The sequence below is a fragment of the Flammeovirga yaeyamensis genome, assembly GCF_018736045.1.
In the GTDB taxonomy this organism is placed as follows: domain Bacteria; phylum Bacteroidota; class Bacteroidia; order Cytophagales; family Flammeovirgaceae; genus Flammeovirga; species Flammeovirga yaeyamensis.
The window spans coordinates 631,374-689,044 of record NZ_CP076132.1; the positions used below are offsets into that span (position 1 = coordinate 631,374).

The 57,671-nt window shown below is 34.2% G+C and carries 38 protein-coding genes and 2 tRNA genes (2 of these 40 cut by a window edge); 18 read left to right on the forward strand and 22 right to left on the reverse strand.

Annotation, left to right across the window (positions count from 1 at the left end; genetic code table 11):
• The 5 genes from KMW28_RS02545 to KMW28_RS02565 form a co-directional block, all read right to left on the reverse strand.
• Positions 1–879 carry the 5' portion of a tyrosine-type recombinase/integrase gene (locus tag KMW28_RS02545; RefSeq protein ID WP_169665022.1) on the reverse strand. Its footprint begins 15 nt before the window's first position, so the window shows 879 of its 894 coding nt (coding positions 1–879); its start codon is at positions 877–879; its stop codon lies beyond the left edge, outside the window.
• Between the two features lie 240 nt (positions 880–1,119).
• Complete coding sequence (rpsU, locus tag KMW28_RS02550; RefSeq protein WP_066210377.1) at positions 1,120–1,314, reverse strand: 30S ribosomal protein S21; 195 nt, start codon at positions 1,312–1,314, stop codon at positions 1,120–1,122.
• Between the two features lie 123 nt (positions 1,315–1,437).
• Positions 1,438–2,526: a potassium channel family protein gene (locus KMW28_RS02555; protein ID WP_169665021.1), complete on the reverse strand. Its 1,089-nt coding sequence runs from the start codon at positions 2,524–2,526 to the stop codon at positions 1,438–1,440.
• A 4-nt stretch (positions 2,527–2,530) separates the two neighbouring features.
• Positions 2,531–3,199, reverse strand: a complete 669-nt coding sequence (locus KMW28_RS02560; protein ID WP_169665020.1) for a rhomboid family intramembrane serine protease — start codon at positions 3,197–3,199, stop codon at positions 2,531–2,533.
• Positions 3,186–4,172 carry a PhoH family protein gene (locus KMW28_RS02565; RefSeq protein ID WP_066210371.1) on the reverse strand — a complete coding sequence of 329 codons (987 nt, stop codon included), beginning with the start codon at positions 4,170–4,172 and terminating at the stop codon, positions 3,186–3,188. The genes KMW28_RS02560 and KMW28_RS02565 overlap by 14 nt, the downstream gene beginning before the upstream one ends.
• Positions 4,173–4,342: 170 nt before the next feature.
• Here KMW28_RS02565 and dacB point away from each other — a divergent pair, with 170 nt between their 5' ends.
• Together dacB and KMW28_RS02575 are read left to right on the forward strand one after the other, a co-directional pair.
• Positions 4,343–5,788 (forward strand): D-alanyl-D-alanine carboxypeptidase/D-alanyl-D-alanine endopeptidase, encoded by a 1,446-nt coding sequence (gene dacB / locus KMW28_RS02570; RefSeq protein ID WP_169665019.1) that lies wholly within the window; start codon positions 4,343–4,345, stop codon positions 5,786–5,788.
• A 191-nt stretch (positions 5,789–5,979) separates the two neighbouring features.
• Entirely contained in the window at positions 5,980–9,144 is a 3,165-nt protein-coding gene (locus tag KMW28_RS02575; protein WP_183363982.1) for a tetratricopeptide repeat protein, read from the forward strand.
• A gap of 47 nt (positions 9,145–9,191) precedes the next feature.
• Here the strand turns inward: KMW28_RS02575 and KMW28_RS02580 are convergent, their stop codons facing one another.
• The gene (locus KMW28_RS02580; RefSeq protein WP_169665018.1) at positions 9,192–11,264 is read right to left on the reverse strand and encodes a hypothetical protein; all 2,073 of its coding nucleotides are present in this window, start codon (positions 11,262–11,264) and stop codon (positions 9,192–9,194) included.
• Positions 11,265–11,415: 151 nt separating this feature from the next.
• Between KMW28_RS02580 and KMW28_RS02585 the strand changes: the two genes are divergently transcribed.
• Positions 11,416–12,582, forward strand: coding sequence for a hypothetical protein (locus KMW28_RS02585; protein WP_169665017.1), 1,167 nt, complete (start codon positions 11,416–11,418; stop codon positions 12,580–12,582).
• Here the strand turns inward: KMW28_RS02585 and porU2 are convergent.
• On the reverse strand, positions 12,571–17,871 hold the full coding sequence (porU2, locus tag KMW28_RS02590) for a putative type IX secretion system sortase PorU2 (RefSeq protein ID WP_169665016.1): 5,301 nt from the start codon (positions 17,869–17,871) through the stop codon (positions 12,571–12,573). The two genes, KMW28_RS02585 and porU2, sit on opposite strands and share 12 nt — an antisense overlap.
• Before the next feature lie 222 nt (positions 17,872–18,093).
• On the opposite strand from porU2, the gene recG reads away from it, so the two are divergent.
• Entirely contained in the window at positions 18,094–20,199 is a 2,106-nt protein-coding gene (gene recG / locus KMW28_RS02595; protein WP_169665015.1) for an ATP-dependent DNA helicase RecG, read from the forward strand.
• Between the two features lie 55 nt (positions 20,200–20,254).
• Here recG and KMW28_RS02600 read toward each other — a convergent pair.
• From KMW28_RS02600 to KMW28_RS02620, 5 genes are all read right to left on the reverse strand, one after another.
• Positions 20,255–20,339, reverse strand: a tRNA-Ser gene (locus KMW28_RS02600).
• Between the two features lie 184 nt (positions 20,340–20,523).
• Positions 20,524–20,608, reverse strand: a tRNA-Ser gene (locus KMW28_RS02605).
• Positions 20,609–20,684: 76 nt separating this feature from the next.
• Positions 20,685–21,524 carry a phosphatidate cytidylyltransferase gene (locus tag KMW28_RS02610; RefSeq protein WP_066210355.1) on the reverse strand — a complete coding sequence of 280 codons (840 nt, stop codon included), beginning with the start codon at positions 21,522–21,524 and terminating at the stop codon, positions 20,685–20,687.
• Positions 21,508–21,717, reverse strand: a complete 210-nt coding sequence (locus KMW28_RS02615) for a putative signal transducing protein (protein ID WP_066210352.1) — start codon at positions 21,715–21,717, stop codon at positions 21,508–21,510. The genes KMW28_RS02610 and KMW28_RS02615 overlap by 17 nt, the downstream gene beginning before the upstream one ends.
• Positions 21,718–21,730: 13 nt before the next feature.
• The gene (locus KMW28_RS02620) at positions 21,731–22,654 is read right to left on the reverse strand and encodes a CPBP family intramembrane glutamic endopeptidase (protein ID WP_169665014.1); all 924 of its coding nucleotides are present in this window, start codon (positions 22,652–22,654) and stop codon (positions 21,731–21,733) included.
• Between the two features lie 188 nt (positions 22,655–22,842).
• Between KMW28_RS02620 and dusB the strand changes: the two genes are divergently transcribed.
• The 8 genes from dusB to KMW28_RS02660 all read left to right on the forward strand — a co-directional run bounded on the left by dusB (position 22,843) and on the right by KMW28_RS02660 (position 35,801).
• Positions 22,843–23,835, forward strand: coding sequence for a tRNA dihydrouridine synthase DusB (gene dusB, locus KMW28_RS02625; RefSeq protein WP_169665013.1), 993 nt, complete (start codon positions 22,843–22,845; stop codon positions 23,833–23,835).
• A gap of 190 nt (positions 23,836–24,025) precedes the next feature.
• Positions 24,026–25,684 (forward strand): DUF6377 domain-containing protein, encoded by a 1,659-nt coding sequence (locus tag KMW28_RS02630; protein WP_169665012.1) that lies wholly within the window; start codon positions 24,026–24,028, stop codon positions 25,682–25,684.
• Positions 25,685–25,927: 243 nt separating this feature from the next.
• Positions 25,928–28,906, forward strand: coding sequence for a SusC/RagA family TonB-linked outer membrane protein (locus KMW28_RS02635; RefSeq protein ID WP_205958206.1), 2,979 nt, complete (start codon positions 25,928–25,930; stop codon positions 28,904–28,906).
• A gap of 11 nt (positions 28,907–28,917) precedes the next feature.
• Entirely contained in the window at positions 28,918–30,387 is a 1,470-nt protein-coding gene (locus tag KMW28_RS02640; protein WP_169665011.1) for a RagB/SusD family nutrient uptake outer membrane protein, read from the forward strand.
• A 17-nt stretch (positions 30,388–30,404) separates the two neighbouring features.
• A complete protein-coding gene (locus tag KMW28_RS02645) occupies positions 30,405–32,165 on the forward strand; it encodes a hypothetical protein (RefSeq protein ID WP_169665010.1) in 1,761 nt (586 codons plus the stop codon).
• A gap of 47 nt (positions 32,166–32,212) precedes the next feature.
• The gene (locus KMW28_RS02650) at positions 32,213–33,700 is read left to right on the forward strand and encodes a glycoside hydrolase family 30 protein (RefSeq protein WP_215585787.1); all 1,488 of its coding nucleotides are present in this window, start codon (positions 32,213–32,215) and stop codon (positions 33,698–33,700) included.
• Positions 33,701–35,176, forward strand: coding sequence for a glycoside hydrolase family 30 protein (locus tag KMW28_RS02655; protein ID WP_169665008.1), 1,476 nt, complete (start codon positions 33,701–33,703; stop codon positions 35,174–35,176).
• Between the two features lie 160 nt (positions 35,177–35,336).
• The gene (locus KMW28_RS02660) at positions 35,337–35,801 is read left to right on the forward strand and encodes a YHS domain-containing (seleno)protein (protein WP_169665007.1); all 465 of its coding nucleotides are present in this window, start codon (positions 35,337–35,339) and stop codon (positions 35,799–35,801) included.
• A gap of 84 nt (positions 35,802–35,885) precedes the next feature.
• Here the strand turns inward: KMW28_RS02660 and KMW28_RS02665 are convergent, their stop codons facing one another.
• Positions 35,886–36,959 carry a Glu/Leu/Phe/Val family dehydrogenase gene (locus KMW28_RS02665; protein WP_066210332.1) on the reverse strand — a complete coding sequence of 358 codons (1,074 nt, stop codon included), beginning with the start codon at positions 36,957–36,959 and terminating at the stop codon, positions 35,886–35,888.
• Between the two features lie 548 nt (positions 36,960–37,507).
• Here KMW28_RS02665 and KMW28_RS02670 point away from each other — a divergent pair.
• The 5 genes from KMW28_RS02670 (at position 37,508) to tyrS (ending at position 44,970) form a co-directional block, all read left to right on the forward strand.
• Entirely contained in the window at positions 37,508–39,223 is a 1,716-nt protein-coding gene (locus KMW28_RS02670; protein ID WP_169665068.1) for an ABC transporter ATP-binding protein, read from the forward strand.
• Between the two features lie 63 nt (positions 39,224–39,286).
• Entirely contained in the window at positions 39,287–39,499 is a 213-nt protein-coding gene (locus KMW28_RS02675; RefSeq protein ID WP_394369903.1) for a twin-arginine translocase TatA/TatE family subunit, read from the forward strand.
• 219 nt (positions 39,500–39,718) lie between these two features.
• Positions 39,719–41,146 (forward strand): Asp-tRNA(Asn)/Glu-tRNA(Gln) amidotransferase subunit GatA, encoded by a 1,428-nt coding sequence (gene gatA, locus KMW28_RS02680; RefSeq protein ID WP_169665006.1) that lies wholly within the window; start codon positions 39,719–39,721, stop codon positions 41,144–41,146.
• A gap of 259 nt (positions 41,147–41,405) precedes the next feature.
• Positions 41,406–43,580 (forward strand): LysM peptidoglycan-binding domain-containing protein, encoded by a 2,175-nt coding sequence (locus KMW28_RS02685; RefSeq protein WP_169665005.1) that lies wholly within the window; start codon positions 41,406–41,408, stop codon positions 43,578–43,580.
• A gap of 88 nt (positions 43,581–43,668) precedes the next feature.
• Positions 43,669–44,970 (forward strand): tyrosine--tRNA ligase, encoded by a 1,302-nt coding sequence (gene tyrS, locus KMW28_RS02690; protein WP_066210327.1) that lies wholly within the window; start codon positions 43,669–43,671, stop codon positions 44,968–44,970.
• An 80-nt stretch (positions 44,971–45,050) separates the two neighbouring features.
• Here the strand turns inward: tyrS and KMW28_RS02695 are convergent, their stop codons facing one another.
• The 6 genes from KMW28_RS02695 to dnaG all read right to left on the reverse strand — a co-directional run bounded on the left by KMW28_RS02695 (position 45,051) and on the right by dnaG (position 53,642).
• Positions 45,051–45,875 carry a hypothetical protein gene (locus KMW28_RS02695; RefSeq protein WP_169665004.1) on the reverse strand — a complete coding sequence of 275 codons (825 nt, stop codon included), beginning with the start codon at positions 45,873–45,875 and terminating at the stop codon, positions 45,051–45,053.
• Between the two features lie 233 nt (positions 45,876–46,108).
• Complete coding sequence (locus tag KMW28_RS02700; protein WP_169665003.1) at positions 46,109–47,863, reverse strand: hypothetical protein; 1,755 nt, start codon at positions 47,861–47,863, stop codon at positions 46,109–46,111.
• 96 nt (positions 47,864–47,959) lie between these two features.
• Positions 47,960–48,706: a hypothetical protein gene (locus tag KMW28_RS02705; RefSeq protein ID WP_169665002.1), complete on the reverse strand. Its 747-nt coding sequence runs from the start codon at positions 48,704–48,706 to the stop codon at positions 47,960–47,962.
• 238 nt (positions 48,707–48,944) lie between these two features.
• Complete coding sequence (gene cysN / locus KMW28_RS02710; protein WP_394369904.1) at positions 48,945–50,201, reverse strand: sulfate adenylyltransferase subunit CysN; 1,257 nt, start codon at positions 50,199–50,201, stop codon at positions 48,945–48,947.
• A 15-nt stretch (positions 50,202–50,216) separates the two neighbouring features.
• A complete protein-coding gene (gene cysD / locus KMW28_RS02715; RefSeq protein WP_066210320.1) occupies positions 50,217–51,122 on the reverse strand; it encodes a sulfate adenylyltransferase subunit CysD in 906 nt (301 codons plus the stop codon).
• A 303-nt stretch (positions 51,123–51,425) separates the two neighbouring features.
• Positions 51,426–53,642, reverse strand: a complete 2,217-nt coding sequence (gene dnaG, locus KMW28_RS02720; protein WP_169665001.1) for a DNA primase — start codon at positions 53,640–53,642, stop codon at positions 51,426–51,428.
• A 74-nt stretch (positions 53,643–53,716) separates the two neighbouring features.
• Between dnaG and recO the strand changes: the two genes are divergently transcribed.
• Positions 53,717–54,421 (forward strand): DNA repair protein RecO, encoded by a 705-nt coding sequence (gene recO / locus KMW28_RS02725; RefSeq protein WP_169665000.1) that lies wholly within the window; start codon positions 53,717–53,719, stop codon positions 54,419–54,421.
• 13 nt (positions 54,422–54,434) lie between these two features.
• Here recO and KMW28_RS02730 read toward each other — a convergent pair whose 3' ends face one another.
• The 3 genes from KMW28_RS02730 to KMW28_RS02740 all read right to left on the reverse strand — a co-directional run.
• Positions 54,435–54,926, reverse strand: a complete 492-nt coding sequence (locus KMW28_RS02730) for a hypothetical protein (RefSeq protein ID WP_169664999.1) — start codon at positions 54,924–54,926, stop codon at positions 54,435–54,437.
• Positions 54,927–54,980: 54 nt separating this feature from the next.
• A complete protein-coding gene (locus tag KMW28_RS02735; RefSeq protein ID WP_169664998.1) occupies positions 54,981–56,444 on the reverse strand; it encodes a sodium:solute symporter in 1,464 nt (487 codons plus the stop codon).
• Positions 56,445–56,633: 189 nt separating this feature from the next.
• A protein-coding gene (locus KMW28_RS02740; RefSeq protein ID WP_169664997.1) for a COG3014 family protein crosses the window boundary here: on the reverse strand, positions 56,634–57,671 show its 3' portion. The gene runs 354 nt beyond the window's last position; the window shows 1,038 of its 1,392 coding nt (coding positions 355–1,392); its start codon lies beyond the right edge, outside the window; the stop codon is at positions 56,634–56,636.

The window sequence follows — 57,671 nt, forward strand, 5'->3', positions numbered from 1 at the left end:
TCCTCCTCTTGGATGTGCCTGAGCGTGAATGTTTTTCATTCTTTTTAGAGTAGAATGAGTGTAAATCTGAGTAGCAGATAAATTCGAATGCCCAAGGAGTTCTTTTATATCATTTAGTTGAGCACCATTCTCCAGCATACTTGTCGCGAAAGAATGTCGAAGTACATGAGGACTTTTTTTACTTGTTGTCGTGTGTAGACTCAAATACTTTTTTACTAATTGATATAGTTGAGGGTAGTTCAAGGCGGTACCCTTGTTATTGACGAATAATGCAGTTGTATCAAATGAATTTCTTTCTTTTAAATAGTTTTTGAGCTGTTCGATTAAAACTTGATGTAGTGGTACTATCCTTTCTTTATTTCGTTTCCCCATCACTTTGAGCGAGTGGCTGCTGAAATGGATATCATTCACTTCTATACTTAATAACTCAGAAGCTCTTAAACCAGTTCCATAAAGGAATTCTAAAATTAATTTATCTCTAATTCCCTCGAAAGATGTATCAAAAGTATCCTTATCGAAGAGGGACTCCATCTCGCTTGCTTTTACAAATTGTGGCAAACGTTTGGGAGTTTTGATAGAATGTACACTTTTGGCAGGGTCTACATCAATGACGTCGATTTTACGCAAGTATTTGAAAAAGCTTTTTAACGATGCGATTTTTCGGTTAACGCTTTTAGCGCTAAGTTTCTGATCCATTAAAGAAGCAATCCATAGCCTAATTTCTGATTTATTAGCACGATCTATTTGAAAGTCCTCTTGTTCCTTGGTTAAGTAATCTTCAAATTGGGTTAAATCGATAGTGTAAGCTGTTAAAGTATGCTCACTCACTTTCTTTTCATACTGTAAATACGCTAAGAAAGATTGTAGTGATTTGTTCATTTGACGATAAACTAAACGTTGTTATTGTTAAGAGAGAAATCCTACCTAGAAAGGCATCATTCCCAAAATCAAAAAGTAGGAGATAGTAAAATGGTCTAAATCAAAATTTTAAATTAACCCAGCGGTGGTTCATTCTATCTCTTCTTCAAAATAATATATTTCTACTTGATTTGAAAATCAAACAAACAAAAAAAGCCTATCATATAAAGATATGATAGGCTTTTAATAGAACAGTACTAATTAAGCACCTGCTTCAGTTCTCATTTTGATCTTGTAAGCAGTCTTAATGTTTTTCTTTCTGTTTGCAACAGATTCTTTCTCGTAGTACGCACGTCCACGTAATTCGCGAAGTACTTTTGTTCTTTCAAATTTCTTTTTGAAACGCTTAAGAGCACGGTCGATAGACTCGTTGTCTTTTACTTTAATTTCGATCATTATATTCTCCTTTTAATAAGGTATTTTCAAATTCTATTCCTATTTCGGATCGCAAATATAATCAAGAATTATATAAAACGAAAATGATTTCCAAAAATAATTAAATTGATTTCTAAATGATTCTTATTGACTATCAATAGTTAAGGCTTGAATTTTCGCTTCGATCTCTTCCCATGGGAAGTCTAAATAGGTCGCTAAAGATAATAAATCACCTTTTTTGAGTACTTCAGAAGCTTCTGGACACGAATTACTTTGTCCATCTCTGATGATAGCTAAAAGGTTACAACTGTGTTTTGTACCTTCTAAAACTTGAAATAAAGATAGTTGTAACTCTTTCCAAGAAATGCCAGCAATCTTGTCGACAGTTACCGTCATAGGATTGGCACCTTGTGTATTATAGAGTAAATCTTCGATGACTAAAGCACTATATGGATCTTGACATTCTTGTACTATGGCCAATACCGATAAATCAGAGCTGATATAAGTGGCTTTGCTCTTTTCGAACATCCAAAGATTCGCCATGTCAACAAGAATATATAATAGTCTCGTTTTAGAAGTATCTACAAAACGTTCAAGTAAATCTAAAGTGACTTTCGTGCTTCCATCAGAATTAGATTTTGAAGCATCCACAGGGAATACAATTACTGTTTTGTTATTTTGAACTTCGGCTTTTTGATACGTTTCTTTTTGAAGAGGACACCCTTTAATAAAATGTATATTAGGTAAGTGTGCTATTTCTTCAGGTAACTCATTGATATTGTCATCTACAAAACAAATCCCCACCGACTTTTCAACTACTCTTAGTTCATCGATAAAATGTTTTGCTACATTATTCCCCGGAAAGTTAAAAATGATATATCCGTCTTTATGTGGATTTTTCATAAAGCCTAATTTTTTTTGAGTCTTGTAAAATTCTTTGTAATCGAAAGCGGCGCTAAATAACGCACCAACAAAAGCAATACTTACTGTACTTAATAGCATTGTAATTATTCTACCTGCGAGTGTTTCAGCAGGTGCGTTGCCATAGCCTACAGTAGTGGCAGTTTGCCATGTTTGCCATATTGCCTCGTTCCAAGTTACGGATTCGATGTATTTAAAAAGTATGGCAAACAATAGATTAATCCCTATGGTATAGAAGAACACTTTTTTAAGCCAAACGAGTGGTTCAGCTTCTTTGTGTACCCTAAACCTTTTGATTAGATTAAGGATCATATTTTTATTGTTTAGTTTTCTTTTTATCTATTTCAGTATAATGATACTTTATGTTCTCGTTTTCCAAAGGCTGATAGCCTTCTTTGTATAAATCGTGTTGTAAGTCTGTATGCACTTTTTGAGAGAAAGTGGTTTCTACGTGTCTGTAAAAGAAGGCTAGAAAAAAACCAACAATACTGCCCGATAGATGTGACTCCCATGAAATACCTTTTTCATTGGGCACCAATCCAGTTAACATACCGTGATATAATACAGCGACACATAATGAGACAATTAATGATCTTGGATTTTTTTGGAATAACCCTATAAAGAACAAAAACGAAGCTATGCCATAAATAATACCACTTGCCCCAACATGAAAAGAAGGCCGTGCGAATATCCATACCATAAAACCACTATAAATAGTAAGTTGTATTAATATTTTGTCGGCCACTTTTGGGATAAAATAATAAAGTGCAAAACTTAATATCCCAAAAGAAATGGTATTACTAAATATGTGGTTAAAACCACCATGTATAAAAGGATGAAGAAATATACCAATAAACCCTAACCTTTCTCTTGGGTATATACCAAGGTGGAAAAGTTGTATGTTTAAAGATAACTCCAAGGCATAGAGAAACCATGCTATGGAGATGAGAAGTAACGGTATGCGTACTTCTTTATTTCTGAGCATCTTTTTTGATCTCTTCTTTTTGTTCTTTCTTCTTATCATCAAAACGTTTGTACGCAGAGATGATATTCTTAACTAATCGGTGTCTTACCACATCTTTCTGACTTAAGTGAAGTACTTTAATACCTTGTACATTCTCCAAAATTCTTGATGCTGTAACCAAACCCGATTTTTGTCTTGGAGGCAAATCAATTTGAGAAATATCACCAGTGATAATCATCTTAGAATCTAAGCCAAGACGAGTCAGTAACATTTTCATTTGCATTTCTGTGGTGTTTTGAGCCTCATCCAACAATACAAAAGCATTACTTAAGGTTCTACCCCTCATATAAGCAAGAGGTGCAATTTCGATGACCCTGTTTTCCATATAAAATTTAAGTTTTTCTGATGGAATCATATCATCAAGAGCATCATAAATAGGTCGTAAATAAGGATCAACTTTATCTTTTAGATCACCTGGAAGGAAACCTAAGCTTTCCCCTGCTTCCACTGCTGGACGGGAAATAATAATCCTTTTTACTTGTTTATTTTTTAACGCTTTTACAGCTAATGCAGTAGCTACATAAGTTTTTCCAGTACCTGCAGGTCCCAAAGCAAAAACTAAGTCATTTTTCTTTACTGCGTCAACTAATTTTTGTTGATTACTTGTTTTAGGACGAATGGCAATTCCTTTTGCACCGTACAACAGAATTTCATCTTTAACATCTGCATCCTGTAAGTCGGCATTCATCTCTACATAATCAAGGATATTATCAACGGTTACCTTTCCAAATTTTCTATAATGAATAAGAAGTTCGTTGATGGCCTTATGTACCTTAATAATCTCGGCACTTGTTCCTTGAATTCTAATTTCACTACCTCTCGCAATTATTTTACTGTTTGGAAATGCAGTTGATAACTCTTTGATGTTGCTATTATCTACCCCTAAAAAATCTACTAAGGCAACATCTTCTAATGGAATTACTTTTTCTATCAAGCGTTTTGTGTTTTAAATTTAATCTTGTTTCTAATTTATTATTATTTCGGGTATGTTTGGAACATTAATGGTTACTTTTTATGTAGGCAAACATACGGCTAACAATATATGAAATTGTAGGCTCAAATTTACCGAGATTTTGTATTATAAACGAATTTATCTTTAGATCTATGATGAATAATTATATTAATAGGAATATAGATTCTACTAAACTGATATTCTTTGGCCTCTTTTTCTGTTTTGTTCAAAGTTTTGCTCAAAATAAACATCAATTAGTTGATAAAGAATTGAAGTTATTACTTTCCAAAGAATGGATGCAAGGTGCCTCGGTATCGTTCAAGGTAACTTCAATAAAAAATAAGAATTTCGATTATGACTATCAATCCAATATTTCTTTAACACCAGCATCCATTACTAAGTTATTTTCCACAGCGAATGCACTTGATAAATTGGGGAGTAATTATAGGTACGAAACTAAAATTTCTTATTCAGGGAGTTATCAAAATGGTGTATTAGATGGTAATTTAATTATTCATGGTAGTGGAGATCCGACCTTAAGATTGGCTCAGTTGGATAGTGCTATTGCTGCAAGTTTACCCGATCTGAAAAAGATTACAGGAAAAATTGTGGCCGATGCAACCCTATATGGTAAACAAACCACTCCTTATAAATGGGTTTGGGAAGATTTAGGAAACTATTATGGAGCAGGTGTCAATAGCTTAAATATTGATGATAATATCTATAATATTTATTTGAATACGGGTAATACTGGAGAAAAAGCTGAAATCGTTTCGATAACACCTAAAACGCCTTATTTAACCGTAGAAGCTGATGTTTTATCGGGAGAACAAGGAACGGGTGACAATTCGTTTATTTTCTCTTCTCCTTATTCAAATAGTCATATTATTAGAGGAACTTTACCTCCTAATCGTAAAAACTTTAAGGTAAAAGGCGGTGTGACGGATCCTGATTATCATGCAATTTATATGTTGAGAACCACTTTAGTAGAAAGGGGCGTATCTATTGGTGAAGGGTGTATTGAAGTGATTTATCATAAAAGTAAACTTACTGATTTACATGAGTTGACATCGGTGAAATCCATACCAATTTCTAAAATTATTGATAAAACAAATAAAAAAAGTATCAATCTATATGCGGAAGCGCTAGCAAAGACCGTTACTATAAAAGAAAAGAATTCTATTCTACCTGATAGTGTATCAAAAAGCGTTATAGATTTTGTGAGCTCTCTGGGTGGTAGTTCTAAAGGAATATTTCTTGAAGATGGTAGTGGTTTGTCTCCTTTTGGTGCATTTTCTGCTAGCCATATGGTCGATTTTTTAATTGGAATTAAAGAAAAAGACTACTTTGAAGACTTTGAAAAATCTCTTGCTAAAACAGGTCAATCAGGTACCTTAAAGTATTTTTGTCGCTATAATGGGGCAAAAGGAAAGATTTTAGGAAAGAGTGGATCTATGAGAAGAGTGAGAAGTTATGCAGGTTATATTAAAACAAATAATGACGTTTTAGTATTTACGATAATCATAAATAATTTTTCATGTAATCATAAAACCCTACGTAAGGCTTTAGAACCTCTTATGGAAGAATTAAGTAAATAGAATTTTTTTGATGATCAAATCATGTTTCGTCATGATTTTTGCACATAAAATCATACTAATAATTGGAATGATTATATAATCATGTTTAAATTGTAAGTGTGAGGTGGAATGAATCTGATTTTCAGATTGATATACCATTTTTTAATCAATGGCCTCAACTTTTGTCCCGAATTCACGGTAAGCCTATGTTTTTGAAGAAATTAATTACTACAACATTTGTCCTCATCAGTCTTCTTGCGTTTACTAATCAAACCCATGCACAAAACACAAATGAACTGAAGACAAAGATAAAATCACTACCTGATGGAAAATTGAAGGTAGATAAACTTATTGAGCTTTCTAGAATAGAGCTGGAGCAGAGTAATTTCGATGCGATGAAAATCACAACGGATCGAGCTTACAACATCTCTCAAAAAATTGGATACCGTTTGGGAGAAGCAAATGCTTTACTTTTAAAGTCTACCATGTATAAACTTAAAAGAGACTTTAATACCGCCATTGAGTACGGTATTAACTCGATTAAGATTTTTGAGGTGGTGAATGATGACGTTTCTTTATATGATGCCTATTCTGATATCTGTTTCTTATACCAAGACTGGGGTATTTACGAAAATGCAATTGAATACATGGTCAAAGCATTGGGAGTGGCCGAAAGAATGAATGATAAAAAACGTCAGCAAGAGATATGGAGTTTATTGGGTAATGCCTATCAGCGATTAGCAAATTATGACCGTGCATTATTTTATTTCAGAAAAGGGGCAGATTATCTGAAAGAAAGAGAGGCATATTACCACGATCCAAACGATTTGCAGGCTTATAATACAGCTTTAGCACAGATTGCCAGTATCGAAATGGCAAGAAAAAACTACGAGACTGTAAAAAATATCAACGAAGAAATTCTTGCTAACAAAGAAAAACTAGGTGATGAAGAGGGTAAATTTGTACCTCTGAATGATATCGGTGTATGTTACGTACGTTTACATAAGCCAGAAAAAGCCTTACAATATTTTAAGAAGGCCTTAGAAATTAACAGAAAACTAGGTAAGCCAGAAGAAAAAAGTGCTACTCTATTGATGAACATTGGTACACAGGCCAATCAGTCAAGAAGATATGGTGAAGCACTTAAGGCCTACAACGATGTATTAAAAATTAGATTAGCAGGAGGAAAGCCTAAAGAAATTGCAGTAGTTTATTCTTATATCGCTTCTGTACACACAGGTAGAGGTAACCTTCAAGAAGCCATTAAATACTACGAAAAAAGTGGCAAAATGGCACAACAAGCAGGAGATATTTCTGGTGTGGAAAAAAGTTTGAAACACATTTCAGATATCTACCGTTCGATGAATGACTACAAGAGAGCCTATAATACTTTATCAAGAAGACTTTCTTTAAAAGATAGTTTGATCCGAATAGAGAGTATTAAGCTTAAGAAAATTACTGAAAACCGTTTAGCAGCTCAGAAAAAAGAAAAAGAAATTGACCTTCTTATCATGAACCAAAAGGTGAATGAAGCGACCATGAAAAGTTTGGAAGAACAGAATGCTCGTAAGGCCAAAGATCTTGAGATCATGCAGCGTGAGCAGTATATTAAGGAACAAGAACTAATTCAGAAAGAACTTGAGCAAAAGAGACAGCAACAGGAACTTCAGTTAACCATGACAGCCTTGGAAGCTGAGCAGATTGCCAAAGAAAACTCTCAACTTCAAAGAATTAAGAAGGTAAACGAATTAAAGATTAAGGAAAACGAAACGGATGCGAAACGTAAGCAAAGAGAATTAGAACTCCTTGAACGAGATAAGCAAATCCGTGATAACAAAATTAAGCAGCAGGAAGAAAACAAGAGAATCTACCTTGGCATGTTTGGTTTGTTATTCATCGTGATGGTCTTGATTATCATTGGTTACTTCCAAAACCGTAGAAAGAACTTGAAATTAGCCTCTAAAAACGAGGAGATTTTAGGTCAGAATGTAGAGATTGAAAAACAAAGAGACGAATTATCTGCGGCCAACTCACAAATTGAAAAAGCTTACGATAACATTCAGGTACTATCGGACTTTGGTCAGAAAATTACCGCGATTCTTGATTTGGAATCAATTAACTGGACAGCTTATGCATACATCAATACCTTAATGGATGCAGCGGTGTTTGGTATTGGTATTTACCGTGAGAATTATGATAAAATCGAGTATATCAATTTCTTGGAAAATGGTTTAACTCTTCCTCTATTTAGTACTGATTTATCAGCAAAAAATAGTTTAACTACTCTTTGTTATAAAACGAGTGAGGAAATTGTGATCAATGATTATGAATATGAAATTGATAATTACTTGAGACAAGAACCGGAATTTAGAACCTCTCAGCGTCCAAATTCATTGGTGTACTTACCTCTAATCACAGAGAAAAACTTAGGTGTTTTAACGGTACAGAGTTATAACAAGCATGCATATACAAGAAACGAGTTGAACATCTTGAGAACACTTGCTTCTTACTGTGCAATTGCCTTAACCAACGCCAACGCTTATCAAGAGATTGATAACAAGAACAAGAGTATTACCGACTCCATTCGATATGCACAAACGATCCAGAGAGCCATTCTTCCTTCCAATGCGAAGATTCAGACAGGTCTATTGGAAAACTTTGTATTCTTTAAGCCTAAAGATATTGTATCGGGAGATTTCTTCTGGTTTACTAAGATCGATGAGAAACTGAATAAGTTATCGTTCAGTAAAACGGATATAGAAGAAAGAATATTTATCGCAGCTTTAGACTGTACTGGACACGGTGTACCGGGTGGTTTCATGTCGATGATTGGTAACACATTATTGAACGAGATTATTAACCAGAAAGGTATTTACGATCCTGCCAAAATTCTTGATATGCTAAACGAAGGTGTAATCGACGCCCTTCACCAAGAAAACAAGAGTAATGACGATGGTATGGACGTTTGTTTAGTGATGATTGAGAAGAGTATCTCAGGCGAAACTAAATTGATCTTCTCTGGAGCGAAACGATCGTTGTTCATCAAAGAGCCAGGAGGAACTGAATTAATCGAAGTAAAAGGTGATAACAAATCAATTGGTGGTGTACATAGAAGAAAATCATCAAAAGTAAGTTTCACGAATAAAGAAGTAGAAGCAAAAGCAGGTTCATCTATTTATCTAACTACCGACGGTCTTCAAGATCAAAACAATAAAGATGGTAAGAAATTCGGTAAAGTAAAATTGACAGATTTACTTTTAGAAAATGCGGATAAACCGATGCTAGAGCAAAAATCAGCTTTAGAAAATGCATTGAATGAGCATATGGGAGATATTCCTCAAAGGGACGATATTACAGTTCTAGGAGTGAGGTTATAATACCATTAATAGATAAATGAATGAGGTAAGTTGTTAGTCGGCTTACCTCATTTTTTGTATATATTGATTTCAGAGAATATTAGCGGTTGTTCTCTATCTTTTTGTTCATAAGTGATGTGAAATAGTTTATCATAGTAGTAAGGAGATTTACTAATAGGCCTTGTCACTTTTAATACAATCTTGGAGTTATCAATTGGTGTAAAAGGAATGTTTAGCACACCCCATTTATTCGCTAAAACCGAATATCTCTCAGGACTACCATTATAGCCTATCATTTTATCGTTTTGATATATTTTTAATCGATTATAATTCAAACTGTCTTGATGGTAGTTATAGTTCCAGATACTCATTTCGTAATTTTGTCCAAGAACTAGAGAATCGATTTCTATAGTCATTAAATCTTGATTTGCTTTTGTCGCGATTATCAATTGTTCGTTATTTTCGATGAAAAGAGAATCTACTTTTTTAAGAGTGAGAATACTATTCTCTCTAAGTTGATTTAAAGAAGATTTTGGAGGTAAAAAGTCACTTATTGGAACAGTGTACATTAAATCGGTCTTAACTGATGAAATATTTTTCCAATGAGGTGCAAATAAAGAATCCACAGTGATGACGAGTACATTCTTTTCCCAATTGATTTTTGAAAACAATTGCTCACTATATTCTATGGAAGGTAAAAGTAATTGGTCGGTATAATGAGCCTCTTCAAACGATAAACGGGAGTAATAGGTATTTAAGCTTGGAATACCAAAATGATAAGAAAGAGAGTATAATAATTCTCTTGCAAATCGGTTTTTTGGATCTTTATCACTTATACTGTTACTATTGAAAACAGCGTATAAGACTTCAATATTTTCTGTATCAAGTTCATATTTATTTTCTGAAAATATATTTTCCTTCATCAAGCTTTCTTTCATAATATCTTTATGATAAAAATAACATTCAGAAATGCCTAAGATTAAAATTGAATATATAATCCATTTATTGAGATTTTGATGGAGGAAAATAAGCATCCCTATTAGAATAAGAATATAGAAAATCCAGCCAAAACGTAACAAATCTCTAATTTGTTCTAGTGGTGGTAATATTTTAAATAAGAAATCAAATCTTATAAATAAAGTAAGTCCATATCCGAAAAAGAGAAGACTGCTAATTGTTAAAATATAAACAGAAACATCAATCTCTTTTTTGATATAAAGATTTCTAATAAATAGGATTAGACTTATTGCTAAAAAAATCCAGAAATAAAACCTTAACTGAAGACTATCAAATAGATAAAGGTTTTTGAAAAGTAGTTTATCAAAAATATTTTTTGATGATATGGCAAAATCATATAGAATCGTAAAGTGTTTCGTTCTCCATAAATGATCATCTGATAAACGAACAGAGAAATAATAAATAATTGTAGGAATTAAAAATGAAGTAAAACCAATAGCAATTGTCTTTTTTGAATAGTTGGAGAGAATAAATAAACCTAGAAAAATACATAATGTTGTTGCTGCCCAAAGTGTTCCTGTATATCCATGAGCAAAATATCCTATTAAATTGAATAGGGAAATGTATATCAAATATTTCCAGTGGGCCGTAGAAGTATATTTAAAAATAAAATAAATAAGTAGGGGAGAAATGATAATGTAGAATAAGCCAAAATGTAGAAGTATTCTACTGTTTACGGGGTTGCCTAAAGTAATAAGTAATGCCCCTAATACACTAATTATGGGATCACAATTGAAGTGCTTAAACAATTTGATACAACCAAAATAACAGATTGGGAAACATATCAGCATACTATAGTGTAAGATGCCAACAGAATAGGTGTTTAGGTCTATTCCTATAGATTTTAATAGATAAATACTGTAAGATAATATGGGTACAGAATCACTAAATAAGATTACTTCTCCAAAAGGATAGTTCATGGCATTAGCATTGCCAAATTTTGCGACCCAAGCATATAAATAATAATTTTTTATACCATCAACTCCAATGTCACATAGTAAGAAGCTATTCGGGTGAAAAATAATCTGATGAAAATTTAGGAAAAGAAATAGTATCAGGAAGATAAACCCTCCTAATTGTATTTTTAGGTCAGTACCGAAACTGTTTTTGTTTAGTAAATTCATTAAAAAATGTTGGATTCCCTAGTTACTATTTGGAGTTGAAAAAGTGTTGCTATTTACAAAATTAGTAGATTGCCTTAATAATAAGAATTGAATGATTATATTTTTGTATCCATAGAGCAATCTAGGTGATAAAGGACAAACATTTATTTTAATGATAGAAAACTTTTTGAAAAAAAATATAGGAGCTATAACGGCAATTCTATTTTTTACACCTCTATTTATTATAGCATTACAAACAGGTGTGTCATTAACAAATGATTCCTGTACATATTTAGCTTCTGCAATAAGTTGGGAGTCAAAAGGTGTTTTTTTAGATGTCTTTGGTAATGAAAATACAATTTGGCCACCTCTATATTCTGTTATTTTATCATGGGTAGGTTTAAATGAACTAAATATTATTCTTTTACACTATTTCTCTATTTTAGGAAGTATCATATTGTGGATAAGAATATTTAGATCTACTTACTCTGAAATTAAATTTACTATTGTATTAAGTATTTTACTTTCGACATCAACAGGTTTTTTATTGTGCGAGAAATTTGTGTGGTCAGAATGTGTGTTTGTATTTCTTACGAGCCTTTTACTTATTAATTACTTAAAGTTTTTGAGTACATCAAAAAATAATTATTTGATAATAGCAACTATATCAGCTGCTCTTTTGCCATTGCAAAGAATAGCAGGTTTATACATTATTATTTTAATATTATCAGGTAGCGTTCTTTTTTATACTGATGTGGTGATTAAAAATTATAAAAAACTTTTAGTGCATTATTTGATTGGGTTGCTACCATTTGTTTTGTGGTTCTCTCAATCTCTAGGAGGAATGTCAGAAAGAGAGGAAGCTACATTTGATATATCCTTTTTAGGAACTGTTCTTTACGATTACTTTTTGGTGACAAGCAGGTACCTTCTTCCTGTTTTTCATGATTCTTTTTTATTGGCTGGAGTAATTCTATTATTTGTTATTTTCTATTTTGGATTGATTAAAGGAGAACAAAAGATCAAGCTTTTTTCTTTTGTTTTCATAGGATATGTGATATTATATATAGTGACAATATTCTTAAAAAAAGCAGGTGATGGACACCAAGAAATGGAACGTTTTCTAACACCTTTGTATCCTGTTTTTTGTTTTATTATGTGCTATTTATTCCGAAGAATAGATCTACAAATAAAGAATAAAAGGAAAATATTTTTTATATCTATTTTAAGTTTATGGATGCTTTATCCTTGTTCAAGAGCTATAAAAAACAGCAAATTATATCATCAACTCCCTCAAAAAACAGGAGTGAATATTCCTTGTGATTTTTTACTTCAGTAAATATAATTTACCAATTTGATGTTTGAACAAGTTATCACCATTTCTCTCTAAATGTTTAAAGTCTCCATTGTCCTTTTGTGGAATGATCACTCTATACAGATACACTCCATTGGCTAATTGATCTCCAAATTCATCTCTCCCATCCCAGGCATAATCCGAAATATTTGTACCTATTCTTATAGGCCCTAATTCGTCTTTGAAGATTTCTTTAACAACTCTACCTGTCACAGTCATGATTTGAATTTTTAAATCTTCAGGAACTGAAGTACCTGTAATTTGGAAAACAAAACGAACAGCATCAGAAAATGGATTAGGGTAAGGATAGAAGTTGGTAATTGCTGCTTCTTTTACAATTTCGAAATCAACTCTTAATTTATACCCTTGTTCATCTGTTCTATCATATCCAGATCCATTGCCTGTTGGATCAGATCCAAATACTTCAATAGTATATCTACCAGAAGATAAAGTCCCATCTGTATCTAAAAGAGTGGGGTCTACAACATCATTAATATTAAAGTCTGTCATAATATGGTTACTACTTCCTACATTATCGAAACCAATAGTGTTTAAATTGATGGTATAGGTTTGATCTTCTCCTTGCTTTTGTATAAATGCTTGGAGTAAAGTAGTTGTATCGGTGCCATTATACCTAAAGAAGTTATCATTTAGATTAATGTGGTTATTCTCGTCTTGAAGACTAATATTTACTTTAGAACTAGGACTCACAATATCTCCACTTATGATTCTTGCACCATCAAATAATATTTCGATGAGCGGGTTTAAGGAGTCCTTTAATACATTGACTCTTTCATTTGCATTGTTATTACTGTAGATAATTTCGTGAGTAGACCTATCTGGGTTAACGTGAGTTGATATTTCTGTTTCTCCACTAAATCGTTTACTTGGATTGTCTCTATTCCAAGTATCAATTTCTAAACTTATTGGTTGAGAAGAGTTTCCTGGTAATTGTTGGATTCCGATAGTATCTCTGAAAGTAGAAAATTGATTATTTAGAGGGGAAAATTCAATTTCTACCATAATACTATCCTTGAATGGGCTAGTACTTACATTATGAAACTCATAATTATAGGTGAGTATTTCTCCTTGTTGAATCTCTTTCTTTGTGAGATTATCAGTCAATAATAAAACTCCTTCAGGGCTTGGTTCATAAGCTACCCTCCAATTTCGTAGTTGTGCTGAAGTAGGGGTAGCACTTGCATCTGTCATTTCTAATTTCAATGAAATCTCCTCATAATTTTTAATGGCAGCAATTCTTGATAAATCAAAGCCATTTGATGGTGAGACACCAGCATAATTGTAAATAGAATCTGTTGAAATAATTTGGTTATTAGCATCTCTTGTTAAACCAAATACGGTAGTTGATATAATATCATTGGCATCTGTTTCTACATTTAACCAATATCTAGAAAACAAAGATGAAGGTCCTATTGGTGGAGTCAATACTGTTGCAGTACTAATATTTCTTCTTATAGTAAAAGATTCATTTAACAATTGATTTGTTGCAGTTGCATAAAACGTCTGAGAAGTAGTACTAGCCATTTGGAATCTACTCCAACCAATAAAAGCTAAGCCGGGCTGAGTTAAACTACTTTGCATTTCTGTAAGGTCTAATCCTATTTCAGTAAATGCGGTAAGGTGTAGATCGTATGCATCTTTTTGAGGAGTACCATCAGCAGGTATATTATTCGTTTGGAAATCAAATGATCCGGCCATTATTGTTAGAACATAATCTCCAGGTTCAATTGACTCAAATTTATAAGTTGGGTCAATGAATAATGCATGAGGACCGTTTCGAGTATATGGATCTCCACAGCAAATATTACCACCTCTAAAATCTGTAGAATTAAACATTACGGCAACGGCAGGCATACCAGAACCACATTGTAAAGTTCCCCAATTTCGTTCTTGAGCCCCTTTAAATTCACCGCTATTTTGATCAAAAACTAAGAATAATAGCTTGTCTCCTCCCTCTCCACTTCTTACACATTCTCCTTCAACTAAGAAAGTTTGTCCATTGACAGATACTTGATAAAATTCACCACTGTTATAAGTTCCTCCACCGGCTTGTACATTTACAATAACATCATCGGTAGGGTATGTCCATGTTAAATCCTTTTCGTTTCCAGTTAAAGTAACTCCAGAGATATTATTTTGTTCCATTTGGTAAATAGAGCTTTGCATCCATCCATGTCCACTACTATTACTTATTTTTGTAAAAGACATGATATCCCATATTTCATTGGAGTTGGTAGAAGGTCTAATTCTAACATAAACCACGGCTGAATCGGCTAATGAAGCAACAGGCAAATTCCATTTAAATAATTGTCTATCCTCTACAATTTCTTCAGCAAATACCATTGTAAAACCACTATCTAAAGATGCTTGGAATCTTACTCCTCTTTGTTGTTTATCCAAGCTATAGTCGTAAGCATAAAGATTTACATTATTTTCATGCGATACAGATAACTTTTGAGGATAGATAAAGTTGACTTTATTAGCATAAAACTGAGCACTAAGCGTCGCTGTGTTATTTATTTCAGAGATTTCGTTTTGAGTAATTAAAACTGATCCATCAGCTCCTATAGAATCACCAACTGTAACAATGATTTCATTATTACCAAAGCCAAGTATTTTATCTTCTGCTGAGTTGGTTACGGTAATGAGTGCTTCTGTATTGTTTTTAGGTGCTTGAATTGCTTCGCTTACAAAAACATTATTTGATAATTGACCGTTGGCATATCTCCTGTTGACTTGAATATAAATGTTTTCTTTGTCAGAAGTCCTACCAAAATTATTTACCTTAATTCTGAGTTTATAAAAATCATCACTTTCATTAAGTGTATTACTTTCTGGAATGATAGAGATTTCTTCTGATGAAACTGCAAAATCTACTTGAGCAGGAGCAATCTTAACATAAGGATCGCCTTGCATATCGAATTGCTCTATATGTGAAAGCCTTAATCTATTTGAATATTCCTCTAATAAAGCTTTTTGCACTTTATTTATATGAACTCCAATATGATCTCCGATCGATTTTTGAAAGCTATTAATATAGAACTGATCACCATAATCTTCTAATTCATTGGCACTACCAATGCCAGATTTGGCCATAAAGCCTATTCCGCCTTTATTAGGTGTTTCTATCCAATCTTCCCCCCAAGATTTACTATGAGTAAGGTAGTTTCCTCCTCCACAGCCACTCATTACAATAAATGGATATTTACCTTGATTTTCATATCCTTTTGTTGGATCACTTGCTTCTCCAATATCAATATCTGCAGATTCTGAAGAAGAGTGTCCAAAGAAAGTCATTAAACCAATTCCTTCATTAACAATGTCTGAAACATCAATAAACTCGATAGAACCATCTGTTTCTCTACTTATTGTTTCTACTGTACCTCCTTCTAGAGTATCGACAAAAATAGAAGCGTATCGATTGACAATTTCTTTAAAATCTATTTGCTGACTTTGAGTAGCACCACCACTTAAATGCAATGCTTTTTTTCGCCAAAGAACATCAAAATTTAAACTTTCGTGTTCAATAACCTTGTTGAGGTAATCAAGAAGTTGTTGATTATTGATAGCCGACATCCTGCCGATTGGTATTTGTGGATAGGTTTGAACAACATCATTTTCATCTTCTAAATTCATGGTATAGGCCACATCAGAACCTGGGAAACCATAAGCAGGAATATAATGTACTGCTCTTTCTCCACTAATGTTTGATGTTTCATAAGGATCATAATTTAAATCTAACCCCTTTCCTAAAAGAAGGATGAACTCTAAGTTGTTTTGATGCAGCAGTTTGATACAATTTCTTATAGCCAAAGGACTTTGTTCTCCCCAAGAAAACGTATTGTATAATTTATCAATATCTACTAATGAAACGGAGTTACTACCACCTTCAGGAGATCTTCTATAGTTAGCGTAAGTAGAGGCAGCAGAGATTAAATCACTATGAGTGATCATGAGGTAATTAGAACTCAAATTGTTGTTTGTAAACTCAAATTCAGCCTCACTTATATTAGAAGGTACACTTGTTCCTGCAGAAAAAATAATTTCTTTTTTTGCTCCACTATTGGCTTGAAGTGTCGCTTCTGTTTTACCGCTTGAAGTAGTTGTTCGAAGAAGGATTGGAGTATAATTATCAGTGATGTCATAAAAACGTCCGTTGGTGTTTTCATCAACTGATAATTTATAATCTTGAGTAGTGAATAAATGGAATACCCTATTTTCTGTGCTATTTATTTGATCATGTTTTTGAGGATAGGTTAAATTAATATACGCCATCCCCAACTGATTTCTATCCGTATTATTTGATCCTTCTCTAGAATCTTGTAGTTCTATTCTAGTGAAGTTACTCGATCCAAACTCACTGTCTGTTAAAGTGTAAGAAAGTACTCCTGTTGCCTCATAACGATTTACACCAATATTATTTTGTTTAGTAGTGATATTGCCATCTCCATTATCTGTGGTAATATTGATATTGGCACTTCGAGTAGCATAATTAATAATACGCATCTCAATAGTAGCATCATTAAACGAGTCAGCTAAATCAACTGTCGGTAACTGAAAAGACATGATACCAGTGACATTATTGTTATTATAAGTGGTCCAAGAACGTGGAGAGTCAAAATTGGAATTGAATTTATTTCGATTATCACTAAAAGAAAAATTATCAGCCGAATGACCCCTACAATAGGAAGTTCTTAGTGATCCGAAAGGTACTTGTACTGGGCTTCCGTTTACAGGTACTCCCCTGTAAGTTTCAGTATAATAATGATTGGTAGGTATCGTAGCTCCTGCGTTAGTATATGTAGAAGTTGCAATTCTTTTGGGAGGAGTCGTTTCTGATGGAACATCACCAGCAGATATAAAATAAACAGCTGTTCTAGAATAAATAGGTTCGTAGGGGTTGATATGGTCATTGGGATCTAAAAAGAAATCAGCGTCTGATCCACCATCATTTCTATCACCATAAAATTCAACGTAATTTAATTGATTACCTGATTTAACTACATGAATAGCTATCTCTACACCTCTTCTATATATTCTAATATCATCTGGGTTTACAGAACTAACAGGATAGCCAGCAGCTTGTAAAATATCACTACTTACCCTGTAAATTCCACGCTCTCTAACTTCCATTTTATAAAAAACAGTAGAACGAGTTTTTTCTCTCCAACTATCTAATTCAGGAGTTTGTGAATAGATATTTTGACTGAAAAAAAATAATGTAATTAGTATGAAGACAATAGCTTGTCGCATATTTAGAACAGTATATTGGATGAATATGAGTTATAAGAAAATTAAAGGGTGCTTTAATTTTTGCCAAAAACTGAAGTTTTGAAGCAATAATTTATCTAAAATTAATATTTCTTGGGAACTCTTTTAAAAAGCCTTTTTTTAAAATTAATAGAATTCATCAGAATACACTAATTTCGGGATATTGACTATCGAATAAAATGTATAAAAATTTAATCATTTTCAGTGAAAAATATTTTTGATACTAAAATTGAGTACTTAAAAGGGGTGGGAGCCATGAGGGCTGAGCTTCTAAATAAAGAGTTAGGAGTGTACACTTTTGGTGATTTATTGGAACAATACCCCTTTCGACATGAGGATAGAACTCGTTTTTATAAAATCAATGAAGTGATTGACGATTCTGCTTACGTTCAAATAATAGGAAGACTAACAAATTTGCAAAGTGTTGGAGATGGTCGGTCAAAACGTTTGGCTGGGTTTATTTCTGATGAAACCGGAGAACTAGAATTGGTTTGGTTCAAAGGTGCAAAATGGATAGAGAAGAAACTGAAAGTTGGGGCGTGGTATGTGGTCTATGGAAAACCTCAACGATATGGTTACAAGTTGTCGATTGCACATCCTGAAATGGAAGAATACGATCCAAGTGCACCTAAACCAAAAACGGGTGGCTTACAGCCAGTATATCATACTACTGATAAAATGAAGAACAAAGGGATGGATAGCCGAAATTTGGCTAAAATTACCCGAACACTTCTAGAAAAAGTCTATCACGATATATCAGAAACGCTACCCAATTATTTGATAGAAGAAAATCAATTAATCTCAAAAGGATTGGCGGTGGCTTGGACGCACTTTCCAAAAGATCTGAATACATTAGAACAAGCTAAAAAACGATTAAAATTTGAGGAGTTGTTCTTTCTTCAATTAAAGATCATCGCCTCTAAAGTCGGAAAGAAAACAGACAAGTTTAGGGGACAGGTTTTTGGTCAGATTCCCACCTTCAATATATTCTATAAAGAGCATTTGCCTTTTGATCTCACCGATGCTCAGAAAAGAGTGGTTCGAGAGATCTATAATGATATGAAAAGTGGTTTCCAGATGAATCGTCTTCTTCAAGGAGATGTAGGTTCTGGTAAAACCATTGTGGCTTTTATGTGTATGTTGATGGCCTTGGATAATGATGCTCAGTCTGCATTAATGGCACCAACAGAAATTCTTTCTCAGCAGCACTACAATGGTCTCAAGCCTTTTGCAGATGCGATGGGTGTCACCATAGAATTGCTCACAGGATCATCAAAAACAAAAGATCGTAGACGTATTGACGAAACCCTTAGGGATGGATCATTAAAGATTATCGTAGGAACTCATGCATTAATTGAAGATAAGGTCGATTTTTATAATTTGGGTCTTTGTGTCATCGATGAACAGCATCGCTTTGGAGTAGCACAAAGAGCTGCCTTATGGAAAAAGAAAAGTAAAGCCAAGCCTCATATGTTGGTGATGACAGCTACACCTATTCCAAGAACATTGGCCATGACGGTGTATGGTGATTTGGAAGTATCAATTATTGATCAATTGCCTGCAGGTCGTAAACCTATTATCACATGGCATAAGTTTGATAAAGGGAGATTGAGAGTATTTGGCTTTATCAGAGAGCAAGTAGAGTTGGGAAGACAAGCCTATATTGTTTATCCATTGATTGAAGAATCGGAAACCTTGGATTATAAAAATCTGGAAGAGGGTTATGAAGCGGTATCAAGAGCATTTCCCGATTATAAAGTAAGTATAGTTCACGGTCGCATGAAGCCAGCAGATAAAGATGCAGAAATGCAACGTTTCGCTGATAATAAAACTCAAATTATGGTGGCTACCACAGTAATTGAGGTAGGCGTGAATGTTCCTAATGCGTCTATTATGGTGATTGAAAATGCAGAGAAGTTTGGGTTAGCACAATTGCATCAGTTAAGAGGACGTGTGGGTAGAGGAGCAGAACAATCTTATTGTGTGTTGATGACAAAGGATAAGCTTTCTAAGGATGGTAAAGTGAGGATTCAAACCATGGTAGATACCACAGATGGCTTTAAAATAGCGGATGCTGATTTAAAACTTCGTGGACCAGGTGATATCGAGGGTACACAGCAAAGCGGAGTACTTGATTTAAGACATGCAGATATAGGACATGATGCTGCTTTATTACAATATGTAAGAGGATTGGCTGAAAAGATATTGGATGAAGATCCTGATCTGACAAAAGAGGAACATCAGATTATTAAACATCAACAATCCTTGTTAGTGAAAAAGTCGGTGACTAATTGGAGTAGGATCAGTTAAAAAAAACAGCACAACAAAAAAGGCTTCAGAATTTTTTCTGAAGCCTTATTGTTTGCAGAGAGTGAGGGATTCGAACCCCCGGTACCTCGCGGTACAATGGTTTTCAAGACCACCGCATTCGACCACTCTGCCAACTCTCTATGTGCTATCTGTTCGTGATAGCGGGTGCAAATATGTGGGATTATATCTTACAGTACAAGTAATTTATGGATTATTTTTAAAGTTTATTGTAATTAATTGATATATAGATAGATTAAATATTTGTAGAGTAAAAATAGTATAATAAAAAAGGCTTCAGAATTTCTTCTGAAGCCTTATTGTTTGCAGAGAGTGAGGGATTCGAACCCCCGGTACCTCGCGGTACAATGGTTTTCAAGACCACCGCATTCGACCACTCTGCCAACTCTCTATGTGCTATCTGTTCGTGATAGCGGGTGCAAATATGTAGGAATGTTTTATTACTTCCAAATATTTAGCGATAAATTTTAAAAATTTGGTGGGAATATTCTTAAAAATGCTGCAATAAATGGAGCAGATAATAATAAACCATCAAATCTATCTAGAAAACCACCATGACCAGGTAATGTCGTACCCGAATCTTTGATGCTCATACTTCTTTTGAATAGGGATTCTACGAGATCACCGTAAGTACCTGTTACCACTATTATAATGGCTATGGTTACCCATCTCCACGCTTCCAAAGAGGTATAAAAGTGAGAAAATACTAAACTAACTGTTACCGCTAAAGCTGCACCTCCAATACTGCCTTCCCAAGTTTTCTTTGGTGAGATTCTTTCGAATAATTTTCTACGGCCAAATGTTTTTCCTGAAAAATATGCCCCAGAATCGTTGGCCCATAAGATAAGCATAGCACCAATTAAGATCTCATAGTGGTACTGTGTATCAAAAAATACGTAGGTATGGATTAATGCAAAAGGGACAGAGCAATACATTACCCCTAGGAATGTATACGCAAGGTTTTTAAAAGGTTGTTTGTCTGCTTTATTGTAAAGCTTAATCAGATATGCCGAAGTAAATCCGACAAAAACTAAATACATCCATTTCATCGAGATAATATCAAGTTCGATAAAGAATGTAAGACAGTAGATTAAAATACCTAATGAAGTACCGTAAGTTCTTAAAGGTAGGTGTTCCTCTAACCTTAAAAGTTTATAGAATTCTAAAATTGTGGCAATACTAATTACTAAGAACAAGGCAAAGTATGTCCATGCTCCATAATAGATTGCTCCGATCATACCTACACCTCCTAAAAATCCTACAATAACTCTTTGTGTAAGTTCAGATCGTTTATTTAAGTTCAACATCTTGTTTTATTATAGTTTCAGCTTCTTCTTTCTTCGACTCGTCAACCATTACTTCTCTTAATCCGAAATCGTTGTAAGACGAATCTCTTTTATCTAATATAACAGCAGGGACACCTCTATCTTCTAAAGTTGATTTTACGATCTCAGCTTTATAGACTTGATCAGTCGAATATACTTTTACCCACTTTGACATATACTATAGGTTTTTATGTGTTTCGTAATTTACTTCCAATATTTTTATAATAATACAAAAGCCCAAAAGCCAGGACTGTGAATATGGCTACTATATACCATTCTGGTGCTTCTGCAGAAAAAGGATCTCTCATTTCGGGAAGATACTCTTCTTTGTTCAAATATACACTAATTACTGTAATTGCGTTATTAGTAATATGAGCTAATATACAAGGATATAAACTTCTACCTGACCAAAGGAATAAATATCCTAGTAATACCCCCATCAGTAATCTCACAAAGAAGCCATAAAATTGTAAATGTATAAAAGAAAAAAAGAAGGCAGATAACCAAATGCCCGCATGGACATTTTGGAATATTCCCTCAAAATATCGTTGAATAAAACCTCTAAAAACGATCTCCTCTCCAATACCAGCTAATAGTGCTATAACTACTAATCCAAATAAGAATTCCCAAAAACTATCAAAATCTACAATATATGCAGTGACTTCAGCCAAATGTATTTCTTTGGATTTGAACCAACCTTCTAGAGCAGACATTGATTCTGGAAATTGAATATTTTGATTCCAGTACAATATCAATCCACCTAATGGTAGAAATATCGCCATTATAATGATGGCTAATAAATATTGTTGCTTATCGATTGATGGTCGTCTTAATTGTTTGATAAAAGATCGATCAAATTTCCACCCAAAGGCTAAAGGTCCCAATATAAAAGTAAAAATGGCAGAAATTCCTTGAGCTAAGAGTAGTTCAAAACGGTTATCAAATCTTTGTAAACTATTGATAGCATCCATTGCATCGTAATTATGTAATGGTGCTAAAAGTGCCACAACTGCTGCTTGACCAATTAAGGTAAAACAGAGAATTGCTACAAAAATACCCAATAACTTGATAAGGGAACTTAATTGTGAAGGCTGATTTGTATGCTCTATCATTAACTTTATGTAACTTTGCAGTTATCAACAGCAGGGTAACTTCCTAATAGTTGTTAGCAAACAGCCTTATTAAGAGTGATTTACGAACCTGCGTTGTATAAAACTAGTTGTATATTGTAGCAAAGATACTTTTTTCTTTAAGAGTATTTACTACAATAATTGCTAAACATTTAAATTGATTTCATCTCGTGGTAAAAATAGGTGACGTAGAAATAAAAAACTTTCCTTTGCTACTGGCTCCAATGGAAGATGTAAGTGATCCTCCTTTTAGAGCAGTTTGTAAAGAAAATGGAGCAGATTTGATGTACACAGAATTCATCTCTGCCGAAGGGTTGATTCGTGATGCAGCAAAAAGCCGTCAAAAATTAGATATATACGATTACGAACGTCCCATTGGTATTCAGATTTTTGGGGAAAAGATAGAATCTATGCGTGAAGCTGCAGCGATTGCAGAAGAAGCAAATCCAGAAATGATCGATATCAATTACGGATGTCCTGTTAAAAAAGTAGCTGGCAAAGGTGCAGGTGCTGGTATTTTGTTGGATATCGACAAAATGCAGAGCATGACTGAAGAAATTGTGAAGCAAGTAAAAAAGCCAGTCACTGTAAAAACTAGATTAGGTTGGGACGATAGTACTATTAGAATTGTTGAAGTAGCCAAACGTCTTCAAGATGTGGGGGTGCAAGCTTTAACTATTCACGGTAGAACGCGTCAACAAATGTATAAAGGAGTGGCCGATTGGACGAAAATTGCTGAGGTGAAAAATCACCCAGACATTCATATTCCAATTTTCGGTAATGGTGATATCGATTCACCTCAAAAAGCTTTGGAGTACAAAAATAAATATGATGTTGATGGTATTATGATCGGTCGTGCATCGATTGGTTATCCATGGATCTTCCGTGAGATCAAACATTTCATGGAAACAGGAGAGATTTTAGATGCTCCAACATTAGAAGAAAGAATCAATACTTTAAAACGCCACTTGAACTTCTCAGTAGAGTGGAAGGGTGACCGTACTGGTATCTTCGAAATGAGAAGACACTATACGGCTTACTTTAAAGGGATCACACACTTCAAGCCATTCAGAACGCGTTTGGTGGAAGCGATGACTCACGAAGAAGTATTAAATATTCTTTCTGATGTAGAAGAACATTACGACAAAGAAGTAATTCTTTAATCGTTAAATCATATGATATTAGAGACAGGTAGGAGTGAATTCTACCTGTTTTTTTTTATTTTGACAAAAGTTATGACTTTGAAAAAGTATTATTCAAAATGATTTCTCCTAAATTGTCATCAAATAATCAGCAAGTATAAAAGACCATATCTTTTATGCTTCTTCCACTTTTTTAGTCTTTATGATATAGATGAGTTATCAATTAAATAAACTAGCCTTTTTTACCTTTCTTTTTTTTCAAATTCACTTTTCATATTCTCAAAATAAAGAAATTGATTCTCTATTTAGAGAACTTGATAAAGCGATCGAGTTACGTCCTTCTTTAAAAAACAAAAGGGAGGAAAAGATTAAGGATTTAAAAACTCAATTGGAGCAAAATGATACTGTTTCATTGGAAGATAAATATTTTCTTGCAGAGGATCTTTTTCATCAATACGAAGTATATGAGTTTGGAGGGGCCTTATATTTTGCCTACGAACAGCTACACTTTGCGGAAGAATCTAAAAATGAATTATGGATTAATCAAGGTCAGTTGAATTTGGCCAGTATTCTGGTCACATCAGGAATTTATGAGGAATCAGGGCAGATTTTACAAAAAATTGATAGGTCAAAGTTGTCTCAAGAACAGCTGATTCAATTCTATTATATAAATAAGGAAAGGTATAATCAACTGTATTTCTATTCAACCACAAGAAAATTAAAAGAAGGATATCGTTTGATGTATCAAAGTTATTGTGATACGTTGTTGTATACTGTTCCACAAAACTCTATTATCGCTTTGGATATCAAAGAAACTAGGGCATTAGATAATAGAAATCTTTTAGAAGCTAGAAAGTTCAATACTTTGATAATGAATAAAACAGAACTTGGACAGAGAGATTTTTCAAAAGCTGCTTTTATTCGGTCATTAACCTATGAAGTAGAACATGATATTCATAAAGAAAAAAAATATTTGATTCTCTCTGCAATATCAGATATTATGAGTTGTACAAATGACAATGCCTCTTTAGCAACATTAGCTTTGCTTTTACATAAACAAGGTGATATTGACAGAGCTTATCGTTATATTAATATATCTTTTGAGGATGCCTCATTTTACGGATCAAAACTAAGATCAATTCAGATCGCCAATATTCAGCCTATAATCTCGAAATCTTACGAAGATCAATTATCGCAAAAAGCCAATCGATTTGTGATATACACTATATTAATCAGTGTACTATCTATTATCGCTTTAGTCACTTTGATCATTTATTTTAGGCAGTTGAGGGCTTTAAAAGCATCAGAAAAAAATCAATTGGCAATTAATCAACAGCTTTCAAAAGCTAATGAAGAACTACTGATTATTAATCAAAAACTGAAAGAGGTCAGTGTGGATTTGAAGAATACTTCCCATGTAAAGGAAGTTTATATAGGTGAGTTCCTAAAAATCTGTTCAGATTATATCGATAAGTTGGAGAAGCAAAGTAATCATACCAAAAAAATGCTGGTAGAAAGAAAGTATTCTAAACTTCTTGATGAATTAAAGAACAACGATCTTAGGAAAAATGAAATGAAAGCTTTCTATAAAAACTTTGATGAAACCTTCTTAACTATCTATCCAAATTTTGTTGATAAACTAAATCAATTACTTGATCCAAATGATCCAATTCGAATTAAAAATAATCAGCTTTTGAATACAGAATTAAGAATTTTTGCTCTTATAAGATTAGGGATTACCGACTCGAATAAGATTGCCCAACTCTTAGGGAACTCAGTAATTACCATTTATAACTATAGAGTGAAAGTGAAAAACAAATCTATAGTTCCAAGAGAGGAATTAGAAGATTTTGTCATGAAAATAGACTGATTTTTTCATTTTAGTAGTGAGTAAACCTTATAAAATCACTACTAATTTACTTATTGTTATTTTTATTAAATCTCTGATAATTAATTTATTAGTGTTTATATATTTCTACTAATTATCTACTAAGCGTAGTAAGAACACTTTTTATACTGTTGCTTTGTATCATAATCTAAAGCGCAAGGTTATACTCCTTTTCGATGTACATGAAATGAAATGTTTATTGCCTTAAAACAAACAGTATAAAAGATGATAAAAAGAAATACTTTTTTAGACATTTTTCCGAAATGGCTAATCTTACTCCTACCTCTCTTTTTGATAACCGCATTTAGTAATGCGCAAACTATATCAGGTATAGTCACCGATACGCAAGGTGTAACTATGCCGGGGGTAAATATCCTAATCAATAATTCGACTATTGGTACTACCACAGATTTTGATGGTAAGTATTCTATTACTGTCAATTCTTCCGAAGATGTTCTGGTATTTAGATATCTAGGTATGGTCACTCAGGAAATCAAAGTTGGTTCACAAACTAAGATTAACGTGACAATGGATGAAGATATGCAGACGCTAAGCGAATTGATTGTGGTGGGATATGGTACTCAAGATAAAAAAGCAGTTACAGGTTCAGTTTCAGTTGTTGGAGCTGAGGAAATGGAATCCAGACCTAACTCTCAAATGGGAGCATTAATCCAAGGTAAAGTTGCAGGTGTTCAAGTGCAAGCTTCTTCGGGTAAGCCTTCTCAAGGTATCTCCATGAGAATTCGTGGAACCAATTCAATTAACGCATCTTCCGAACCGTTATATGTAATTGACGGAGTGCCTACAACAGATACAAGATCACTTAGCCCGTCTGATATTGAAAGTGTTTCAGTATTAAAAGATGCATCAGCAGCAGCTATTTATGGTGCACAGGGTGCCAACGGGGTTGTGCTAATTACTACTAAAAAAGGATCAACTGATAAACCAACAATTTCATTAGATGTCTATGGAGGTTTTTCTGAAGTATGGAATACCCAAGAAGTATTAAATGGAGAGCAATTCAGACAGTTAATGACAGATATGGGAACTACTTTTAACGATTGGGGTAGCTATAGAGAAAGAACGGATTGGCAGAATGAAGTGTTCCAAAGAGGGTTTACTCAAAACTATCAAATGTCTATTTCTGGAAAATCTAATAAAACAAATTATTATGTTTCTGGTGGTTATACAGATGTAGAAGGGGCTGTTCGATCGGCTGAAATGCAAAGAGCCAACTTTAAGGTTAACTTAGATCAGGAAGTAACAAATTGGTTAAAAGTAGGTACTAGAGTAAACTACACAGATTATAAAGATGTAGACGTAAATGATAATATTGGTGTAGATAGAGGCGGTGTTCTATTAGGTACGCTCACTACACCATCAATTATTGGTATTAGAAACCCAGACGGTAGCTTTACTACCAACCCTTTGGCACAAGCTTGGGAGAACCCATTGGCAAGTACAGATGGTATTGATAGAGGTTTTGCCAATAAAAGATTCTTGGCTAATTTCTATGCTGAAGCAACGTTAATTGAAGGTTTAAAATTTAAAACAAATTTAGGTGTAGACCATAATTCATCCCAATTTAGATCGTTCAAAGATCCTTTTGAAACAGTAGATGGAAGAGCAAAACAAGGAGTTTCAGTTTTTAATCAAGATAATAACAGATACTTTATTTTTGATAATACACTATCGTATGATAAGACAATTGGAAAAAATAAATTCAATTTATTAGCGGGTTCAGTTATTCAGAAATACCATTGGCAAAGTTCTAATATCGAACGCCAAGGATTTGATTCTGACCAAATTTCTACACCAAATGCGGGAGCCAATATTATAGCATCTTCAGCATGGGCTTCAGAAAAGGCCAATGCATCTTTTATTGGTCGTGCAAACTATGATTTCGACAATAAATATTTACTGACTGCCAATATTCGTGTAGATGGGTCTTCTGTATTCGGACCTCAAAACAGATGGGGTATTTTTCCTTCTTTATCTGCAGGTTGGAGAATTTCTGAAGAAGCTTTCTTAAAAAGTGTAGAACAGATTTCTGATCTAAAATTAAGGGCAGGTTGGGGTATTGTAGGTAATGATAACATTGCACCTTACTCATATATGGCAAGAGTATCAAAAAATGCTCCTTATCCTTTTACAAGTTCAGCTACTCCGGGATCATATCCTTCATCAGTGGAGAATCAAAAATTGAAATGGGAAGAATCAGAACAATTTAATATTGGTTTCGATTTGGGATTGTTTAACGATAGAGTAGAGTTAACAGTCGATGCTTATCAAAAAGTAACGAATGACTTGTTATTTGATGCTCCATTACCAAAATCAACAGGTTATAATTCAGCAATTCAAAATATTGGATCACTAGAAAACAAAGGTTTAGAATTCAATCTAAACACAGTAAATGTGGATAAAGCTGTGAAATGGACGATGAACATGAACCTTTCATTGAATAGAAATAAAGTAACCAATTTAGTTGGACAAACAGTACTTGATGGTTACGTAGATGTTATTTCAAAAGATAATGCAATCATTATAGAAGAAGGTCTTCCTCTAGGTTCTTTATATGGATATTCTTTCGGTGGTGTCGATCCTGAAACAGGAAATGCTTATTACATCACTCAAAACGGAGAGACCACTTTCGATCCATCGCCTGAAGACAGAAAAGTGATTGGTGATGCCAACCCAACATTTATCTATGGTTTCACTAACAATGTTTCCTATAAGAATTTCTCTTTGAGTATTTTCTTCCAAGGATCTCAAGGCAATCAAATGTTGAATGCTTCTCGAATCGTAACTACATCAATGTCATCACCAATGAATCAAACAACTGATGTCTTAAGAAGATGGCAAAAACCAGGTGATATCACAGATATACCACGTGCGTATCCTATGGGAAGTGATCAAACAGTTACGAACAACTTGATATCCGACCGATTTATTGAGGATGCGTCTTATTTGAGATTAAAAGCATTGACTTTCAGTTATAATGTTCCTTCTACTTTCCTAGAGAAAATCAATTTAGGTTCATGTAGATTGTATGCAACAGGAGAGAACTTGTTTACTATCACGAATTATTCAGGCTTTGATCCAGAAGTAAATTATAGAGGTGGCGATAATAGGGTTATGGGTATTGATTTTGGTACTTATCCACAAACAAGAACGTACATTTTTGGTCTTAACGTATCATTCTAATTTGTAGAGAAATGAAATTATTAAAATATATCACTTTAGGAGCTACATTACTTTCATTTAGTGCTTGTGATAGCTTCTTAGATTTAAAACCTATATCAGATGAAACGGCTGATAATGCTTACACAAGAGCTGCACAAATCGAATCAGCTTTAGCAGGAACGTATACTACTCTACACTCAGACTTTTATGAGTGGGATGAGATGATATACAATGATGTGCGATCTGATAATTTTTATTCTGGAGGAGATAACCCAGAAATCCATTCATTTGATTTGTTAACTGTTACTGCAGTAAATAGTAAAGTAGATCAGGATTGGTCATCACTTTATAACGGAATTTTTAAAGCAAATAATGTTTTATATCGTATAGATGGAGTGGTCGATTTAGAAGAGGAGAGAAAAGCAGAAATTATTGGTGAATCCAAGTTTTTAAGGGGGCTATTTTACTTCTCTTTAGTAAAACTTTGGGGAGGGGTACCATTAATTACTCAACCAACTTTATCTACAGCTCCTGAGGATGTAAACATTCCAAGAAGTACAGAAGCAGAAATTTACGCTCAGATAGAGCAAGATTTAATTGAAGCAGCTAATGCTCTTCCAGAAACTTTTGTAGGATCTGAAGCAAAAACTAGAGCAACAAAAGGAGCATGTTATGCACTACTAGCGAAAGTATATGCTCAAAGCAAACAATGGCAAAAAGTGGTTGATGCAGTAAGAGAAGTAGACAATAGTAGTGCAGGTTATTCTTTGGTGAGTGATTATAATTCCCTATTTACCGGAGCGAACTATGAAAATGAAGAGTGCATCTTTATGCCAAACTACATTGGTGGCAATATTGGCAACTTTGCTTCTGCAATGATGTTGCCCCCATCTATTACCAACGACGATTGGAGAAAATTTGGAACACCTTCAGTGGATTTGGTCAATGCTTTTGATGCTGAAAGCGATGTGGTAAGAAAATCAGCAGCAATACTGTTTGAAGACATTACTGCATGGAGAGATCAGTATTGGTCAAATGTTGGGGAGAATTCAACAAACCTACCTTTTGCATACAAATGGAGAAATCCAATGGCTTGGTCGAGTACAGATAGACAATACCTTTTGAGATATGCTGATATGTTGTTGGTAAAAGCAGAAGCTCTTAACGAACTAAATGATATTAACGGAGCAGCTGTAGAGGTAAATAAAGTTAGAAATAGAGTGGGTTTAAATAACCTTACTTCAGATCAAATGTCTTCTCAAGAAGTGATGAGAAACACGATTTTAAATGAGAGACGTCTAGAGTTTGCTCAAGAAGGTATGCGTTGGGAAGATTTACAACGACATGGATTGTTGGTTACGACAATGTCAAACCTTAAAGAATTTGATAAAGAGAGTAATGGTTTTGTGAATTATAACATGAACGAAAACAAAATCTTATTACCAATTCCTCAAGTGGAAATGAACAGAAATCCAAATTTAGAGCAAAATCCAGGATACTAACCTTAACATCAACAGCAATGAAAAAATTACTAACATTTATAGTAAGTATATTCCTTATCATTGGATGTACTGAAAAAGAAAATATGCAACCTGAAGGAAATTGGGACTTATCCAATCCATCCTTGATGACTCCTTCAAATGGTGAAACAGTTGATCTTATACAGGAATTCCCTGATGAAACCATAGATTTTGAGTGGACAGCTGCCGTTAATTCTGCAGGTTATGATGTCTCTTATCAAATAGTTGTTTTGCCTGATACAGCAACTTCGTCAGAAAATCCATTATTAAAAGTATTGTCTGATGATAATGGAAAGGCTTTAACAGGAAGCATTTCATATCAGTCCATAGATCAGATCTTATCTGCACAATGTATTCCTGCGGGCAGTGAGGTAAGTATAAAAGTAGGTGTTGTTGCTTCCTCAATGGAACGTAAAACAGAAGATTTGATCAATATCAATGTAGTAAGATTCCAAACAGAAACACTTCCTGCTCAACTATTCTTAACAGGGTCAGCTACTGAAGTAGGTGTGGAAAGGGCAGAAGCAATTCCTTTCAAGCGTCTCCCGAATGCAGATGGATCGGCATCTAATGTGTATGAGGTTTATTCTAAATTATCAGTAGATGGGTCGTTCTATATGGTTGACAAAGCAAGTGATGAAGCATCTATTTTTGGTATAAACGAAGCTAACCTGATTGAAAAATGTGGTAATGAAATTACTGTTGATGAAGAGAAGGTATATCGTCTAAAAGTTGATTTAGAAAATGGTACTTATGAATTAAGGGATTTCACTGAAATTGAATTGTTTGGAGCACCTCCTTCAGATTCTGGCGATTGGACTGGTCTTGCATTCACGTATCAAGGAATGGGTATTTATACTGCTGTTGGAGATTTCAAACAAACAGGTGGATACTTATTTAGAAAAACCGATACATGGGAGAATATTTTCAAACATGTTAGTGGATCATCAAATACATTGATCTTAGAAGAAGATAAAGATGCACAAGGAGTCGAAGTATCTGATATGAATTTTGATGGAGAAATCGGAGAGTACACGATCACTATCGATTTATCATCTACCGCCTATACTTATACTTTGGATAAAACCTATGTTCCACCTACTGGTCCAGAATCTTTATTCTATATACCATCAGAAGGTGATGCTGTAGAGATGATTAAGGATGGCAATAGATTCAAGCTACCGGTACATGTTGCATTACAAACATTAAGCACATTTAAATTGAATTCTTCTGCAGATGGGTCAGGTACTTATTATTCTATCAACGGAGCTATCGGACAAACTGATGATGCATCATGGGATAATGTTACAGGAGAAGTAGAGTTACAAGAAGGTGAAGCTGATATTACTGTAGCCTTAGACCAAGCATATATGTTGACTGTAGATTTTGATGATTCAAATATTCAATGGCAATTCTATAATGTAAAACTATTCCATTGGTCAGATTGGGATGAAAGAGAAGAAATTGTAATGACTTATCAACACCCTTTCACTTATGTGCTTCAAGGTGCAAGTTTGAAAGCAGGGTTTGATTCTAAATTTATTTCTCCATGGGATATAGAATTTGGATCTTATAATGCTGATGGTTCTACTGATGATGCAACTGCAATGTCTGGTACAACAACTAACAAACCAAAAGTAGACACAGGTGATGGCGTTGAAGTAGAAAACTTCAAATTCATTACGGTAGACGGTACTTATAATGTAGAGTTAGTGGTGAATGCAGATCTAGTACATGGTACTTATTCTGTTACGCAATAAATAAATAAGTCCTGCCCTAAATGGGCAGGGCTAATGATTAAAGAAATATGAAAAGGTTAAAAATGAATACGATTCTAAGTATTATACTTTCTGCTATCCTCGTTGGAGCAGGATGTTCTGAGGAGGATAAAACAGTAGCACCTCCACCTCCGGTTGTAGCTCCAGATAACCCCGATAATGTGATGGTGGTAGTGACTTCAAGGTCTGATGTCTCTAATCAAACAAATGTGGGATTAAGAGTGATAGAAGATGCTGTTTTAGCTGGTAATGAGGAAAACATTTCTACATTGAGAATAGATATAAATCAAACGTATCAAGAAATGGATGGGTTTGGCTATACTTTAACAGGAGGAAGTGCACAGCATTTAATGGGAATGTCCGCATCAAATAGAAAAGCTTTATTGGAAGAGTTATTTGGTACAGATGCTGAAAAAGGTCAGTTAGGAATATCATTTCTTCGTTTGAGTATTGCAGCTTCTGATTTAGATGAGAAAGCATTTTCCTATGCTATGGTGAAAGGAGAGGATAATGATCTGCTTAAAAACTTTTCAATTTCTGAAGATCAAAAGAATCTGATTCCAATATTAAAAGAAATTGTGGCTATTCAGCCAGGTATCAAATTTTTAAGTACACCATGGTCTCCTCCAACTTGGATGAAAACGAATAACAGTGCGATTGGTGGTCAGTTATTAGAAACATATTATGAAGCATATGCTGATTATTTTATCAAATATATCGAAGCTTACAAAAGAGAGGGAATTAATATTTATGCTATCACTGTTCAAAATGAGCCTTTACATCCGGGAAACGAACCAAGTATGTTGATGCATGCTGATGAGATGGCGAATTTTATTGCCCAACAGTTAGGACCTAAATTTAGAGAAGTAAATATTGATACAAAGATCATTACTTATGATCACAATGCAGATAGACCAGATTATCCAATAGATATTATTAAATCACCTGCCAACGAATTTATTTCAGGTTCTGCTTTCCATTTGTACGGAGGGGATATTTCAGCACTTTCTCAAGTAAAAGCAGCTGATGTGACTAAAGACATTTACTTTACCGAACAATGGGTGGATTCTGAGGATGCTGATTTTGGAGGAACATTAATGTGGCACTTTGAGAATATCATTATTGGTGCTACAAGGAATTGGGCAAAAGGTGTGATGGAGTGGAATCTAACATCAAATAGTGCGTTAACACCAAGAACACCTGGAGGTTGTACAAGGTGTTTAGGAGGGTTAACTGTAGATGATAACGAAGTGAATAGAAATGTGGCTTATTATATCATTGGTCATGCTTCGAAATATATTCCAGTGGGATCGGTAAGAATCAAAACGAATCAAATGGGAAATTTACCTAATGTAGCGTTCCTAACTCCTGAAGGAAAGACTGTTACTTTAATTATGAATAACTCAGAAAGTAACACTAAACTAAATCTAAATTTTAGCGGAACAGATGAAAAATATACAGTATCCCTTCCAAGTAATTCTGTAGCTACTATTGTTCATACAAAACCAGTTAGTTAAATGAAAAAAACTTTAATTAGTGCTATTCTAGCAACAAACTTTATTTTTGGTTGTACATCATCTAAACAACAAATATTAGTTGAGCATTCCCATCAAAAGATGATTACACCAAATTCTGTATCTGTTTTTACAACCGCTAAAAATACAGACTTACGTTTATCAAATACAGGTAGCTATTCTTTTGAAAAAAGTAAACAGCCTACTGAGGGAAATGTGTCTATTTTTATTAATCCTGATAAGCAATATCAAACACTCTTAGGTATTGGAGGTGCAATAACAGATGCTTCTTCAGAGATATTTTATCAACTTTCAAAAGATAAGCAAGAAGAGTTGATGAATGCTTACTATGGGGAAGATGGAATTGATTATACATTATTGAGAACATCAATTCACAGTAGTGATTTTGGTTCTGAAAGTTATACTTATATTGAGGAAGGAGACAAAGAATTAAAAACTTTCAACATAGATCATGATAGAAAAACGAAGCTACCGATGATCAAAGAAGCGATGAAAAGAGCGGATAAATCTATTCAGTTTTACGCTTCACCTTGGTCTCCTCCTGCATTTATGAAAGGCAAGAAAGACATGTTGAAAGGAGGTAAATTAAAACCAGAATTTTATCAATCATGGGCAAATTACTATGTGAAATTCATTGAGGCCTATGAGAACGAAGGTATTCCAGTTTGGGGTGTGACGATTCAGAATGAACCTATGGCTGTTCAGACATGGGAATCTTGTGTGTATACTGCTGAAGAAGAAAGAGACTTTCTAAAAAACTATTTAGGACCCACTTTCGAAAAAGAAGGATTAAGTGATAAAAACATTGTAGTATGGGACCACAACAGGGATTTAATTGTCAATAGAGCAAATACTATTTTTGGTGATCCAGAAGCTGCAAAATATGCTTGGGGTATTGGTTTCCATTGGTATGAAAACTGGACAGGTAGTGAGCCAATGTTTGATAATTTATCGAAAGTGAAAGAAAACTTTCCATCTAAAAACCTTTTGTTTACAGAGGGATGTAATGAAGGTTTTGATGATCAAAAATATCAGTATTGGCCAAATGCAGAAAGATATGGTCGTTCTATGGTCAATGACTTTAATAGAGGAACTGCAGGGTGGACAGATTGGAATATTTTGTTAGATCAAAACGGAGGACCAAACCATGTGGGGAATTTCTGTTTTGCTCCTATTCATGCAGACTTAAATAAGAATGAATTGATCTATACACCATCTTATTTTTATTTAGGACACTTCTCTAAATTCATTCGTCCGGGAGCCGTTAGAGTAAGTACAGCGGTAAGTTACGATTTCTTGGAGGCAACATCATTTATTAATAAGGATGGAAGATTAGTGACCGTTGTTTTGAATACTTCTGATGAAGCTTATGATTATACAATTTATGTAAAAGGTCAATCCACTAAGCTATCAATTCCAGGAAGAGGAATTCAAACGTTAGTTTACGGAAAAAAATAAATCACTTATCAACATTTAGTTCAAATATTTGCCTTATTTCAGACATCGTTTTGGAATAAGGCTTTTTGATATTGATGAATTGTGAATAACTTTTTAATCAAAAAATCAGTATAACTATAAAACCGGAAACTTATTCACAATAAATGATCAGAATTTCAAAATGAGAAAACTAACTAAATTTGTACTCAGTTTATTCACATTATTATGTTTATCAACACTAGGTTATTCACAAATACCAAGTGATTTGAACCTAGAAAAGGGAGATGTTGCCGTTGGAGGTTACGATCCTGTGAGTTACTTTTCAGGATCTCCTGTAGAAGGCGATAAACATATATCAGTTATTCACAAAGGAGCACATTATTATTTTGCCTCCCATAAAAATAAAGAAACGTTTAAAGAAAATCCCGAAAAATACTTACCTGCTTATGGAGGTTGGTGTGCTTACGCGATGGGAGCAAAAGGTGAAAAAGTAAGTGTGAATTATGAAACCTATAAGATTCAGAATGGAAGGCTCTTCCTTTTTTACAATAAGTTTTTTACCAACACTTTAGAAGATTGGAACGAGGAGGGAGCTGAGCGTTTAGAAAAAGCAGCTGATACCCATTGGCAAAAACATATTATGTAGTCGTCTATTAAAAAGGGATGAATACAAAAAAGGCATTCCCGTAGGAATGCCTTTTGGTTTATATAATTCACCTGAATTGGTATGTTAGTATGTGCTTTTTATAGCGGCTACCTCATTGATTCGTTGCTGTGCGATATCGATAGCAACTTCCTGAGCGTTTTTGCCTGTAGCTTCAGACTGATCAAAAACTTTTAAAGTCTGATCGTAAACAAACTCACATTTGTTCCATGACCATTCTTTGTTTGTTTTAATCACTTCAGCATATACATTGATTACCCCACCTGAGTTAATCAAAAAGTCCGGAGCGTATAAAATGCCTTTTGATTTCGCTAAATCGCCATGGATTTTTTCATCTGCCAATTGGTTGTTTGCACAACCTGCGATAATCGAACATTTTAGTTTGCTTAGCGTTTCATCATTTACTGTAGCACCTAAAGCACATGGCGAATAGATATCTACATCTAAATCATAAATCTCGTCCAAACCTACACCTTTGATGCCGTATTTGTTGACTACATCCTTCACTCTATCCTCATAGAAATCAGAAACGTAGATCTCACATCCTTCTTTTTTCAAATGTTGGATGATGTACTCACCCACATGTCCTGCACCTTGGATAGATACTTTTTTGCCTTCAAGGCTATCTGATCCAAATTGCTTTTTAGCAGCTGCTTTCATACCCATATAAGTAGTGTATGCTGTAAAAGGCGAAGGATCTCCCAAACCACCTCTTGTTTCTGGCATACCACTTACATATGAAGTTTCTGCTGCAATATGTTCCATATCAGAAGCGTTCATTCCAACGTCTTCTGCTGTAATATATTTTCCGTTCAAGTTCTTCAAGAAGCGACCATATGCTCTAAGCATCGCTTCCGACTTGTGTTTTCTCGCATCCCCAATGATGACCGCTTTTCCACCACCAAGATTTAATCCAGCGATAGAGTTTTTAAACGTCATCCCTCTCGATAAACGAAGTGCATCATACGTTGCTTGAGCTTCATTTTCGTACATCCACATTCTAGTACCACCTAGTGCTGGTCCTAATACTGTATTGTGTACTGCGATAATTGCTTTTAATCCTGTCGATTTTTCGTGACAGTAAACAACTTGCTCGTGTCCCATAGAAGAGACTTCTTCAAATATTGAGATATCTTCCATTTAAGTTATATATGTTATAGTGTCTTGTTCTTGATTAATATGTTTCTAACAATTAAGTCTTCGCAAGTTACATTTTCTGAATAGTAATACAAGTGCTACTTTTATGATGAAAATTTTAAGTAATTACCAAATATTATATCAATTATAGGTTTTGATGAATTTTGTTCTATGTTTTTTATCTGTTTTATATAAAATATGCAGAATTATATTCTGAAAATTATAAAATTCATTTTTTTATCAAAAAATGCTTTTAATTACGATTTCTAAGGATAAGAGTAAACTTTAATATTTTTAAACGCTTCTAATATCATAGTAATTCGTTGAGATGATTTTAGAAAATTCAAACAATAGAGGCATTTTTGTGATTCTTATTTAGACATCATCGAATTTTGCTGTAATAATTTTATAACTTTAAGGTTCGATTTAATATCATCTTTTCACCCAACGTAAGTGGTATTATAATTAGCAGGATTTCATCCTTAACTCATTAATCAGTGGATAAAGAAAAAAATTCAGGTCAGATATTCGATAGGCAAGTCTTATCAAGAATGTTGGTATTTGTGAAGCCACACATGAAAGAGTTTGTCTTTCTAGTGTTCTTGACAATAGGATTAGGTGTTTTGGCTCCTTCAAGACCTTATTTAATTCAATATACAATCGATAACTTCATTATCGAGAACGATATGCCCGGCTTAAATCAAATGATTGTCATCTTAATAGCGGTGCAATTATTACAAGCTTTGGTACAGTTTTGTCATACGTATCTTTCAGGTTGGTTAGGACAGCATATTGTAAAAGATATGCGTGTACAATTGTACGAGCATATCTTGAAATTGAAATTAAAATTTTACGACAACACACCTATCGGGCGTCTAGTTACTAGGGCAGTATCTGATATAGAAACCTTATCTGAGGTATTTACCAATGGTGTCGCCGCAATGCTTGGAGATATCCTTCAATTGATTTTTATCTTCTTGGTGATGTTGTATACTGATTGGAGACTGACCTTGATTAGTTTATCAGTTTTGCCTCTACTTTTGTTCTCTACTTACGTTTTCAAAGAGAAAATTAAAGTAGCGTTTAATGAAGTGAGAAATGCAGTTTCTAACCTAAATACCTTCGTTCAAGAGCACATTACAGGCATGAATGTGGTGCAATTGTTCTCTGCCGAACAAAGAGAGCAAGAGGAATTTCAGAAAATCAACAAGGAACATAGAAACGCCAATATCAGCACCGTTTTATATTATTCGATTTACTATCCAGTGGCGGAAGTTATTGCTGCTTCGGGTACAGGTCTTTTAGTTTGGTGGGGTGCACATAGTGTTTTAGATGGTTATGCTACATTAGGTACGTTGATTGCCTTCATCATGTACATCAACTTATTCTTTAGACCGATACGTATGATTGCCGATCGATTCAATACGTTACAAATGGGTATTGTGTCTTCAGACCGTATCTTGAAATTATTGGATGATAAAGATTTTATCAGCAATGAAGGAAATTATACAACGGATCATATCAATGGAGATGTGGAGTTCAAAGACGTTTGGTTTGCGTATAATGATGAGGACTATGTGTTGAAAAACATCAACTTTAAAGTAAATCATGGAGAAACGGTGGCTTTAGTGGGGGCGACAGGAGCAGGTAAGTCATCTATCATCAATTTGATTTCTAGATTCTACGAAATAAATAAAGGAAGTATTTATGTGAATCAGAAAGAGGTTAAGGAATACGATTTACATAATTTGAGGAAACACGTGGGTGTAGTGCTTCAAGATGTATTCTTGTTCTCTTCTTCTATTCGAGATAACATCACTTTAGGAGATAAAACGATAACGGATAAACAGATTATGAAAGCCGCCGAATTGGTGGGTGCTAAATCGTTTATCGAGAAACTTCCTGGGCAGTTGGATTATAAAGTAATGGAAAGGGGGGCGACCTTGAGTGTTGGACAACGACAGTTACTTTCTTTTGTAAGAACAATGGTTTATGATCCAGCGATTATTATTCTAGATGAGGCCACTTCTTCGGTAGATTCTGAAACAGAGGCACTTATTCAGAATGCGATCAATTCGATGATGAAAGGTCGTACAAGTATCGCGATTGCTCACCGATTAGCAACAATTAGAAATGCAGATAACATTATAGTATTGGATAAAGGAGAGATAAAAGAGTCCGGATCACATGATAAATTATTAGAAAAAAACGGATTTTATGCTAAACTTTATCAAATGCAATACAAAGAAGTTGAGGGGATTAATTGATATTAGCATATTAATAAGTACCTTTGCAATGCGTAACAAACAATAAATCATTACACCATGGAATTGAATGCAATTTTATTATTCGTAATGCCTGGCGGTTTAGAATGGGTAATCATCGGTCTAGTAGTTTTATTACTATTCGGTGCGAAGCGTATTCCTGAATTAGCTCGCGGTTTAGGTTCAGGTATCAGAGAATTCAAAGATGCTAAAAACCAAATCTCAGAAGAGTTAGAGAAGGGCATTAAGGAAGAGGAGAAGAAGAAAGAAGAAAAGTAATTCAGTCTTATCATTCTTGATATATTTTTAATGAAATCACTTTTTCATTAAATTTTTCACAATAAAACGAAAAGAAGTTTATCTTTGTCATTATACATAGATAAACTTTTTTTATTTTGGTCCCTTCAAAAATGAAGATCAAAAAAATTATTGTGTGTTATTGCGAAAACAAACTTCAGTGCGAGTCGCACACACCTAATTTCTAATTATACGGAGCATATGTACAAATCATTTGATGAAATAAAGGCGGCAATTGCGAACAAAGAAACTTCTTGTGTGGCTTTGGTCGAAAATTATTTGGCAAGAATAGAGGAGAAGAAGCATCTAAATGTTTGGAATGAGGTATATGCTGATGAAGCTATCGCTCAGGCTAAGAAAGTAGATGAAAAAATCGCTTCAGGTACTGCCGGTCGTTTAGCAGGTATGGTAGTAGGTTTGAAAGATGTGATTGCCTATAAAGATCATGGTTTGCAAGCGTCATCAAAGATTTTAGATAAATATGTATCTCCTTTCTCTGCAACCGCAACAGAAAGACTACTTGATGAAGACGCGATTATTATTGGCCGACAAAGCTGTGATGAATTCGCTATGGGTTCTTCTAACGAAAACTCAGCTTTTGGAGTAGTAAAAAATAATATAGATGAAACACGTGTACCGGGCGGCTCTTCTGGAGCCTCTGCAGTAGCGGTTTCAGATAACCACTGTTTAGTTTCTTTAGGTTCTGATACGGGTGGATCGGTAAGACAGCCTGCTGCTTTTACAGGAACAGTTGGTTTAAAACCTACCTATTCTAGAATCTCAAGATGGGGTTTAATTGCTTACGCCTCTTCTTTTGATACTATTGGCATTATCTCCCATAATGTACCTGATGCTGCTCTTGTATTGGAAATTATTGCAGGTCAAGATGAGCAAGACGCTACAGTTTCCCAACAACCTGTTCCTGCATATTCGACATCAGTTAGTGATAAACCAAAGGAAAAATTACGCATTGCTTATATCAAAGAGACAGTGGAAAGTGAGCACCTAAATAAAGATATCAGCGAGAAAACGTTCAATAAGATCAAGGCTTTAAAAGCGGAAGGTCATACAGTAGAAGGTATCGAATTCCCTCTTTTAGACTACTTGTTACCTACTTACTATATTCTTACAACTGCAGAAGCAAGTACAAACTTGGAACGTTTCGACGGGGTAAGATATGGTTACAGAACAGATCAGCCGAAAGATTTGGAAGCACTTTACAAGAAATCAAGATCAGAAGGTTTTGGTGATGAAGTGAAGCGTAGAATTATGTTGGGAACCTTCGTTTTATCGGCTTCTTATTATGATGCTTATTTCTCAAAAGCACAAAAAGTAAGAAGGTTGATTAAAGAAACAACAGAAAAGATCTTATCGGAATACGATTTCATTTTGATGCCCACCACATCCACTCCATCATTTAAAATTGGTGAGTATGGCGAAAACAATCTATTGGAACTGTACTTAGGTGATTTATATACGGTACATGCATCTTTGGCTGGTTTACCAGCAATATCAATTCCTAACGGAGAAGATAAAGATGGGTTGACGATCGGTTTACAGATTATGGCCAATAGATTTGAAGAAGAGAAGATGTTGGCATTTTCGAATTACTTGTCTGAATTAGATTAAACTAAAGTTTAGTTTTTGATAAAAATATTGAAAAAGGTGTAAAGACGATCATAAACGATGTTTTACACCTTTTTTATTTTAACAAAAAACATCCTCATTCTACGACATAAATCTTCAATTCATCCCTCAAAATTCTTAAATCGTAGTATATTTGTTGAAACGTTGTGATTTGAAAGCAACGATTCATTTTTAGAACATATTTTCTGTAGATGTTCTTGTCTCATAAAGCTGTCTAAATTCCCTAATTATTTAACCGAGAATGCAGTTCAATAAGTTATTCGCCCCTTTTATTTTCGTATGTGTGATAGTATCTACGTCTTCTTTATTTGCCCAAGATGAGGGTGATATGATGACATGGAAAGATAGTATTTATACCGTTGCTTTACCTGAAGGTTATCTTTTACCTTCTGATACTTTAGAGATTGTAGAAGCGGCCCCTTATGCTCCTTGGTTTGAGAATTTTGAAGATTTTGATACCACATCAGCGATTCTTTTGGATGTGGTCGATCAGACATATGATTATGTGCCTAACGTAACGGATAGTTTGGTAAAGGAACGTCTGAAGGAATTGGAGAATGTTATTCCTTTAGAGTATCACGATAGGGTACGTTTGTTCATCGACTATTTCGCGGTACGTAATAGAGATTACACGTTGGGAATTATGGAGCGTCAGAACATTTATTTCCCAATGTTCGAAAGAATTTTAGCAGAAGAAGGAGTACCTACAGAATTAAAATATTTAGCAGTTATTGAGTCGGCTTTAAAGCCGGTGGCACTTTCTAGAGTGGGTGCAAAAGGTCTTTGGCAATTTATGCCAAGAACGGGTAGAGCCTATGGTCTGAAACAAAGTTATCAGATTGATGACAGAATGGATCCTGAAAAAGCGACAAGAGCAGCGGCACGTTATCTTAAGTTCTTATACAATTATCATGGAGATTGGGAGTTGGCAATTGCTGCCTACAATTGTGGTCCGGGTAATATTAGAAAAGCACAAAGAAGGTCTGGAAAGAAAAAATTCTGGGATATTTATAAGAAACTTCCAAGAGAGACAAGATCGTATTTACCTCAATATGTAGCAATGGCTTATGTATTGACGTATGCAGATGAATATAATTTAGTACAGGATTTACCAAAATATGAAATTCCATCAGAAGATATTTTCGTGAGTCAGTCAGTTGATCTAGGCTTACTAGCTGATGAATTATCGGTTTGCCGAGAAGACCTGACACTTTTGAACCCTTCTTTAAGATTCGGTTTTGCTCCAAACTATGTGAAGAACTTTAGAATTAAGATTCCTGAGGCACGTTTTAATTATTACTTGGAGAATCAGGATGAAATTCTTTCAAAAATTAAATATACTGGTAAAGGAGCTAATGTTGGAGATGGCTATTATTATCATTATGTAAGAAGTGGAGAGTCGTTAGGGTTAATTGCTAGAAAGAATCGTGTTTCAATTAGTAGTTTGAAAGCATGGAATAACCTAAGAAGTAATACCATTTATCCTGGTCAGAAATTAAAGATTTACGGTAATGCGTATAGTCCAGGACCGTCGACCGTTTCTTCATCAAGCTCATCAAAATCGAAAAGTACAAAGTCTACATCAAGTTCATCTTCTAAAACAAGTGGCGCAAGTATTTACCATACCGTAAGAAGTGGGGAGACTTTGGGGATGATTGCTAAAAAATATAGAGTGTATGTTGCGGATATCAAAAGATTGAACAAGATAAAAGGAACAACTATTTATAAAGGTCAGCGTCTTTTGATTAAGGAGGGAAAATATAAGGCTCCAGAAACTAAAGAGACAAGTACAGTGTCAAAATCTACTCCTTCAGCATCGAGTAATTCGAAAGATAATCTGTTATATCATACAGTTGGAAGTGGAGAAACTTTAGGTGGTATTGCTGAAAAATACAATACCTCTGCCTCTAATTTGAGAAAGTGGAATGGGATAAGAGGTTCTACAATTTATAAAGGTCAGAAGTTAAAAGTATATACTTCTCAAAAAGTAGCTACTACTACAGCTTCTAAAAGTACTTCGACTACAGCAAGTACATCAAAGAAAAGTTCGACGACAACCGCTTATGGGCCTTCATCAAAAACGAGGTACCATAAAGTGAAGTCGGGTGATAATTTGGTGGAGATTGCCAAGATGTATAGAGTGTATGTAAACGATATCAAGAAGGTGAATAATATGAAGACTTCTACTATTCAGGCAGGACAGACATTAACGATTCCTCCATCGCCGAGTAGTGTGCTTAATGAGCAGAAGAAATCATCAAAAAGTAATACAACTTCTTATTATACTGTGAAGAGTGGAGATACTTTATGGAGTATTTCTCAGAAGTTAGGTCTTTCTGTTGGAGAGTTAAAGCAACTAAATGGCCTAAAAAGTAACAATTTGAAGGTCGGACAACGATTAAAGACAAAATCTTAAGCATCTTTAAATAATCTATTCAAAGAAAATATATAATATCTAGCGCAGGTTCGTAAATTGCGAGTTCAAATTTTGAAACAACAGGAAAATGGCAGATATAAAAACAAATCTTATTGAAGAATTGCAGTGGCGTGGCATGCTGCACGATATCATGCCAGGTACCGAAGATCAATTAAACAAAGAGATGACGACTGCTTATGTTGGTTTTGATCCGACAGCAGACTCTCTTCACATTGGTCATATGGTATCTGTAATGTTGCTTAGACATTTACAAAAAGCAGGTCATAAGCCGTTAGCAATTGTAGGTGGTGCAACAGGTATGATTGGTGACCCTTCTTTCAAAGATGCGGAAAGACAACTTTTGGATGACGATACTATCCAAAAAAACATCGCAGGAATGAAGGCACAATTGGAGAAATTCTTGGACTTCGATTGCGGAGATAATTCAGCGGAGATTTTGAACAACTACGATTGGTTCAAAGATTTCAGTTTTATCGATTTCGCTAGAGAAGCAGGTAAGCACTTGACAGTAAATTATATGATGGGTAAAGAATCTGTAAAGAAGCGTTTAGCTGCAGGTTCGGGTATCTCATTCACAGAGTTTACTTATCAATTGTTACAAGGATGGGATTTTTATCATCTGTACAAAGAGAAAAACTGTCGTTTACAATTTGGAGGTTCAGACCAATGGGGTAACATCGTAACAGGTACTGAATTGATTCGTCGTAAGGCACAAGGAACAGCATTTGCCGCTACTTGTCCTTTGATTACAAAAGCAGACGGAACAAAATTCGGTAAAACTGAAAGCGGTGCTGTTTGGTTAGACGCAGAGAAAACTTCACCTTACCAATTCTACCAATTCTGGTTAAATGTTGGAGATGAAGATGCGAAAAAATACATCAAAATCTTTACGTTTATCGAGAAAGAAGAAATCGATCAGTTAATTGCGGAGCACGATGAGGCACCTCATACGCGTATTCTTCAGAAGCGTTTGGCGGAAGAAGTAACTCGTGCAGTTCATGGTCAGGAAGAATTGGATACTGCTATTGCGGCATCAAATATTCTTTTTGGTAAGAATGTAACGGAGCAATTGAAGTCGTTGAACGAAAGAACGCTTCTTCAAGTATTCGAAGGCGTTATGCAATCGGAAATCACTAAAGCTGATTTAGAAGGAATGGCTGAGATCGCTGATTTATTATCAGCAGGTACTCAAAACCAATTGTTCGCTTCTAAAGGTGAAGCTAAAAGAATGATTAAAGGTGGCGGTATTTCTATCAACAAAGCGAAATTGCAAGGTAGTGAATTGCCTAAAGATTTAGAATTGTTGCAAGACAAATACATCTTGGCTCAGAAAGGAAAGAAAAACTACTGCTTAATCAAGGTAGTTTAATTTCTATTTGATATAAAAACAATAAAGGCGTTGACTTATAAAGTTCAACGCCTTTTCTATTATATGTTACTTGATAACGGTTATTTCGTCCAATCTTCAACTAATCCTTCTTCTTCTAAATAAGATCTTAAGTAAATGATTCTAGGTGAATCGGTGACTAATGATGCTTTGTATAAGGATAATTGAGCTTGATCTAAATCTTGTGTTCTATAAGCATTTACAGCTTGGTTGTAATATTGTAACCCAGCTAAATCTTTAATACTTAAGTTTTCGCTTAAATTCATTCCATATTCTTGATACAGTAACGAAGATTCTAAGCGTGTTTGATATTTTTCTTCTCTTGCTTTAATATCGTCTTCATTATTTACATACCCATAAACATCTGTCGATTCGATTAATGTTAACCCTAAATGTTCATCGTTCAATAGGATGTAAACATGACTGTTTAACTGCTTTATTGTAAAATCATAGCCCATTTCATTAAAAATGTGAGCATACAATAATGTAGCAGTCAAACAATCATAAGTTCCCGTCTTTAGCATGTTAGAGAAACTACTGCATTCTGCGTAGTTCTTTAGGAATTTGTTTCTTGTTTTGTTAAAGATCTTCTTAACAATAGACTTATTGTTTTTCTCTTTTTGATTTTGCCAGTAGTTGACCCAATCTTCTACCTCTTTTTTCATAGTGACAAATTCAGAGGCTTTGATGTTATCGGTAGGAGAGAAGTATATATTAAAGTGATCTTGTTGCCATGCAGTTTCAATCTGATTCAATGCATAATATTCTAGCATAGAAGAAGATTGATTTTTAGCCAATACGATAGTATTATTTTGCCCATACGTATCCTGTTTTCCAAAGAAGGAAAGTAAAATGATAAGGGATAATATGGTGGTAGCAAACTTCATGAATGAATAAAATCGTATTCTTTACATTTCTAATATACGAATATTATTCATACTGAGTTAACATTGAGTTAATATATAAGGTACATGAGTAAGATATATTATCAAAATTATCTTAATTATAGATATATTACCATCTCTAATGTGAATTTAATGTTACGTAAATTAATTTTTGAGCATAAAAAAAGTAGAGAAACGGATTTCTCTACTTTGAATAACTTAAAGAGGTCTAATTTTTAGAAGTCATAAAGTCTTTGACCAATGTTCCATCTTAATGCAGCACCAATATAATTTTCCGATTGATTATATGTGGCATTATCATCACTGCTTAATTTTCTATAAGTGGCACGTAAATCCACAAAGATATTATGGAAAGGAGAATAAGTTAAAACAGCATCAATATACATTGTTGTTACCTTATCGCCTTGTAATAATTTATTATCGAAAGAATCAGGAGATCCTGGAGCTGTATTGTAGTTCACAAAAATATCATGACCGTAGTTGACTAGGATATTTCCATTTTCGTCGTAAGTATTAAATCCTTGTTCTCTATAAATACCTTTAATAACTGTTGATAATCTTGGTAAGAAGTGAGGACGATAACGAATGATACCAATTAACTCATAAAAGTTGGCACCATTCGGATGGGCTAACTCTTGATAATAGTGTGCTTGATTGCCGTATAAATTACTTTTTGCTCCTGTGGTTTCCTTATGGGAATAGGTGTAAGGATCGACAACATTCATTTCTCCTTGTAAGTCGAGGTTACTCAAACCGAATGCATCAATATATTTAGCCCCTAACTGATATGCGAATTTGTTACCATAATAACCTTTACCAAGATTGCCTACACTTAGGTCATCCACCATAATCTGCCCGTAAAGCTGCACTTTATTCCAGATGTTATATTTTGCATCAAAACCGATTTGCACGTTGTCAGCATCCCCTAATCCATGTTCTAAAGCTCTGTAGAAAATGATTGGATTCATATAAGAGATATCAAACTGATTATTCCCTAAAGAATCATGTCTACTAAACATCACCTGCTCGAATAAACCTATATTTAAGTTTTTAGTGATGTTCCAACCTAAATGATGCATTGCCATGTATTTCTTTGGCAAAGCAGTAAACGGCATATCTGCCACATTGCTCGCATTCATTTGGGCAAAAATATTGGTGTATTCTAAATGCCAAACTCTCGTATTTAGCTTCAAATAAGTATAATCATTAGCATGAGTCGATAAGAACATCGAACGGTAGCCATTACCGATGAAGTTTCTACCTCTACCAAATTCTGCTTGAATGTATTTATCCAATAATTGGAAATTGATGTAACCTTGTGCATTAAAAAAATCATATGTACCATCCCCATTGTTTTTATACCACTGTTGTCCAGGTATGGTATTATTATGGGATTTTGAATACTGTTGCGCATAGAAAGGTAATCTTTCTTGGTTATCACTTGCTTGCATGTAGAAGCCTACTTTTCCTGCAATTGATCCATAGACTACAGCACCTCTTTGGTTCACAAATGGTCTAGAGGTATTCAAGTTATCATCACCTGCACTGAATAAGATTAAAGGATTCACATGTACCTCAAAGTCTTTTTCATTTACATTGGCGAAGTCAATTTTACTTCTGTAAAGATATTTCAAGAAAGGCTTTTTCACTTGAGCAATTGTTGAATCACTCATGTATTGCCAATTGTCTAGTGCTAAATAGGAAAGCTCGTATTTATCAGCTTCAGATAAATTACCTGTATAGGTTGAATCGAAATTCTCAACAAATTTTGCAATATCTTGTCTACCATAAGGTTTGATATTTGTAAAGATATTCCCAAAATTCTTTTGTTTGATCTCGAAACGATCGATTAAATGATAATATTCAGGGTCATAAGGTACAGTGGCTGATTGTGCGAATAAATTATGAATAGGAGCGACAAAAAATAAAATGCACAACAGACGAATTACTGATCTAAAAAAATGATTCATCTTGTAAGTTTTTGATCCTTTAATGAAAGGCTAATTTTTATAAAAATTAACTCTTTTAGATCAAATAACTTGCCAAGGGAACACTAGGGGGAATGATTAAGCAATTTCTTTGTTGTTGGATTGAAATAAGCCTAAAAAATACTCTTTACATTTTACTCCAAAAGCTTTTACTTCTTTTTGGAACCTCACTTGAGAGTATTGTCTAAATTCTGATTCACTGTAAAAACCAGTTGTATCTAAGTAGAAAATAGAAGGTATTTTACGCCAATCGCTGTCATAGTTTTTAACAATTCGATGTTTTAATAATTGTTCTATGTTGATAAACGGATAACTCATACGATTGTAGTAATCGATAATTTGTCCTTGATTGAAATAAAATGTTTTACGGAAGTTATTATTAATAATATCAGCTTCTACTTTATTTAATGATTTTGTATTCTGATTGATGAGTACTTCTTCAATTACCTTTTCATTCGATTTAAAAAAGATCAGATTTTCATTATTCTCATTAAGAATGATCATTTCCGTATTCTCGTTTTTCAATTGATTTAAAAACAAATAAACTTGTCCATATAAATGTTGAATACTTCCTATAGTCCAATAATCATATTGTAATAAATAATCTGCTTTTTGAGATCCTAAATATTGCACTAAATCTTGTAGGTTATTTATTTCAGCAAAAATCAGTTTCGTATTATTAGGTGTTTCAATGTTAATATTGAAGTTGCACAGTAACAATGCATCAACATGTTTTTGATGGGAAAGCTGATCGAGAAATAAGGATAGGTATTCAGGTAAAGAATCAATTATTGGAACAATGATAGTTGTTTTTAAACAATTCATAAAAGGTATTATTTAATGAGAAGAGCAGTTACTTATTAAATACGTTAATAAATGTAAAAGGTTGAGTTTCAATTTTAAAAACTCAGATAGATAGCAATTTTCTTAGATTTAACTTATTACAAATTTACTCAATAATTGTATTTTTTTATAGTACGAAATCATAGAATAGTATAATTATAAGGGTATAAAAAACACCTAAGTAACCTTAGGTGTTCTTTACTATTTATCTGGATGAGAATTACTTCTCTCTTCTGATCATACCTGCAGCAACAGTTTGATGTGTTGCTTCATCCACAAGAATAATAGATCCTGTAACTCTGTTCGATTTGTAAGGATCACTCATGATAGGCTTGGTCGTTCTAATTTTAACTCTAGCGATATCATTCATTTCAAGCGACTTATCACCCTCAATTCTGCTTAATGTATTGATATTCATCTTGTACTGAATATCTTTAATCATACATCTTGCTTCATTAGTCGTGTGCATGATGATGTATTTAGCTCTTGGTCTTGGTGGCTGATCGTCCATCCAGCAAAGCATTACATCTAAGTCTTGTGTTTGTTGAGGCTTGTTGTTTGGTCTTACCAACATGTCACCTCTTGAAATATCTATATCATCTTCCAAAGTGATCGTTACCGACTGAGGAGGGTAAGCCTCTTCAACCTCTTTATCACCTAGGTATATCTCTTTTACTTTTGATGTGAATCCTGAAGGTAAAGCGACGATATCATCACCTTTTCTGAATACACCAGAAGATACTCTACCAGCATAACCACGGAAATCATGGAATGCATCAGAGTGAGGACGAATAATTGTTTGTACAGCAAAACGAGGATCGATGTAGTTGTTATCACTAGAGATATAAATAGTCTCTAATGTGTGTAATAGCGTTTCACCGTCGTACCAAGGAGTTTCCTCAGAACGGTTCACTACGTTATCACCTTTTAATGCTGAGATAGGAACGAAACGAATGTCTTTCAAATTCAATTTAGCAGCAAACTCTTTAAATTCAGCTTGAATTTTTTCGAATACTTCCTCATCGTAGTCAACCAAATCCATTTTGTTCACACAAACAATCATGTGAGGGATTTGAAGTAACGAAGCAATGATTGCGTGACGGTGTGTTTGTTCTACCAAACCTTTACGAGCATCGATCAAGATCAATGCAAGGTTAGCAGTAGAAGCACCCGTTACCATGTTTCTTGTGTACTGAATGTGACCTGGAGTATCCGCAATGATAAACTTACGTCTTGGAGTAGCAAAGTATCTGTAAGCTACATCAATAGTAATACCTTGCTCACGCTCAGCTCTTAAACCATCAGTTAATAAAGAAAGGTCGACATGCTCTAAACCTTTTCTTTTCGAAGTTTCTGATACTTGATCTAATTGATCTTCGAAAATCGACTTCGAATCATATAATAAACGTCCGATCAATGTACTTTTACCGTCATCGACAGAACCTGCTGTTGTAAATCTTAAAATTTCCACGTTGATGATAATTTTTTAGTTCTAGAAATAACCCTCTTTTTTACGATCTTCCATAGAAGTTTCAGAACGCTTATCGTCCGATCTGTTACCTCTTTCTGTCTGACGCATTGCTGATACTTCCTCAACTACTTTTTCAATAGTGTCAGCATCAGATTCGATACCACCAGTAATTGTAATATCACCAAGTGTTCTAAAACGGATTTTCTTTTTCTCGATTTTTTCACCTTCACGTAACTGAGTGTACTCAGAAACAGGTAACCAAGTGTTATCTCTCCAAATTACATCACGCTCATGAGCCAAGTATAAAGAAGGAATTTCGATATTCTCTCTCATGATATATTGCCAAACATCAAATTCAGTCCAGTTTGAAATTGGGAAAGCTCTGAAGTGCTCGCCTTGACTGTATTTTCCGTTAAATAAGTTCCATAATTCAGGACGCTGACGTTTTGGATCCCATTGTCCAAATTCGTCTCTGTGAGAGAAGAAACGCTCTTTTGCTCTCGCTTTTTCCTCATCACGACGACCACCACCGATAGCTACATCAAAGTTTTCATCTTCAATAGTATCTAATAGAGTAGTAATTTGAAGTTTATTTCTACTAGCATTCGCACCAGTTTCTTCTAAAACTCGACCTTCATCAATTGATTCTTGTACAGAACCAACTGCCAGTCTTACTCCTAGGTCTTTCACAAGGTTATCTCTGAAAGCAATTGTTTCAGGGAAGTTGTGTCCTGTGTCAACATGTAAAAAAGTGAATGGTATTTTGGCAGGGTAGAAGGCTTTCTTCGCCAAATGAGCTACCGTAATTGAATCTTTACCACCTGAGAATAATAGTGCTGGATTTTGGAACTGAGCAAAAACTTCACGCAAAACGTATATCGCTTCAGCTTCCAACTCATCCAAATGTGAAAGTTGATAATTACTCATTAGATCTATGTATAATTAATGATGTCCATTTTTATTAGAGTATACTACTCTTTGACAAGGCACAAAGATATACTCTATAAGATTACTATGGAAATAAAAGTTATTAAAATAATGTCAATAGAACTCCTTGATATTTAATAATATCAGGTCTTTAAGAAAGATCACCGATAATAATTATAAAATTGATAGCTATATATGATGACAAATATGTATTCTAAAATAAATACATCTTCATCATTAGTTACAGAAACTTTGACTATTAACAAATACTTTAACGGAGATGCAATTTAAAAGTTTACATTATTATAATTTAATTGTAATACCTAACTGATCTGCTATTTCCTTTCTTTGTTGAGCTAATAATGTCATCAGCTCCAAAGCTTCCATCATTTTCTCCTCATTATTATTTTGCTCTGCTACTACTAAGCCATCCTGACATTGGTTGATAAGGTCAGTTAGGTAAGCAATTTTATAATAAAGCAACGAATTGTAAGCTAATTTACCTACGTTCTCATCTTTCTTTGGGATATTAATTTTATGACGAGTCGTCCATTCAGCAGAAGGTTCGTGCGTATCTTCTCCAATTATATTTAGGATACGCTTCCTGTCTTTTTCCTCACTATATTTTTCTTTGAAGAAATGAATAGATGGAATTTCTCCCATAGCAGTTTCATTTTTATAATCCACAAGAATTTGTTGGCAGAAAAGGTCCTCTAACATCATATCTCCCAATTCATCAAAAAGATATTGATAAATATAGCCAACTTCTTCATTGATGTATTGATCACCATAAAGCATTAGGATACGAATGTATTCTTCTTCATGAATGCCTAACCTTTTTAATCTACTTGGTCCTTTTGGACGTTCAAAAGCAGGTTTTTTAACTTCTTCAGTACCCAAAGGAGGTAAAATAGGAGGAGCTGTAGGTTCTATGTCTAAAGGCATAGGCGGGATCTCATCCATAGGTGGAGGTGGTGGCGGCATTTCTCCTCCACTACTGAATCCATCAAACTCCATAGGAGGCGGAAGTGGAATATCGTCCATTGGAGGTGGAGGAGGTGTATTGGCTGGGAAATCATCAAAGCCCATTGGTGGCATTGATGGTGGAGGAGTTGATGGAGGTAATGGAGCAGGAGTATTAGAAGTTCCTCTCGATCCTCCATATGGATTCTCATAAGGTCTTCTTTGCTGATTTTTTCTCCTTTCTGCTTGCTCAATCTCTTTTTGCTTTATTTCCTGAAGGCTTTTAGCAAGTCCTTCTACGGAAATTTGAAATACTTCAGCACACTCTTTAAGGAAGATTTCTTGTTGAATGGTATCAGGTATTTTGACAATACTCATTAATACCTCCCTGATTTTTTCTCCTTTCTTAATAGGATCATTTTTCGCTTCATCGTTATACAAACGAGCTGCAAAAAGAATAAAATCAGTTTCTTCTTGTTTTAAGAATTCAGAAAACTTTTCTCCACCTAAAGAAGCACATAAACTATCAGGGTCTTCACCGTCGGGTAGTCGAACAACTCTTACGTTTAACCCTTGTTCCAATAGCATATCCACACCACGAATGGCCGCTTTTAAACCAGCTGCATCACCATCAAATAGTGCGGTAACATTATTGGTAAATCGTTTTATTTGTTTGATTTGTCCCTCTGTCAAAGCAGTACCAGAAGAGGCCACAACGTTTTCTATTCCAGCTTGATGTAAAGAGATGACATCAGTATAGCCTTCTACTAAGTAACATCTGTCCTTAACTCTTAACGCATCTTTCGAATGAAAAATACCATATAAAGCATCACTCTTATGATAAATTTCTGTTTCTGGAGAGTTAAGGTATTTCGGTTTACCATCTTTCTTTAACGTTCTAGCACCAAAGGCGATAACACGTCCAGATAAATCATGGATAGGGAACATCACACGACCTCTAAATCTATCGTATTTTCTTCCTTTGTCATTTTCTGATTGAAGTCCGGCTAAGTTTAATGATTCTACAGTATACCCTTTTCCAGTAGCTTCCTTTTCCAAAGAATCCCAAGAGTCTAAACTGTAACCTAACTCAAACTTATTGATAGTGTCCCCGTTGAATCCTCTATTTTTAAAATAACCAAGACCTAAAGATTTTCCTTCATCAGAAGTTTGCATGATGCGCATAAAGTAATCTTTAGCGAAATTCATGGTTAAGAAAATACTTTCTCTTCTCTTGTGTTTTTCTTCTTCTTCAGGAGATCGTTTTTTCTCAACGATCTTGATTCCGTATTTAGCCGCTAGGTATTTTAAGGCCTCAACATAGGATTTTCCTTCTTTCTCCTGTACAAATTTGATCGCATCTCCAGAAGCACCACAAGAAAAACACTTGTACAAGTTCATACTCGGTGTTACATACATCGATGGAGTATTGTCCACATGGAAAGGGCACAGTCCAATCCAAGACTTACCTTTTTTCTTTAAAGGGACAAAATCCTCTACAACTTCAACAATGTCGAGGGTTCTTTTTATTTCTTCTACGGTTTCCTGAGGGATCATATTTTAAAAATAGGATAGAATTCAACTACAAATTTAAGATATTGTAGTGAACTTATTAGTAAAGTAGTTTAAATATGATTGAATCGACTAAAGGAATAGTATTAAGTAATATGCGTTATCGAGATTCTTCTCTGATAGCTCATGTCTATACAGAGAAATTTGGCCGAAGAGATTATATAATAAAAGGAGCATTCAGTAAGAAAAACAATAAGGCATCTTTCTATCTTCCGTTGAATATATTGGACTTACAGGTATACGAAAAAGGCACTTCAACTTTAATGATGGTCAAGGAGGCTAGAATAAGTAAAATGCTAATGTCTTTAAGGACTAATCCGCAAAAGTCAATGATTCTTACTTTCCTTTCTGAACTGTTGGAGAAAACACTTAGAGCAGATGAAATTGGTAATCCCGAGTTGTATCAATTTTTAGAAGATAGCCTTATTTCCTTAGACGAATTAAAGCATAATTGGAATTCTTTCATCTTACAGTTTATGTTCCGTTTGAGTCATCATTTAGGAATTGACATTACTTCTGCCTCTCTTTTATTAAGTGAAACACAATCTTTAGGGTATATGGACTCGGGGTTGATAAAATATATAGATCAACTTATTGAATTACCTTACAAGCATGATGTGGTTATTCCATTATCAAAAAGAAGGGAAATAATGGATCAAACTGTAAAATTCTATACTCTACAATTACCTAATTTTGGAGAATTGAACTCCTTGAAAATATTAAGGGAAATGGGTGAATCATTAAGAAAAAATAGGGAGAGATAAAGGGTAATTTGAATTAATTCAAAGATATTTTTAAATACTTTTCTGTGATTTTGGTATTCGAAACATCTTCTTGATTACTTAATCTGATTTTGATAATGTGGTCTCCTTTTTCTTTGATTGAATGATTAATAAATTTCCTTAGGTTTAGAATCGTTGCTTTCTGATGACTCAATGGGAAAGTCAATCCTACTAAATTCATATTTCTGTTAGATTCTGTTTCGTCGGCGGCATGCACCACAAAATCATTATACTCAACATCTAGCAGAGATATAGAATTTGTACTCGAGATTTTGATGAACAAGTTGTCAAAGTCACCTAACTTTCCATGAATAGGTTGAGAAAGATTCATGTTGATACCAGAGACCCGTATGGATTCTTTGGGAGCATTTGATTCTAAATTTATCATTTCTGAAAAACTTTTGATATCATGATGCAAATCAAGAAAGTTATAAGTGGTTGTTAGCCCAATGACAACGCTAATCATCATGAAGTAAAATGATTTCATAGCTTGTCTAATGTTTATTATTAAGTACTACACTAAATTAAACCCAATAAAAAATCATGATTTTTTTATTGGTAAACTACTAATTAGCAGCCCTATAAAAGTAAAGGATCCATTTAGTAGCAATAATTCATATCCAAATTTGTACCCATTCAACCAATTTTCAGAATTTGTTTGTAAAAAATAACAAACTAAGGGAGATAGGATACAAATTAATGGAATAAACCTAGGTTGGAACTCTTTTTTCATGAATATGCCAAAGGCAAACAATCCCAACAATGGGCCATAAGTGTAGGTAGCTAACTTTAATATAGTATCTAAAGCATTGGTATCGTTTACTGATTCGAAATAGAGCACCAATAAAAATAATACAAGTGCAAAACCTAAATGAACTCCTCTTTTTGTATTTTCGGCTTTTTGGCTTTTTAGACTCTCGCTATCAAACCCTAAAAAGTCAATACAAAAAGCGGTTGTTAAAGAAGTAATGGCCGAGTCTGCACTAGAGAATGCTGCTGCAATAACACCCAATAAGAAGATACATGCACCGATTAAACCTAACTTTTGTTGAGCAATAATAGGATAAAGTTGATCTGATTTAGTAGGGATTTCCATACCTATTTCTATTGCATAAGTATAAAGAAAAGCACCAATAACTAAAAATAAGGAAATAGTGAAGAATAAGATCACACTAAATGAGACCATATTGAGTTGTGCTTTTTTGAGGGTATTAATCGTTAAGTTCTTTTGCATCATGTCTTGATCCAACCCCGTCATTACGATCACAATAAATGCCCCTGAGATAAATTGTTTCCAAAAGTAGCCAGGACTATTGATTTCCCAGTTAAATACTTTGGTGTAAGTTCCTTCATCAACGACTTTATCCCATAATGAAAATAAAGACATGTCTAATGAATTTGATATCAGCACCAAAGTGAAAACACCTGCTAAAATCATAAATGTTGTTTGAAGCGTATCGGTCCAAACCACAGTTTTAATTCCTCCTTTAATGGTATATAAACTGATAATCAATAATAAAAAGGCAGCATTAACGGTAAAGGGAAGTTGAAGAGGATCAAAAATGAATGTTTGAAGTACAGTGGCCATCAAGAATAGTTTTCCTGCAGCTTGTAGACTTCTTGATATCAAAAAGAATGAAGATCCCGTTTTATAAGCTACATTATTGAAACGATGCTCTAAATATCCGTAAATAGAAATCAGTTGATAGTTGTAATAAATAGGCATTAAAATGTAGGCTATTGCTATATAACCTAAAATGTAACCAAAGCACATTTGTAAATAAGAAAACCCTGCAGCTTTTACTATGCCAGGAAGAGATATAAACGTTACACCAGATAACGTAGTGCCTATCATTCCGTAAGCCACAGCGTACCAAGGAGATTTTTTATTACCATTAAAAAAAGTGGTGTTTGAATGTGCTTTATTGGTAAAGTAGGAAATGATAAAAAGGATAATAATGTATCCAAAATATATAAAAAAGCTTTGGTAGGCTGTAATGTTCATCTGTATGCTGATTGTAATATTTACCTAATAAAAAATGGAATCAGGTTTCCACAAAACTGTAAATAAATCTGATGTTGACAAAATATATCTCAAAAATCATTTGTGTAAGAGATCTATAAATTCTAATACATATAAAAGGCCGTTTCATAACTCATGAAACGGCCTTTGCATATTTTCTTTGATTAAAGATTAATATTGTTGTGCAGAGTAAGAGGCTAAACTGTAAAAAGGAAGTACTACATTTTCACCTTTAGCAAACTGAGGTAAAGGAATTGTTTTCGTTTCTTCCACACCTTTATCATTTGTAAGGATAATATCTACAGATGTTTGTCCTTCCTCAAGAGGAATTCTTGTATAAGAGATATCTCTAGGCATCGATTGCCAAGAACGAGTATCTGCAGACTCGGTAGCAGAACCTAGTATACTAAGTGCAGCACCCCATCCTTCATTTTCTTGAGATACCTTAGCAGCGATACTTTGTTTCATTGCTACTCTTAAAAGTGTCTTAGAAAATTCTACCAACATTCTTTCTTCTAATACTTTAAATGAAATGGCGTTGATATCTTGTGCGTGAGAGAATTTATAAGCGATATTATCTGCACCTACTAAACGAGCATTTTTGTAAAAGTTTTTACGTTCTACATATTTCGGGAAAACTGCTTTAATCCATGAGACAGTTGGCTTATCGTTACCACAGTAAAAAGGAAAACTTAGTCCCAATTCTTTGTTCACAAAAGTAACGTAACCATTTCGTCCTTGTACTATGGCAAAGTTAACACCCCATTCCGCTTTTACAGGAGACATACCATTGTTCCAAAGTAAAGTCAAATGAGCATAACTATCGTCTTCTTGAAAATCCATTCCAAATTCAGCAGCATATTTGTCGGCTTCGTTGTGAAGTCCAGTTTTTCTTGCTGTACGAATTAAATCATATTTTAACTGAGCAGGAACAGGCATCTTGAAAAGCTTAGCATAATCGTTTTGATAAATGTCTAAAGCATTTCTATAGGCAATAAATGCATTGTTTGGATCATTAAAAGCTTCATAGACAATACCCATCATTACATTAATGAAGGCATCTCTCTTGTATTTCTTATCTGATTTGTATTTATCACTAAGTTGGTTGAGACGAATATTCATACGCTTACACTCTACAAGTGCTTCGTTATATTGTCTCATTTCCAGGTAATTCAATGCTTTAAAGTAGTTAACCATCAATTTTTCATG

What these genes read in the sequence shown, in the direction of transcription:
- rpsU (WP_066210377.1), bottom strand. Translation starts at nt 1,314, where the DNA reads ATGATCGAAATTAAAGTAAAAGACAACGAGTCTATCGACCGTGCTCTT.
- KMW28_RS02555 (WP_169665021.1), bottom strand. Translation starts at nt 2,526, where the DNA reads ATGATCCTTAATCTAATCAAAAGGTTTAGGGTACACAAAGAAGCTGAA.
- KMW28_RS02560 (WP_169665020.1), bottom strand. Translation starts at nt 3,199, where the DNA reads ATGCTCAGAAATAAAGAAGTACGCATACCGTTACTTCTCATCTCCATA.
- dacB (WP_169665019.1), top strand. Translation starts at nt 4,343, where the DNA reads ATGATGAATAATTATATTAATAGGAATATAGATTCTACTAAACTGATA.
- KMW28_RS02580 (WP_169665018.1), bottom strand. Translation starts at nt 11,264, where the DNA reads ATGAATTTACTAAACAAAAACAGTTTCGGTACTGACCTAAAAATACAA.
- KMW28_RS02585 (WP_169665017.1), top strand. Translation starts at nt 11,416, where the DNA reads ATGATAGAAAACTTTTTGAAAAAAAATATAGGAGCTATAACGGCAATT.
- porU2 (WP_169665016.1), bottom strand. Translation starts at nt 17,871, where the DNA reads ATGCGACAAGCTATTGTCTTCATACTAATTACATTATTTTTTTTCAGT.
- KMW28_RS02610 (WP_066210355.1), bottom strand. Translation starts at nt 21,524, where the DNA reads ATGTTGAACTTAAATAAACGATCTGAACTTACACAAAGAGTTATTGTA.
- KMW28_RS02615 (WP_066210352.1), bottom strand. Translation starts at nt 21,717, where the DNA reads ATGTCAAAGTGGGTAAAAGTATATTCGACTGATCAAGTCTATAAAGCT.
- KMW28_RS02620 (WP_169665014.1), bottom strand. Translation starts at nt 22,654, where the DNA reads ATGATAGAGCATACAAATCAGCCTTCACAATTAAGTTCCCTTATCAAG.
- KMW28_RS02630 (WP_169665012.1), top strand. Translation starts at nt 24,026, where the DNA reads ATGAGTTATCAATTAAATAAACTAGCCTTTTTTACCTTTCTTTTTTTT.
- KMW28_RS02635 (WP_205958206.1), top strand. Translation starts at nt 25,928, where the DNA reads ATGATAAAAAGAAATACTTTTTTAGACATTTTTCCGAAATGGCTAATC.
- KMW28_RS02640 (WP_169665011.1), top strand. Translation starts at nt 28,918, where the DNA reads ATGAAATTATTAAAATATATCACTTTAGGAGCTACATTACTTTCATTT.
- KMW28_RS02645 (WP_169665010.1), top strand. Translation starts at nt 30,405, where the DNA reads ATGAAAAAATTACTAACATTTATAGTAAGTATATTCCTTATCATTGGA.
- KMW28_RS02650 (WP_215585787.1), top strand. Translation starts at nt 32,213, where the DNA reads ATGAAAAGGTTAAAAATGAATACGATTCTAAGTATTATACTTTCTGCT.
- KMW28_RS02655 (WP_169665008.1), top strand. Translation starts at nt 33,701, where the DNA reads ATGAAAAAAACTTTAATTAGTGCTATTCTAGCAACAAACTTTATTTTT.
- KMW28_RS02660 (WP_169665007.1), top strand. Translation starts at nt 35,337, where the DNA reads ATGAGAAAACTAACTAAATTTGTACTCAGTTTATTCACATTATTATGT.
- KMW28_RS02665 (WP_066210332.1), bottom strand. Translation starts at nt 36,959, where the DNA reads ATGGAAGATATCTCAATATTTGAAGAAGTCTCTTCTATGGGACACGAG.
- KMW28_RS02670 (WP_169665068.1), top strand. Translation starts at nt 37,508, where the DNA reads ATGTTGGTATTTGTGAAGCCACACATGAAAGAGTTTGTCTTTCTAGTG.
- gatA (WP_169665006.1), top strand. Translation starts at nt 39,719, where the DNA reads ATGTACAAATCATTTGATGAAATAAAGGCGGCAATTGCGAACAAAGAA.
- KMW28_RS02685 (WP_169665005.1), top strand. Translation starts at nt 41,406, where the DNA reads ATGCAGTTCAATAAGTTATTCGCCCCTTTTATTTTCGTATGTGTGATA.
- tyrS (WP_066210327.1), top strand. Translation starts at nt 43,669, where the DNA reads ATGGCAGATATAAAAACAAATCTTATTGAAGAATTGCAGTGGCGTGGC.
- KMW28_RS02695 (WP_169665004.1), bottom strand. Translation starts at nt 45,875, where the DNA reads ATGAAGTTTGCTACCACCATATTATCCCTTATCATTTTACTTTCCTTC.
- KMW28_RS02700 (WP_169665003.1), bottom strand. Translation starts at nt 47,863, where the DNA reads ATGAATCATTTTTTTAGATCAGTAATTCGTCTGTTGTGCATTTTATTT.
- KMW28_RS02705 (WP_169665002.1), bottom strand. Translation starts at nt 48,706, where the DNA reads ATGAATTGTTTAAAAACAACTATCATTGTTCCAATAATTGATTCTTTA.
- cysD (WP_066210320.1), bottom strand. Translation starts at nt 51,122, where the DNA reads ATGAGTAATTATCAACTTTCACATTTGGATGAGTTGGAAGCTGAAGCG.
- dnaG (WP_169665001.1), bottom strand. Translation starts at nt 53,642, where the DNA reads ATGATCCCTCAGGAAACCGTAGAAGAAATAAAAAGAACCCTCGACATT.
- recO (WP_169665000.1), top strand. Translation starts at nt 53,717, where the DNA reads ATGATTGAATCGACTAAAGGAATAGTATTAAGTAATATGCGTTATCGA.
- KMW28_RS02730 (WP_169664999.1), bottom strand. Translation starts at nt 54,926, where the DNA reads ATGAAATCATTTTACTTCATGATGATTAGCGTTGTCATTGGGCTAACA.
- KMW28_RS02735 (WP_169664998.1), bottom strand. Translation starts at nt 56,444, where the DNA reads ATGAACATTACAGCCTACCAAAGCTTTTTTATATATTTTGGATACATT.